The sequence below is a fragment of the Streptomyces sp. NPDC006476 genome (assembly GCF_040612015.1).
Classification (GTDB): domain Bacteria; phylum Actinomycetota; class Actinomycetes; order Streptomycetales; family Streptomycetaceae; genus Streptomyces; species Streptomyces griseorubiginosus_B.
The window spans coordinates 1-56,269 of the sequence record NZ_JBEXPK010000019.1 but is presented as its reverse complement, the minus strand read 5'-3'; the positions used below and the strand labels follow the sequence as shown (position 1 = coordinate 56,269).

Here is a 56,269-nt window from a genome sequence, read left to right as displayed (position 1 = left end):
TCGTACCCGGGTCTCGTAACCGGCGCGCTCGATGCGCTTGACCATCTGCCGCACGTTGCGCATCGCGCGGCCGGCGAGGGAGAAATCCGCCACGTCCACCACCGCCTCGTCGCCCAGTTCCAGGGCGTCCAGGCCGGTCTCGCGGGTCCACACCTCGCCTCCCGTCTCCGAGCAGCCCATGACGGCCGGGGTCCAGGAGTGCGCGCGTGCCTCGTCCATGAAGCGCTCGATGGCGCCCGGCCAGGCCTCGACGTCGCCGATGGGGTCGCCGCTGGCGAGCATCACGCCGGACACGACGCGGTAGGTCACCGCCGCCTTGCCGCTGGGCGAGAAGACCACGGCCTTGTCGCGCCGCAGGGCGAAGTGGCCGAGGGAGTCGCGGCGGCCGTGCTTGTCCAGCAGCGCCCGCAGGCGTACCTCGTCCTCCTCCGTCAGGCGCGCCGCCGGGTGTTCCGGCCGGAATGCCAGGTAAATGGTCGTGACCGCGGTGAGCAGTCCGAGGGCGCCGAGGGAGAAGCCCACCGTCCAGGAGGTGTTGCCCTGGTAGTCGACCGGGCCCTCGAAGCCGAAGAGGCCGTACAGCACGTGGGTGATGCGGTCGGCCAGGCTCGGGTCGCCGACCATGCGGTTCGGGTGGACGCTGACGATGACCAGGCCGAGGGCGAGGGAACCGGCGCTCATGAGGACGAAGTTGGCGAGCGCCCGCCACCTGCTGCGCGGGTCGGGCAGCGCGGCGAACTGGTCGCGGTGGCGCAGCAGTGGCGCGAGCAGCGCCGCCGAGATGACCACGCCGATCAGGGAGTGGCGGTACGTGAACTGCGCCACGGCGCCCGCCGGCAGCAGCGCCACCGCCGCGCGCCACGCACGCCGCTTGCCGCGCCGGAGGCCGTGCGCGAGCAGCAGCAGGAGGATGCCCGCGCTCAGCGAGAGGGCCGCCGCGAAGGGACCGAACGACCCGGGCAGCACCTCGGCGATGCTGTGCATACGGCTGTGCCGGAAGCGCGGGAAGACGCCCGCCGCGATGTCCAGAACGCCCACCAGAGCGCACGCCCTGGCGACGAGCACCGGTACGGCCTCGGGGCGCGGACCTCGCAGTACGCGCCGCGTGTTGCGTGCGGGGGAGGGAACCCCACCCGACATTTCCTCATCTGTCCTGACAGACATCGCATCCCGTAGTTCTGCGAGAGACCTTGGACCCGGTGCCGTTCTGGGCATCCGGCGACATTGCGCCCTCTAGGACGGTGTCTCGGGGGGAGAGGTTCCTTCCTCCCCCCAAAGCCGGTCCAAAGGACGGGGAAAGTCCCGGACAAGCCCTTGCGAAGGGGTGGTGCTCCGGGGAAAACCCGCAGGCAGGAAGATAGGTCATGGGTCTTACGAGCAACAAGGTGCTGGCGCTCGCGGTCGTGTTCGCCGTACTGCTGTTCGTCGGCACGGTGTGGCTGTGGCCGCGGCTGGCGCTGCGGAACTGGCGGGCCGTCAGCGGCCGCGTGGGTCTGCTGTTCGGTACCCAGCTGGCCCTCTTCGCGTCGGTGGGCCTCGCCGCCAACCAGGCCTTCGGGTTCTACGCGAGCTGGGCGGACCTGTTCGGCCAGGAGAAGGAACAGGGCGTGGTCGTCAACCACACCGCGCCCGGCGGCTCCGGCGGCCCCCTGGAGGTGCTCGACACGGCACGCGTGCGTGGCGCGGGCGGCGCCCGGCCGCAGACCGGCGGACAGATCCAGAAGGTCGACATCGTGGGCCGCAGGACGCATATCGCCACGCCCGCGTACGTCTATCTGCCGCCGGAGTACTTCCAGACCCGTTATCGCGCGCGTACGTTCCCCGCGGCCGTCGTCCTGACCGGATATCCGGGCACCGCGCAGGCGCTCGTGGACAAGCTGCACTACCCGCGCACAGCACAGGAGCTCGCCAAGGACGGCCGTATGCAGCCGATGATCCTGGTGATGCTGCGGCCCACCGTCGCACCGCCGCGGGACACCGAGTGCGTGGACATCCCGGGTGGCCCGCAGACGGAGACGTTCTTCGCCAAGGACCTGCCGGACGCCATGCTCGCGCACTACAGGGTGGGCAGGAAGCCCGGGAGCTGGGGCATCATCGGGGATTCCACGGGCGGCTACTGCGCACTGAAACTCGCCATGCACCACCCCGACTCCTTCGCGGTGGGCGCGGGCCTGTCGCCGTACTACAAGGCGCCGGTCGACCCGACCACGGGCGACCTCTTCCACGGCGACAAAGGGCTGCGCAACCGTGCCGACCTGTGGTGGTGCCTCAAGCACCTGCCCGCCCCCGACACCTCACTTCTCGTCACCAGCAGCCGGCTCGGGGAATCCAACTACAAGTCGACGCTGAAGTTCATAGAGCGAGTTCAGGCCACGAAGCTGACTCGGATCTCCTCGATCATCCTCGACAGCGGGGGGCACAACTTCAACACCTGGCGGCGGGAGATTCCGGCGACGCTGCAGTGGATCAGCGGGCGGCTGAGCGACCGGTGACCAGGGTTCCCAACAGGAAATGATCTTGCGAATTCGAGGGGCCGCAATTCCCGATGCGCTGTGAACGTTTCGTTATGGCTGTGTTTTTACGGGGCGGGGCGCCAACGCTCGCCTACGCGCGGTAAGTTTCTGGCCATGCCACGTGGACGTCACCGCCATTCCCCGCCTTTGCACAGGCTGCTGCCTCCGTCGGCGATCGCAGGCGTCTCCCTTGTCTGCGCCTTCGGTCCCTGGGTGTTCTCGGAGCCCGCCGTGCTCCGCGTCATAGCGGCCTTCGCCGCGGCCACGGCCGTGATAGGGGCGGCCGTCATGCGCCGCTGGGACGCACAGGCCGGCAAGCAGGTCGCCGACCTCACGCGCGCGCGTGCGAGCGACGAGTGGCGGCACGAGGAGCGGGTCGCCGAGCTGGAGACGGACCTCGAGGAGTCGCGCGAGCTGCGCGCCAAGCTGGAGCAGCGGCTGCGGGCCAAGCGCGCGGAGCTGGCGGGCCTGCGCAACGAGCACGCGGCGCTGCTGCGGCGGTACGCGACCGCGGAGACCGAGCGGGCGAGCGCCCTGGAGGGCCGCCGTCTGCTCGAGATAGAGGCCGCGGCTCCCGACACGCACGCGTTGTCGCCCGTGGCGGCTCAGGGGACCGAGGTTGTGGCTGCCTCGGCCCAGGGCGAGGACGGCACCGACGAGAAGGCGCGGACCGCCGGGGTCTTCTCGCCGGAGGGCTCCCAGCTGTTCCTGCGGGCCAAGGAGGCGCTGAAGAAGTTCGACGACGGTGACGCTCCCGAGCAGGACGACGTTGCCGACGACGAGGTTGCCGACGCCGCCGAAGCCGAGCCGGCGGACGAGACCGACACCGACGTCGAGACTGATGCCGAGATCGACACCGATGCCGAGGTCGCCGCGCAGGACGAGGTTGTGGCGCAGGACGTGGCCGGCACGCAGGATGAATCCGCCCCCGAGGACGACGGCTCCCCGAAGGGCGGCGGGTCTCCCAAAGGCGACGGCCCGTCGAAGGGCGATGGCTCCCCGAAGGGCGAGCCCGCGAAGGTGAGGACCGCGGCGGCCGAGGCTTCCGCCCCTGCCGCGCCCGCCGAGACCGGCGCCGCCCCCGCCGACGGCACCGAGGCCGCGGCCCAGGAGGACGAGGCGCAGGGGCAGCCCGAGGCGGTCGACGAGCATGAGCACGCGGCCGCCACCACGCAGGCGGAGCCCGCCCGCTCCGCCCAGCCCGTACAGCAGCCCTCCGGACACTTCGTGGCGCCGACCGCGGTGGCCGTCGTACCGGCGACGCCCGCGCGGCGCCCGGCGGTCGAGGGCGGGTTCGACTTCTTCGGTACGAAGCAGGAGTCGGCGCCCGCCGCCCTGGACGCGGTGCAGAACGAGGACCTGGCCGACGTGGTCGGCGAGGAGGCGCTCGCCGTGCACAAGGCCGAGGCCGAGGCGCAGTTCAAGCCGGCCGACGAGGGTGCGCGGGATGTCGGTCAGGTGATCGACCTGACCGCGCACGACGAGACGGAGCGGATCAACCTGCAGGGCCTGCGCAGCGCGGTCTCCTGAGGCCGGGCACCGTCCCACGACGCCGTCCGGACCGCCTACGGTGCCATCCAGCGGTCCGGTGGCGCGTCCCGGCGGCCCGTGCGTGACCGCTCCGCCTGAGCGCGGAGCAGCTCCGCCGCCTCCCGGGCGTCCCTCATCCGGGCCGTGACGGTCTTGTTGGCTCCCGTGTCCACGTGGACGTCGGCGAGCCGCCACAGCCGCTTCCAGGGCCCCTGGACCAGCCGGACGCTCTGCACCTTCGCGTGCGGAACGAGCGCCAGGCGGCGGCGCAACAGCCCGTGCCGGGCGGCGAACACCCCGTCGGTGACGGCGAGTCCGTATCCACGCCACCACAGCGGCAGGCACCGGCCGGCCCGCCGAGGCGGGCGGGACAGCGCGGCGGACGCCGGCACGGTCACCCCCGGCAGCACGCGCGCGACGACGGACTCGGCGACCTCGCGCGGAGCGACCGGCACCAGAACGGAGTTGGACGACCCAGCCACGTCCAGCTCCACCCGCACCCAGCCCAGCCGCCGCCACAGCAGCGGTTCGACGATCCGCACGGTCTGCACGCGCCCGGGCGGCACCGTCTCGTGCGTGCGGTCGAGCAGGCCGTGGTCGATGCGCAGCCCGTCCGGGGACTCGCCCACCGTCCAGTCGTACTCGCTGACGAACCGGCCCACACTGCTCGCTCCGGCCGCACCCAGCAGGGGGAGAGCGGTGGCGAGGACCGTCCACACGCTGTGGGTGGCCAGCCACAGCAGGGGCGGTACGACGAGGGCGGCGCCGAGGGCGCCCCAGGTGGCGCCCGTCAGCACGAGGGAGAGCGCGAGGTGGAGCGGGGGCGTACGCAGGATCTCGCGTGCCGGCGCCTCTCCGACTTCGTGCGCCGTCTCGGGGGCGAACCCGGCTGCGCGCGCGAGCAGTTCCGCGCGCAGCGCACGCGCCTCCCGCTCCCCGAGAAAGGCGAGTTCGTCCTTCTTGGCCGTGCCTATGACGTCGAGTTTCAGCTTGGCGACGCCCGCCACGCGCGCGAGAAGGGGCTGGGTGACGTCGACGGCCTGGATCCGCTCGAGCCGGATGTGCGCGGTGCGCCGGAACAACAGGCCGGTACGGACGCGCAGTTCGCTGTCCGTCACCGCGAAGTGCGTGAACCACCAGCTGAGGAAGCCGTACAGGGAGGCGGCCGGGACGAGGACGGCGAGTGCGATCAGCAGGGTCGTAGTGGTCAGGCGGGTCAGCTGGCGCTGCGCCTGGTCCGGGTCGTGCACGGCCCACCCGATGAGCACCGCCACCGGCGCCCACGCCCGCCTGAGGGGTGTCACGGGATGCAGCCGCCGCTCGGTGACGGGTTCCCGCGCGCGTACGGCGTCGTCGACGCCCGGCGCCGTCACAGACCCGCCGATCGGGCCTCGCCGAGCTCGGTGAGCCGGTCGCGCAGCCGTTCCGCCTCGGCCGGGTCGAGACCCGGGATGGTGGCGTCGGTCGCCGCGGCCGCGGTGTGCAACTGCACGCTGGCCAGCCCGAAGTGCCGCTCGACGGGCCCGGAGGTCACCTCCACCAGCTGCATGCGCCCGTACGGCACGACGGTCTCCTCGCGCCACAGCACGCCCCGGCTGATCAGCAGGTCGTCGGCGCGCTCGGCGTACCGCCAGGAGCGCCAGTTGCGGCCCAGCAGCACCCAGCCCCAGGCGATCAGCGCGAGCGGCACCAGCGCGAAGGCAGCCCAGGCGGCCCCGGCGAGCAGGCCGAGCAGCAGACCGACGGCCAGGGCGAGCAGCCCCAGCCACACCACCAGCAGCAGACGCCGCATCCGCAGCAGCCCGGGCGGCAGTCCGGTCCACTCCGGCTCCCCCGCCTCGTCCGCCCTTGTGCCCGTGCCCCGCGGGCTCCCCGTCTCCATAGGGCCAGCGTACGTAGGAGAGACTGTGTTCATGACTCCTACGACGGAGACCATGGTCGGTATCGGCGGCGCCGCGGAGAGCACCGACATGGTGCTCAACATCGGACCGCAGCACCCGTCCACGCACGGCGTGCTGCGGCTGAAGCTGGTGCTGGACGGCGAGCGCATCATGCGCGCCGAGCCGGTGATCGGGTACATGCACCGCGGCGCGGAGAAGCTCTTCGAGGCGCGCGACTACCGCCAGATCATCATGCTCGCCAACCGCCACGACTGGCTGTCGGCCTTCTCGAACGAGCTGGGAGTCGTCCTCGCCGTCGAGCGCATGCTCGGCATGGAGGTCCCCACGCGCGCAGTGTGGACGCGGACGCTGCTCGCGGAGCTCAACCGGGTGCTCAACCACCTGATGTTCCTCGGCTCCTATCCGCTGGAGCTCGGCGGCATCACACCGGTCTTCTACGCGTTCCGGGAGCGGGAGGTCCTCCAGAACGTCATGGAGGAGATCTCCGGCGGCCGTATGCACTACATGTTCAACCGCGTCGGCGGCCTCAAGGAGGACCTTCCGGCCGGCTGGGCCGCACGCGCGCGTGCCGCCGTCGCGGGGGTGCGCTCGCGCATGGACCGGTTCGACGACCTGGTCCTCGGCAACGAGATCTTCCGGGGGCGCACGCGGGACGTGGGCGCGCTGGCGCCCGGGACCGTGCACGCGTACGGCGTCAGCGGGCCGATCGCGCGTGCCTCGGGCGTCGACTTCGACCTGCGGCGCGACGAGCCCTATCTCGCGTACGGGGAGCTGCAGGACGTCCTGAAGGTCGTCACCCGGCAGGAGGGCGACTGTCTCGCCCGCTTCGAGGTGCTCCTGGAGCAGACCCACAACGCCCTCGACCTCGCCGACGCCTGCCTCGACCGCCTGGCCGAGCTGCCGCCCGGCCCGATCAACCAGCGGCTCCCCAAGGTCCTCAAGGCACCCGAGGGCCACACCTATGCCTGGACCGAGAACCCGCTCGGCATCAACGGCTACTACCTCGTCAGCAAGGGCGAGAAGACCCCGTACCGGCTGAAGCTGCGCTCGGCGTCCTACAACAACATCCAGGCGCTCGTGGAGCTGCTGCCGGGGACGCTGGTGGCGGACATGGTGGCGATCCTCGGGTCGCTGTTCTTCGTGGTCGGGGACATCGACAAGTAGGTCACGCCCGCGCGTCGGGCGCGTCCGTGCCGTCCAGCGGGTTCGCCGTTCCGACCGGCTGGAGCAGCCATCCGAAGTCGCCGAGGCCGCCGGGCGCGGTGAGTTCCGCGGCTTCACCGGCGCTCGCGAGGGCGCGGACATAGGCGGCGGGTTGTGCGGACGCGAGCGCGAGCGGGGGGCGTGAGCCGGTGATGCCCAAGGCGCGCAGAGCGTCGCGCTGCCGCAGAACGCGCCCCTGCCGCTCGGCGAGCGCCGCGGAGCGCGCCGCGCACGCGTCCAAGGCCACGTGAGCCGTGATGTCGCGCTTCCCGTCGGGTACGGGCGCCGTTTCCCGTCCCGCGCGGAAGCCCGTGAGGGTGCCGAACGGGGGGCGCGTCTCCCGGCTGTGCGCGTAGTCCACGGCGACCGCGAGCCCGCGGTCGAGCGCCGCGACCGCACCCGCCCACGCCTCGTCGCGCGGCAGGCCGATCTCGGCCCGCAGGCCTTCCTCGGGCGGCAGCGGCCACCAGCGCGCGAGCCAGTCCGCCTCGTCGCCCCCGACGGGGTCGCCGAGACGTTCCGTGCCGTCCTGCCGCACCAGAACCGTGCGCGGTACGCCGTCCTCGTCCACCTCGGCGACGTCCAGCGGAACGTTGTCGAGCCACTCGTTGGCGAAGAGCAGCCCGGTGAGGCCCCCTGGCGGCTCGGGGAGCCATTCGACCTGGTCGTCGAGGCCCGGGGGCCGTTCGGCGAGCTCGACGGCGCAGGCACGCACGCGTGGGAGCACGTCCGCGGGCAGCGCGGCCAGGACGCCGGTGACCAGCTCGCCGCGCCCCGCCGCCATGTCTACGAAGTCGAGGCGGGCGGGCCGGCCGAGGGCCTCGTCGACGCGGCACAGCAGCCGGGCCACGGCTTCGGCGAAGAGCGGCGACGCGTGCACGGACGTACGGAAGTGCCCGGCAGGGCCCTCGGGGCGGCGATAGAAGCCGCCGGGCCCGTACAGGGCCGCCCGCGTCGCCGCACGCCAGCCGCGCCACTGGTCCGTGGTCTCTTCCGTCACCAGGCCAGGCTAAGCGCGCAGAGGAACGCGACCTCCACCTTGCGGAGTACACGCGGCGGATGCGGATCGGCCCTCCGGTTGACCCCTGCACGCATCCCGCTTCCCTACGCTGGGTTACGTGCAGCGCCTCTATGACTTCCTCCGCAGACACCCGACCGGGGTCGACTCCTTCTGGGCCGTCTTCCTGTTCGGCGTCTCTCTGGCGAGTGGAGCCGGCCATCAGGACACCCGGGGCACCGTGGCACCGGCCCTGATCGTTCCGATCGCGCTGCTGCTGTGCCTGGCGCTCGCGCTGCGCAGGCGCATGCCGGAGAAGATGCTGCTGCTGATGATCGCCCTCGGCGTGGCACAGCTCGCGCTGGACGTGGCGACGATGGTCGCCGACTTCGCGATGCTGGTGATCGTCTACACCGTGGCCGTCATGGGCGCCCGCTGGGCCTCCCGGCTCGCCCTGGCGGTGGGGCTGTCGGCCGCGACCTTCGCGGAGTTCCGCTGGCCGACCGAACACTCCAGCGCCCTCGGCCATGTGGCGCTGGTGATCTTCCAGACGGTACCGTTCGCGCTGGCCTGGGTGCTGGGTGACTCGATCCGCACGCGGCGTGCGTACTTCGCGCAGCTGGAGGAGCGTGCCGCCCGGCTGGAGAAGGAGCGCGAGGCCCAGGCCAAGGTCGCGGTCGCGGCCGAACGCGCCCGGATCGCGCGCGAGCTGCACGACGTGGTCGCGCACAACGTGTCGGTGATGGTGGTGCAGGCCGACGGCGCCGCCTACGTCCTCGACGCCGCCCCCGACCAGGCGAAGAAGGCGCTGGAGACCATCTCCTCCACGGGCCGCCAGGCCCTCGCCGAGATGCGCCGCCTGCTGGGCGTGCTGCGCACCGGTGAGCACAAGGAGGTCGGCGAGTACGTCCCGCAGCCCGACGTCGAGCAGATCGACGAGCTGATCGAGCAGTGCCGTACCTCCGGTCTGCCGGTCGACTTCAAGGTCGAGGGCACCCCGCGCCCGCTGCCCAGCGGCGTCGAGCTGACGGCGTACCGCATCGTGCAGGAGGCGCTGACCAACACCCGCAAGCACGGCGGGCCCAACGCGGGCGCGAGCGTGCGGCTGGTCTACTTCGACGACGGGCTCGGTCTGCTCGTCGAGGACGACGGCAAGGGCGCCCCGCACGAGCTGTACGAGGAGGGCGGCGCCGACGGACAGGGCCACGGCCTGATCGGGATGCGCGAGCGGGTCGGCATGGTCGGCGGAACCCTGGACGCGGGCCCGCGCCCGGGCGGAGGATTCCGCATCAGTGCCCTGCTGCCGCTCAAACCGGCGCACTGAGGTTTTCGCACGCCCCTTGTTGACACCTGTAACACCCCTGAAGACGGACACGGAAGAGGCTTCGATGACGATCCGCGTGATGCTCGTCGACGACCAGGTGCTGCTGCGCACCGGGTTCCGGATGGTGCTCGCCGCACAGCCGGACATGGAGGTCGTCGCGGAGGCGGGGGACGGCGTCGAGGCCCTGCAGGTGCTGCGCTCGACGGCCGTGGACGTCGTCCTGATGGACGTCCGCATGCCGAAGCTGGACGGTGTGGAGACGACCCGCCGCATCTGCTCGGAGCCGGACCCGCCGAAGGTGCTGATCCTGACCACGTTCGACCTCGACGAGTACGCCTTCTCCGGGCTCAAGGCGGGCGCGTCCGGCTTCATGCTCAAGGACGTGCCGCCCGGCGAACTCCTCGCCGCCATCCGCTCCGTGCACAGCGGTGACGCAGTGGTGGCGCCGTCGACCACGCGCCGGCTGCTCGACCGGTTCGCGCCGATGCTGCCGAGCGCCGGGAAGGAGCCGCAGCACAAGGAGCTGGAGCGGCTCACCGACCGCGAGCGCGAGGTCATGGTGCTGGTCGCGCAGGGCCTGTCCAACGGCGAGATCGCGGCCCGCCTGGTGCTGTCCGAGGCGACCGTGAAGACCCATGTGGGACGCATCCTGACCAAGCTGGGCCTCAGGGACCGCGTGCAGGTGGTGGTCCTCGCCTACGAGACGGGGCTGGTGCGCGCCGGCGGGCACGGCTGATCCACGCACGCGTGACGCCCGCGTAACCGCTGCCCACTAGGGTCTGCGCATGCTCCTGTGGATCAACGGTCCCTTCGGGGGCGGCAAGACCCAGACCGCGCACGAGCTCCAGCGGCGCCTGCGGGGCAGCGTGATCTGCGACCCCGAGCACGCCGGCTTCGGTCTGCGCCGGATGCTGCCGCCCGAACTGCGGGGAGACTTCCAGGACCTGACCGCCTGGCGGCAGGGCGTGGTCGAGGTGCTCGACCTGGCGCTGACCAAGCACGACGGCGTGGTGATCGCGCCCATGACGGTCACCGACTCGGGCTACTTCGCCGAGACGGTGGGCCGGCTGCGCGAACTCGGCCACGACGTACGGCACTTCACCCTCCTCGCCCAACGCGAGACCGTCCTGCGGCGGCTGCGGGAGCGCGGCTTCGGGCACCTCCTTCAGTACGTCGCCGGCAAGAACGCCGGTCTCGGCAGGGAGACCTGGGCGGTACGGCAGCTCGACCACTGTCTGGAACGGCTGCAGGAGCCGGAGTTCGCCGAGCACCTGTGGACCGACCACTCGACCGTGCCGAAGACGGCGGACCGCATCGCCGTGCTCGCCGGACTGACGCTGCGGCCGAACAACGAAGGAGCGCTGCGGACACGGCTGAGGCAGGCGGGCGTGGGGATCCGGCACATCCGGTTCGACTGAGCCGGGCCCGCTCAGCGCAGGATGCCCTCCAGGAAGTCGCTGCCCAGCCGGGCCACGACCGCTATGTCCAACTGGTGCTGCACATAACGGCCCCGGCGGCGCGTGGTGATCAGGCCCGCCTTCTTCAGGACGCCCAGGTGGCGGGATATCTCCGGGGCCGTCATGCCGTGCGCCTGTGCCAGCTCGCTGGTGGTGTATGCGCTGCGGGCCAGATAGCGGCACATCCGCATCCGTACGGGGTGGGACAGCGCGGTCATCCGCAGGGCGAGCTGCTCGACCGAGGGCGGGGCGGCGAGCTCCGGGGAGCCCACCGGGTAGTGCACCACCGGCTGCCAGCCAGGCCGGTACAGCACGGACAGGTGGGGCCAGCCGAGGCTGGTCGGGACGAGCAGCAGGGTGCCGTCCTCGGTGGCCGTGCGGCCCACGCTCAGCTTGTCGACCGTGATCCGCTCGCCGCCCTCGTCGAGCGTGACCGCCGGCGACACGGCGGTCAGCGCCTCCGCGAGGCCCTTCAGGCGCAGCAGGTCGGTCTTGTGGCGGGCGTCCGCGGTGAGCTGGTGGCGCAGCCGGGACCAGGTCTCGGCGAAGAACGCCTCGTCGCAGTCCTCGAGGAACTGACGCAGCCAGGCCCGGATCTTCGGCGGATCGGTCAGCAGCAGCTCGGTGAACCGCTGCTGGCGCGGACCCCGCGCGGCGGCCAGCTCCAGGGCGCGCCGGCCCAGTTCGGCGTCGATGAGCCAGTCGGCCCCGACGCCGTAGGACATCGCGCAGCTGAACTCCAGCGCCGCGTCGACGAACTGCTCGTCCGTGAGCTTGTCCAGCAGGTCCAGCTCCTCGGCGAGCGTGGCCCCGGGCAGGGCGGCACCGCCGGGGATGCCCGCGTACGGCAGGAACAGGTCCGAGAACGTCGTCGTCCACAGGAAGTCCGCGTCGCACATACGGTCGGCCAGATGCGGGTCCAGGCCGGCCGTCACACCCGTCACCCAGCCCTGCAGGCCCGGGTGGTGGCCCGGCTCGGACAGCGCGTGCAGCGCCATGCCGAGCTCGGCCAGCGGGGAGGGCACGACGGCGACCCTCTCCGGCCGCAGCCCCACGATGTCGATGCGCACGCTCATGACCACATGGTGCACCCCGCCACTGACACCGCAGTCGCCGATTGACGACGCCCGTCAATCGAGGGCCGTCACCGGGCCCCGGGCGCTGCGGGCAGCCGCGCGACGAACTCCGCGACGGCCGCCTTCACATCGTCGGCCGTCCACTCCAGGCCCGCGGCGCGCACCTCGACCTCGGTGACCGCCAGGCCCGGACCCTTCTCGTCCCAGGAGCCGGCGAACAGCAGCGTCCCCGTCTCCTCGCCCTGCCGGATCGCTGTCTCCGAGACGGCGTCGACGTCGTAGGGCAGCCAGACCTGGAAGTCGTGCGTGTGCGGCCGTTCCGGGTGGACGCGCGCCCACGGCACCCCGGCCGCCGTGAACCCCTCGCGCAGCGCCTCGGCCACCACGCGCGCGTGGGCGACGTATTCGGGCAGCCTGGCCAGTTCCCGCTCCAGGCCGGCGAGCGCGGACAGGGCCGTCGGGAACTGCTGGAAGACCTGGCCGCCGTAGCGGTGGCGCCAGATCTTCGCCTCGTCGGTCAGCGTCCTCGGACCGGCGAGCGCGGCGCCGCCGAGGCCGCCGAGGGACTTGTAGAACGACACGTAGACGCTGTCCGCCAGGCCCGCGATCTCGTCCAGGGGGCGGCCGAAGTGGACGGTGGACTCCCACAGGCGCGCGCCGTCGAAGTGCACCACCGCGTCGCGCTCGCGCGCCGCCTCCACCACCTCGGTGAGCTCCTCCCAGGAGGGCAGCACGAAACCGGCGTCCCTGAGGGGCAGTTCGAGCATCAGCGCGCCGAAGGGCTCCGCGAGGTCGCGTACCTCGGCGGCGCTCGGCAGCCGGGGCTCACTCGTCACGCGGACCGGGCGCAGACCGCTGACCTGGCTGAACGCGTTCCGTTCGTGCACCTCGGGGTGGGCGAGGGCGTGCAGGGCGACGGCCGGGTTGCCGGTGCGGCCCGCCCAGCAGCGCAGGGCCACCTGCTGGGCCATCGTGCCCGTCGGGAAGAACGCGGCGGCCTCGGTGCCGAGCAGTTCGGCGACCTTCCGCTCCAGGGCCTCGACGACTCCGTCGCCGTAGATGTCGGCCGGCTCGTCCAGGTCGTACACGTCCTCGAGGCCGTCCAGCAGCGCCAGGCGCTCGCGGAGCGTGCCGAGGAATCCGGGGCGCGCGAGCACATGCTTGGCGCCCCGGTACGCGCTGATGCGCCGTTCGCGCCGGCGCTTGCGCCGCTCCCCGTCGGTCACCTGCTCGTCAGGACGTTCCGTCTGCTCCGCCGCATCGCTCATGGCCGGGATCATGCCCGCCGGGCTTCCGGGCGGCACCCGGATTTCCACGGGCCCTCGCCGGGGCCGGCACGGTGTGCGGTAACCCACAGCCTGTGGACGACCGGCCGCCCCTCGGACCGATAGCGTTAACATGACGAGAAATCGTCCGGTACCCGGAGCGGACTGGAACGGGAAGGCCACCGTCGCGTGAGTACAAGCCAACAGCCAGACCCCAGGGACCGCCCCGCGCGGCTCACCGTGGGCGTCGTCGGCGCCGGCCGCGTGGGCCCCGCGCTGGCCGCGTCCCTCCAGCTCGCCGGGCACCGCCCGGTGGCCGTCTCCGGGGTCTCCACCGCCTCCCGCAGGCGGGCCGCGCAACTGCTCCCCGACGTGCCGGTCGTCCCGCCCGCCCAGGTGCTGGAGCGCGCCGACCTGGTCCTGCTCACCGTCCCGGACGACACACTGCCCGGACTGGTCGAGGGTCTCGCCGAGACCGGGGCCGTACGGCCGGGCCAGCTGCTCGTGCACACCTCCGGGCGGTACGGGGCCAAGGTCCTCGACCCCGCCCTGCGCGCGGGCGCGCTTCCGCTGGCCCTGCACCCCGCCATGACCTTCACCGGCACGCCCGTGGACGTCCAGCGGCTGGCCGGCTGCTCCTTCGGGGTCACCGCGCCCGACGAGCTGCGGCTGGCCGCCGAGGCCCTGGTGATCGAGATGGGCGGCGAGCCGGAGTGGATCGCCGAGGAGATGCGCCCGCTCTACCACGCCGCCCTCGCGCTGGGCGCCAACCACCTGGTCACGCTGGTCGCCCAGTCGATGGAGCTGCTGCGCGCGGCCGGTGTCGAGGCGCCCGACCGGATGCTCGGCCCGCTGCTCGGCGCCGCCCTCGACAACGCCCTGCGCTCCGGGGACGCGGCCCTGACCGGCCCGGTCGCGCGCGGGGACGCGGGCACGGTCGCCGCGCACGTGCGGGAGCTGCGCCGGCACGCCCCGCAGGCCGTCGCCGGCTACCTGGCGATGGCCCGCGCGACCGCCGACCGGGCGCTCGCCCACGGGCTGCTGAAGCCGGAGCTTGCCGAGGACCTCCTCGGTGTACTCGCCGACGGGACCAACGGCGCCGAGGGAGACGCCCGATGACCACCACCCTGCTGAGCACCGCGGCCGAACTCCACGCACGCGCGCGTGCCGGACGCCGCGTCGTCGTGATGACCATGGGCGCCCTGCACGAGGGCCACGCCACCCTGATCCGCACCGCGCGCGAGATCGCCGGAACGGACGGCGAGGTCGTCGTCACCGTCTTCGTCAACCCGCTGCAGTTCGGCAAGGGCGAGGACCTCGACCGCTATCCGCGCACCCTGGACGCCGACGTGAAGCTCGCCGGACAGTCGGGCGCGGACGTGGTGTTCGCTCCCGCCGTGGAGGAGGTCTACCCGGGCGGCGAGCCCCAGGTGCGGATCAGCGCGGGCCCGATGGGGGAGCGTCTGGAGGGCGCCTCGCGTCCCGGCCACTTCGACGGCATGCTCACCGTCGTCGCCAAGCTGCTGCACCTCACCCGTCCCGACGTCGCCCTGTACGGCCAGAAGGACGCCCAGCAGCTCGCCCTGATCCGCCGCATGGTGCGGGACCTGAACTTCGGCGTCGAGATCGTCGGCGTGCCCACGGTGCGCGAGGAGGACGGTCTCGCGCTCTCCAGCCGCAACCGCTACCTGTCGCCCGCCGAGCGGCGCACGGCGCTCGCGCTGTCCCGCGCGCTGTTCGCGGGCCGCGACCGGCACGCGGCGCAGGAGGCGCTGCGCGCACGGGCACGCGAAGTGCCCGCCACGCACGCGCGTGCCGAAGCCCTCAGCGCCATAGGGGAGTCCCGCGCCGCGGCCGACGCGCACGCCGTCGCGAAGTCCCTCCCGTCGTCCACCACCGCCCCCGGCGCGGACGCCGCGCGAGGCACCTCCTACGGCGCCCCCTCCGCCGTCCGCGCGGCCGCCCGACTGGTGCTCGACGATGCCGCGCGTCTGTCGCCGCCGCTCGAACTGGACTACCTCGCCCTCGTCGACCCCGCCGACTTCACCGAGATCGGGGACGACTTCACCGGCGAGGCCGTCCTCGCCGTAGCCGCCCGGGTCGGGACGACCCGGCTGATCGACAACCTCCCTCTCACCTTCGGGAAAACCTTCGGAGCCGCCTCGTGACCAGCACAGGCATACGACTGCACGCCCCCGCACCGGGTTGGGCCATCTCCGCGGACGTGGTGGTCGTCGGCTCCGGGGTGGCCGGCCTGACCGCCGCGCTGCGCTGCGAGGCCGCCGGCCTGAACACGGTCGTCGTCACCAAGGCCCGCCTCGACGACGGCTCCACCCGCTGGGCGCAGGGCGGCGTCGCCGCGGCCCTCGGCGAGGGCGACACCCCCGAACAGCACCTGGCCGACACCCTGGTGGCCGGCGCGGGTCTGTGCGACGAGGAGGCCGTACGGATCCTCGTCACCGAGGGCCCCGACGCCGTACGCCGTCTCATCGCGACCGGCGCGCACTTCGACGAGTCCGAGGCCGGCGATCTGGCGCTCACCCGCGAGGGCGGTCACCACCGCCGCCGTATCGCGCACGCCGGCGGAGACGCGACCGGCGCGGAGATCTCCCGGGCGCTCGTCGAGGCGGCACGCGCGCGCGGTGTGCGCACGATCGAGAACGCGCTCGTGCTGGACCTGCTGACGGACGCCGACGGCCGTACGGCGGGCGTGAGCCTGCACGTGATGGGCGAGGGCCAGCACGACGGCGTGGGCGCCGTGCACGCCCCCGCGGTCGTGCTCGCGACCGGTGGGATGGGCCAGGTCTTCTCGGCGACCACCAACCCGTCGGTCTCCACCGGCGACGGCGTGGCGCTCGCCCTGCGCGCGGGTGCCGAGGTCAGCGACCTGGAGTTCGTGCAGTTCCACCCGACCGTGCTGTTCCTCGGCCCGGACGCCGAGGGCCAGCAGCCCCTGGTCTCCGAGGCCGTGCGCGGCGAGGGCGCGCACCTCGTCGACGCCGACGGGGTGCGCTTCATGCTGGGGCAGCACGAACTGGCCGAGCTCGCGCCCCGGGACATCGTCGCCAAGGGCATCATGCGCCGTATGCAGGAGCGGGACGCCGAGCACATGTTCCTCGACGCCCGGCACTTCGGCGCCGACATGTGGGAGCACCGCTTCCCGACCATCCTCGCCGCCTGCCGCGCCCACGGCATCGACCCGGTCACCGACCCCATCCCGATCGCCCCGGCCGCCCACTACGCCTCCGGTGGCGTGCGCACCGACTCCCAGGGCCGTACGACCGTCCCCGGCCTGTACGCGTGCGGCGAGGTCGCCTGCACCGGCGTGCACGGCGCCAACCGGCTCGCCTCCAACTCCCTCCTGGAAGGCCTCGTCTACGCCGAGCGCATCGCCGCCGACATCGCGGCGGCCCACGCCGAGGACGGCCTCCACGCGCGCGTGCCCGAACCCGTCGACCACCCGCAGAAGCCCGCGCACCCGCTCCTCGCCCCGGAGGCCCGGTTCGCGATCCAGCGGATCATGACCGACGGCGCGGGCGTCCTGCGCTCGGCCGACTCCCTCGCCGCGGCCGCCGAGCAGCTCCAGCGGCTGCACACCGAAGCCCGCGACGCCCTCGACGAGAACGGCAAGACCGCCGAGCCCGGCGTCGACACCTGGGAGGCCACCAACCTGCTGTGCGTCGCCCGCGTCCTGGTCGCCGCAGCCCTCCTGCGCGAGGAGACGCGCGGCTGCCACTGGCGCGAGGACCACGCCGACCGCAACGACACGGCATGGCGCCGGCACATCGTCGTACGGCTGAATCCGGACCGCACACTCGCCGTGCACACCACCGATACCGCAGACTTCCCCCCGACCCAGCAGCCACAGCAGCGCCTCCAGGAGCAGTGACAGAAGTGAGCACCCCCGACCTCCCCCTCGTGTCGAACGGCGGCTGCGGCGACGGCTGTGCCTGCGGCGCCGACGCCGACGCCGAATACCTGGAGTGCGGCCTCGACCCCGCGCTCGCCCAGCTCCTGGCCGACGCAGGACTCGACCCCGTCGAGGTCGAGGACATCGCCAACGTCGCCATCCAGGAGGACCTCGACCACGGCGTGGACGTGACCACGGTGGCGACCATCCCCGAGGACGCCGTCGCCACCGGCGACTTCACCGCGCGCGAGGCGGGTGTCGTGGCGGGCCTCAGGGTCGCTGAGGCGGTGCTGTCCGTGGTGTGCACGGACGAGTTCGAGGTCGAGCGGCACGTCGAGGACGGCGACCGCGTGGAGGCCGGGCAGAAGCTGCTGTCGGTCACCACGCGCACGCGTGACCTGCTCACCGGCGAGCGCAGCGCGCTGAACCTCCTGTGCCGGCTCTCCGGCATCGCGACCGCCACGCGCGCGTGGGCGGACGTACTGGACGGCACGAGGGCCAAGGTCCGCGACACCCGCAAGACGACTCCGGGGCTCCGCTCGCTGGAAAAGTTCGCCGTCCGCTGCGGCGGGGGCGTCAACCACCGGATGTCGCTGTCCGACGCGGCCCTCGTCAAGGACAACCACGTGGTCGCCGCCGGCGGGGTCGGGCCGGCCTTCAAGGCCGTACGGGAGGCCTTCCCGGACCTGCCGATCGAGGTCGAGGTCGACACCCTGCACCAGCTGCGCGAGGTCGTCGACGCGGGCGCCGACCTGATCCTGCTGGACAACTTCACGCCCGGCGAGTGCGAGGAGGCCGTCGCGATCGTGCACGGCCGCGCCGCGCTGGAGGCCTCCGGACGGCTCACCCTGGACAACGCCAAGGCCTACGCGGACACTGGCGTCGACTACCTCGCCGTCGGCGCCCTCACCCACTCCTCGCCGATCCTCGACATCGGTCTCGACCTGCGAGCGGCGGAGTAGGTACCGGCCATGCTGCTGACGATCGACGTGGGCAACACCCACACCGTCCTGGGCCTCTTCGACGGGGAGGACATCGTCGAGCACTGGCGCATCTCCACGGACGCGCGCCGCACGGCGGACGAACTGGCGGTGCTGCTGCAGGGCCTGATGGGGATGCATCCGCTGCTCGGCGACGAACTGGGCGACGGCATCGACGGCATCGCCATCTGCGCCACCGTCCCCTCCGTGCTGCACGAACTGCGCGAGGTGACCCGGCGCTACTACGGCGACGTGCCGGCCGTGCTCGTGGAGCCGGGCGTGAAGACCGGGGTGCCGATCCTCACCGACAACCCCAAGGAGGTCGGCGCCGACCGCATCATCAACGCGGTGGCCGCCGTCGAGCTGTACGGGGGACCGGCGATCGTCGTCGACTTCGGTACGGCCACGACCTTCGACGCGGTCTCCGCGCGCGGGGAGTACATCGGCGGGGTGATCGCTCCCGGTATAGAGATCTCGGTCGAGGCGCTCGGGGTGCGGGGCGCGCAGCTGCGGAAGATCGAGGTGGCCAGACCCCGCAGCGTGATCGGCAAGAACACGGTCGAGGCGATGCAGTCCGGCATCATCTACGGCTTCGCCGGGCAGGTCGACGGGGTCGTCAGCCGTATGGCCCGTGAGCTCGCGGACGACCCGGACGACGTGACCGTGATCGCGACCGGCGGGCTGGCGCCGATGGTGCTCGGGGAGTCCTCGGTCATCGACGAGCACGAGCCCTGGCTGACGCTGGTCGGGCTGCGGCTGGTGTACGAGCGGAACGTGTCCCGGATGTGAGCCCCGCAGGGGAGCAACCGGGTGGCTCGATTGCGGCGCCACACCGCTCCCTTATGTCGGGTTTGTCTGATTAGCGCGTATCGTCGCCGCATGCCCACGCCATACGGATCCCGCGGCGGCATGGCGTTCGGCGCGGAGGAGCTGCGTGTGCTCCGCCGCGCCCTCGCCCTCGCCCTCCACCCCCGCCCCGCCTCCGCCGAGGACGTCCAGGACTGTCTCCGGCTCGCCGAGTCGCTCGACGAGGCGATGCGCGAAGGGGACAGGCTGCGGGCCTTCCTGGTGGCCGACCTCGGCCGCTACCGCGCCGCGCTGCCCGGAACCGCCGCCGGCTACCTCACCCTGCTCGAGGAGGCGCTGGCCGCCGGTTACCGGCCGCAGCCCGACGACCTCGCCGCCCTGCGCGCGCTGCGGGGCAACCCGGTCGCCGCGCTCCTCCTGGAGCGCTGCCAGGTCCTCGCCGAACAGGACGTACGAGCCCGTCTGGCGCGTGGTACGACCCGTACGGCCCCCGCGACCGTCCCCGCCTCCCGCACGCGCCTGACGGCCCTTCCCGGTGGCCTCTCGGCCCACTCGGGCCCTGGGGCCACCGCCCCGGTCGCCGAGGCCGGCCAGGACCCGGAGAGGAAGCCCGAGAAGAAGCCCGCGGAGAAGCCGGCCCCCAAGCCCGCCCCCGCCGCCCCGAAACCCACCCGCCCCATCCCCACGCCGGGCGAGGTCTTCCCCCGCCGCAAGCCCTCCCCGCCACCCCCGGCGAACCCGCCACAGCAACTCGCCGCGGTCTGACCCTTCCGCCCCCTGCGGCGCCGGTTCGCCGTGGTCTGGCGTCTCTGCCCCACGGGCCTGCGGCGGCGGTTCGCCGTGGTGTCTCGGTCCTGGTGGGCCTGGGGCGCCGGTTCGCTGCGGTCTGCCCCTCCGCCCCGGCGGGCCTGGGGCAGGGGTTCGCCGCTGTCTGACTCCTCTGGGCTGCGCACACTCGCCGAGTCCCTCGCCTCCACCCCGCCGTCCACCAGCCGGCTGTGCGACCGGCTGGTGGCGGCCGGGTTCGTCCCCCGGCGGACCCGCCCCAGCAGCTCGCCGCGGTCTGCCCCTCCGCCCCGGCGGGCCTGGGGCAGGGGTTCGCCGCTGTCTGACTCATCTGCCCCGGCGAACCCGCCGCAGCAACTCGCCGCGTCTGACCCCTCCGCCCCAGCGGACCCGCCCCAGCGGACCCGCCCCAGCGGTTCGCCATGATCTGACCCTCCGCCCCGGCGGACGTGCGGTGGCGGCTCGTCGCGTTGGGGCTGCTTGCCCCGGCGGACTCGCCGTAGCGGCTCGCCGCGGTTTGCGCCCTTCACCCCCTGCGGGCCTGCCGCGGCAGTTCGACACCGTCCGGGCCCGTCGTGGGTCTGCTCGAGACGCTTGTCCGACCCCGCCCCGGTTGTCCGGCGGGCGCTGGCTACTCTGGATCCATGGACTACGTCTCCGCGCTCGTGCCGCCGGTCGTCATGGCCGTGTTCTTCATCGGGCTGATCAGGGTGATCGTGAAGACCCAGGGCGGGGCCAACAAGGCCAAGGAGGACGCGGCGGTCGACGCGGCCATCGCGCGCGCGGAGGCCGCTCAGCAGGCCTCCGTCAAGAGCGACGGCTGAGCGGCCCGGCCCGCTTCCCCCGGCGTACGGCTCGTACCTCCGAGTCGTACGCCCTTTTTGTTGCCGTTTGCCAGTGAAAGCGCACGTCCGGCACGCGAATGCGGAGTTCTCCCACTATTGTGCTGAGCTGTGCCTCGCCCATTGGGAGAACTCGAAGACGCGGTCATGACGCGGGTGTGGAAGTGGAACCGCCCGGTGACCGTTCGAGAAGTCCTGGAAGACCTTCAGCAGGAACGGTCCATCGCCTACACCACGGTGATGACCGTTTTGGACAATCTCCATCAGAAGGGCTGGGTGCGCCGTGAGGCGGAAGGCCGGGCCTATCGATATGAGGCGGTCTCCACCCGGGCCGCCTACGCCGCCGCCCTGATGAACGACGCCTGGTCCCAGAGTGACAACCCCGCGGCCGCTCTCGTCGCCTTCTTCGGGATGATGAGCGAGGAACAGCGCCAGGCCCTGCGAGACGCCGTACGGATCGTGCAAGGGCCGGAACAGCCGGCGGAAACACCCGAACCCCCGGATGGCGAGGAGAACCCCGGCTCCGCACCGGGCGGCGACGGGCGATAGCGTCCGCTCATGTCAGCAGCAAGCTCCGAAGGCCCCGAAGTCAGCACTAAAGCCATCACCGTCCGGCGGGCCCGTACCACCGATGTCCCGGCCGTGCGCCGTCTCCTTGACGCCTACGTCCGCGGTGGCATCCTGCTCGACAAAGCGACCGTCACCCTTTACGAGGACATCCAGGAGTTCTGGGTCGCCGAACGCGACGACAACGCCGAGGTGGTCGGCTGCGGCGCGCTGCACGTGATGTGGGAAGACCTCGCGGAAGTACGCACTCTCGCGGTGAAGCCCGGTCTGAAGGGTGCCGGCGTCGGCCACCAGTTGCTGGAGAAGTTGCTGCACACCGCGCGCTGGCTGGGCGTTCGCCGCGTTTTCTGTCTCACCTTCGAAGTGGACTTCTTCGGCAAGCACGGCTTCGTCGAGATCGGTGAGACGCCGGTCGACACGGATGTCTACGCGGAGCTGTTGCGTTCCTATGACGAGGGCGTCGCGGAGTTCCTCGGTCTCGAACGGGTGAAACCCAACACCTTGGGCAACAGCCGGATGCTTCTGCATCTGTGATCACCGATCACTGCAGAGTATTCGACGAGCTTCGACGGCCTCCCTTGCCCACGTTCCCTATGTCCGAAACGCGCATCTTCCCTGACAGTCGGGGACTGCCCTCCCGCTGTCTAGGGGTTTGTGTTTTTCCGGCAAAAGCGGTTTGCTTTCCGACGTACTGCAGTACTGCATATAACAGGGGACGGCGAAACGGCGGACGCCGCAGACCCCCGGCCCTCAAGTTTTGGATGAAAGGAAATCCGGTGGCACAGAAGGTTCAGGTCCTTCTTGTCGACGACCTCGACGGCGGCGAGGCGGACGAGACCGTCACGTTCGCGTTGGACGGCAAGACGTACGAGATCGATCTCACGACCGCCAATGCGGACAAGCTTCGCGGCCTTCTCGAGCCTTACGTGAAGGGTGGTCGGCGTACCGGAGGCCGCTCTTCGGGTGGGCGCGGAAAGGCGCGCGCGACTTCCGGAGGCAGCCAGGACACCGCGCAGATCCGCGCGTGGGCCAAGGAGAACGGTTACGAGGTCAACGACCGTGGCCGTGTTCCGGCGTCCATTCGCGAGGCCTACGAGAAGGCCAACGCCTGATCACCGGCCCGGGAAAGGGCTTCCGGCCGCGCGCACGCACGTCGCAGCCACAGCCGGTGGCACTGCGTGGCCACCGTGTCCACGAGTCGTACGAGATCGGGGGCGCCCCCACCGCCCCCCAGGGCCGACAGCGTCGGCAGCGAAGCCTCGACCTCGCACCCCGGCCCGGGGGGCCGCAGCCACACGGCGGCCCCCTGCAGGGAGCCCGTGCGGCCCAGGGGGAGCCGTAGGGCCCCTTCCTGGCGCAGGGCCTCTCCCGAGCGCAGGGCGCCTCCCGGCCGCAGGGCCTCTTCCGGCCGCTGGACCGCTCGGAGTCGTACCGCTCCCTCGGGCGGCAGTGGCGCGTCCATGACTCCGCCTTCTCCGGTCGCCGTCAGATCCAGCGCCAGCGGGCCCCACTCCAGCCACTCCAGCAGGCCCGGCAGTTCCTCGGCGCTCCCCGCCGCCACCAGCAGCCGCATCCTGTCGCCGCACACCGCGACCGGGGACGCCGGCGCGAGATGGCGCAGGCCCGCCCGGCCCGCCTCGGCCGGGACCTCCAGGACGTCGAAACGTTCCCCCACCCGCAGCCGTACCGGATCTACGGGATCTCCCGGATTCTGTGGATCCGCGGGCACCGTCGGCCACCCCAGTTCGTTCTCGTACCACCGGCGGACATGATCGCCGGGAGCGTCGGCCGGATCGAGCGGCCGGCGGGGAAGCGGGATCGCGGTGCGGTCCGTACGGTCGCTGTGGTTCGTCGGGAGCGAGGGAGGTGTTGCCTGTGAGCGGCTGCCAACCATGTACATCGCAACGGCCGAATGACCCCGAGAGTTACGCTGGGTGCTCTAGCTCATGCGCAGAGTGCCGGAAAAGGGGGCGTGCGGGGGTGCGACGGAGCGCAAGGTTGTTCGCCCATAGCGGAGGGATGGGGGGCGTACGGCATGGAGTGTCAGTGCGAGCGGGTAAGACATCCCTAGTGGGAGGGGGCGACACGCAGGGCAGGGCGTCTCACGTTCGCCATCGGCGTACTGATGGTGAGGGTAACTGCCTGGCCTGCGGGAACATCGTCTCGCACCATCGGGTTGGAGCAGATGTCGGCGTGAGCGGGGTCAGGAGGCCATCGACGGTGTCGGCAGTTGGAATGAGCGGTCCCCGCTTGCGGGACTAAGCTGCGGAAGGACAGGGAGGGGAAGTTCCCCCCACTGCCTGACCGCTCTGAGGAGCGATTAACGATGTTCGAGAGGTTCACCGACCGCGCGCGGCGGGTTGTCGTCCTGGCTCAGGAAGAAGCCCGGATGCTCAACCACAACTACATCGGCACCGAGCACATCCTCCTGGGCCTGATCCACGAGGGTGAGGGTGTCGCCGCCAAGGCCCTTGAGAGCCTCGGGATTTCGCTCGAGGCGGTCCGCCAGCAGGTGGAGGAGATCATCGGCCAGGGCCAGCAGGCCCCGTCCGGGCACATCCCCTTCACCCCCCGTGCCAAGAAGGTCCTGGAGCTGTCGCTCCGCGAGGCCCTTCAGCTGGGCCACAACTACATCGGCACGGAGCACATCCTGCTCGGCCTGATCCGTGAGGGCGAGGGCGTCGCCGCCCAGGTCCTGGTCAAGCTGGGCGCTGATCTCAACCGGGTGCGGCAGCAGGTCATCCAGCTGCTCTCCGGCTACCAGGGCAAGGAGACCGCCACCGCCGGCGGGCCTGCCGAGGGCACCCCCTCGACGTCCCTGGTCCTCGACCAGTTCGGCCGGAACCTCACCCAGGCCGCTCGTGAGTCCAAGCTCGACCCGGTCATCGGGCGCGAGAAGGAGATCGAGCGGGTCATGCAGGTGCTGTCCCGCCGTACCAAGAACAACCCGGTCCTGATCGGTGAGCCCGGCGTCGGCAAGACCGCCGTCGTCGAGGGCCTCGCCCAGGCCATCGTCAAGGGCGAGGTGCCCGAGACCCTCAAGGACAAGCACCTCTACACCCTGGACCTCGGCGCGCTGGTCGCCGGCTCCCGCTACCGCGGTGACTTCGAGGAGCGCCTGAAGAAGGTGCTCAAGGAGATCCGCACCCGCGGCGACATCATCCTGTTCATCGACGAGCTGCACACGCTGGTCGGTGCGGGTGCCGCCGAGGGCGCCATCGACGCCGCTTCGATCCTGAAGCCGATGCTGGCCCGCGGTGAGCTGCAGACCATCGGCGCGACCACGCTGGACGAGTACCGCAAGCACCTGGAGAAGGACGCGGCTCTTGAGCGCCGCTTCCAGCCCATCCAGGTCGCGGAGCCGTCCCTGCCGCACACGATCGAGATCCTCAAGGGTCTCCGTGACCGGTACGAGGCCCACCACCGCGTCTCCATCACGGACGAGGCGCTGGTCCAGGCGGCCACCCTGGCCGACCGCTACATCTCGGACCGCTTCCTGCCGGACAAGGCGATCGACCTGATCGACGAGGCCGGTTCCCGGATGCGCATCCGCAGGATGACGGCTCCGCCGGACCTGCGTGAGTTCGACGAGAAGATCGCCGGTGTGCGCCGGGACAAGGAGTCCGCGATCGACTCGCAGGACTTCGAGAAGGCCGCCTCCCTGCGCGACAAGGAGAAGCAGCTCCTGGCCGCGAAGGCCAAGCGGGAGAAGGAGTGGAAGGCCGGCGACATGGACGTCGTCGCCGAGGTCGACGGCGAGCTGATCGCCGAGGTCCTCGCCACCGCCACCGGCATCCCGGTCTTCAAGCTGACCGAGGAGGAGTCCTCGCGTCTGCTGCGCATGGAGGACGAGCTCCACAAGCGGGTCATCGGCCAGGTCGACGCCGTCAAGGCGCTGTCGAAGGCGATCCGTCGTACGCGTGCGGGTCTGAAGGACCCGAAGCGTCCCGGTGGTTCGTTCATCTTCGCCGGCCCGTCCGGTGTCGGTAAGACCGAGCTGTCCAAGGCGCTCGCCGAGTTCCTCTTCGGTGACGAGGACGCGCTGATCTCCCTCGACATGTCGGAGTTCAGCGAGAAGCACACGGTGTCGCGTCTCTTCGGTTCGCCCCCCGGCTACGTGGGCTACGAAGAGGGCGGCCAGCTGACCGAGAAGGTCCGCCGCAAGCCGTTCTCCGTCGTCCTCTTCGACGAGGTCGAGAAGGCCCACCCGGACATCTTCAACTCGCTGCTGCAGATCCTGGAGGACGGTCGCCTGACCGACTCCCAGGGCCGGGTCGTGGACTTCAAGAACACGGTCATCATCATGACGACCAACCTCGGCACCCGGGACATCTCCAAGGGCTTCAACCTGGGCTTCGCGGCCTCGGGTGACACGAAGACCAACTACGAGCGCATGAAGAACAAGGTCCAGGACGAGCTCAAGCAGCACTTCCGGCCCGAGTTCCTCAACCGCGTCGACGACGTGGTCGTCTTCCCGCAGCTGACCCAGACCGACATCCTCGCGATCGTCGACCTGATGATCAGCAAGGTGGACGAGCGCCTCAAGGACCGGGACATGGGCATCGAGCTCTCCCAGTCCGCCAAGGAGCTGCTCTCCCAGAAGGGTTACGACCCCGTACTGGGTGCCCGGCCGCTGCGCCGCACCATCCAGCGCGAGATCGAGGACACCCTCTCGGAGAAGATCCTCTTCGGCGAGCTGCGCCCCGGTCACATCGTGGTCGTGGACACGGAGGGCGAGGGCGAGACCAAGACCTTCACCTTCCGCGGCGAGGAGAAGTCGGCCCTGCCGGACGTCCCGCCGATCGAGCAGGCGGCCGGCGGAGCCGGTCCGAACCTGAGCAAGGAGGCGTAAGCCTCACGGCGACGCCCCAAGGGGCCGGTGCTTTCGGGCACCGGCCCCTTTTGCTTGCCCGAGAATGCGGCGGCTACGACAACTGGCCGTCGTAGTCCGGGAGTTTGAAGGTTTTGTCGGCGTGGCCGCCCGAGAGGTCGGTGGCGCTGTTGCCGATGTTGGCGATGATGTCGTAGCCCTTGTTCTCGATGTCGACGCGCTGGGCGGTCTTGTAGGCGGCGACGTCCTTGAAGAGGTCGAAGAAGCCGCGGACGTAGAGGCCGGAGACCTGGTAGCCGTCGTAGTCGAGGTTGTACTCGGTGGGCACGGCGATGATGCCGGGGCGGGCCGTGACGAAGAACAGGGAGACGCCGTGCTCCTGGGCGTACTTCGCGACGTTCAGGACCGGCTTGTTGGCCGGCTGCGGGTAGCTGAAGCCGAAGTCGGTCTCCAGCGTGGTGTTGTCGATGTCGAAGACGATCGCCTGCTTCTCGCCGGACGCGGCCGCGGCGACGCGCTGCTGGATGTAGGTCAGTGCCTGGTCCATCACGGTCTGGCAGTCCTTCTGCCAGGTGGCGTAGTCGACCTTCGCGGTGCTCGTGGCCGCGTTGGCGGGAGCGCCGAGCGCCACCAGGGCCGAGGCGGAGACTGCGATGACAGCGGTGCGGCGCGCCCAGGGGCGTCGTCTTGTCATGGGGGGGGTCCTCTCGCGTCCGTATGTCGTTGTCCTGTGCATGTTCGAGGGCGAGGGTGGCGCGAGGGGAACCGTAGGGTTACTGGCCGGTAAGTGGCCAGAGATGTGCGTCACATGGGGCAGGGATTTCCGTCAGGCCTTGTGGTGGCGGCCGGTGACTTGAGGCACAGGCGATTTGTCCGTTACTAGCGCTCATAGTGGGATGTCATCGCTTTCACTCGGGCGTGGAATGTGATTTTCGCCAGCCATTACTAGAGAACGCCGTAGATGCCCTGTTTTGGGCTTTGTGGGGGTCCGGGTTACCAAGGGATGGCCCATCCGGCGGACGTCGTGCGCCGGGTGGTTTTCTCTGTCGCCGACCCCCCCGAGGTTTCGATGTCCCTGCGTGTCCCGTTCCGTTCTTCCCGTACGTCCCCGCTGCGCACCCGTGCGGCCGTCCTGGCCGCCGGACTCGGGGCGTCGGTCGTGCTGGGGGCCGGAGTCGCGGTCGCCGCCGACACCACGGCCGCCTCCAGCGCCGCGAGTGCCGTCCAGGCCCAGGCCGCCGCGCAGGCCAAGGCCGCCAAGACCGCCGAGGTCGCCGCCGCCAAGGCCGCGGCCAAGGAGAAGGCCGCCGCCAAGGCCAAGGCCAAGGCGGCCGCGGCCAAGAAGGCCGCTGCCGCGAAGAAGGCGGCCTCCTGGGTCCACCCGGTGCGCAAGTACACGCTGTCCGCGAAGTTCGCCCAGGCGGGCAGCCACTGGCAGGCCAAGCACAGCGGGCAGGACTTCGCCGTCCCCAGCGGCACCGACGTCGTCGCCGCGCACGGCGGCACCGTGGTCAAGGCCGGCGGCAACGGCGCCGGTGATGGACCCGCGTACGGCAACGCCATCGTGATCAAGCACGGCAACGGCACCTACTCGCAGTACGCCCACCTGTCCCGCATCGACGTCAAGGTCGGCCAGATCGTCCGCACCGGCCAGCACATAGCCCGGTCCGGCAACACCGGCAACTCCACCGGCCCGCACCTGCACTTCGAGATCCGCAGGACCGCCGACTACGGCTCGGCGATCGACCCGGTGGCGTTCCTGCGGGCCAAGGGGCTCAGCCTCTAAGAGGCCTCCACCGGCGGGTGCGTACCCGCGTGGGCCTGGGCCACCAGGTCCCACGCGACCTCCCGTACCGCCTGGTTCTTCTCCTCGTCGGTGCCCGGCAGGTCGTTGAGCGCGAACATCCCGGCGTGCATCGTGAAGACCGCGCTGACGCAGCGAACCTGGTCCGCGAGGGAGGCGTCCGGATCGACGAGGATGTCCCGCATCCCCATCATCCGGTGGCGGAACATCTCGCCGATGCGCAGTTCCTTCACCGTCCCCTGGTTCTCCTGCATGAAGCGGAAGAGCGGGCGGGCCTCGGACAGCGCCTCGTGATACCGGTGGATGATTTCCTGCTTGGTCTCCAGCGTGTGCGGCTGCCCCTTGCCCCATTCGATCAGGTCCTCGATGGGCTGGGAGAGGTCCTCGAAGATGCTGACGAGGATCTCTTCCTTCGTCTTGAAGTGGTAGTACAGCGCCGCCTTGGTGACGTCCAAGCGCTCGGCGATCTCGCGCAGCGAGGTCTTCTCATAGCCCTGTTCGGCGAAGAGTTCGAGCGCCACGTCCTGGATGCGCTGGCGAGTGTCTCCGCGGCGCTGCCGCTTGGTGCCGTCCATCGTGCCGCCCATTGTCGCGCTCCTCACGCCCCCTGCTGACTTACTTGCCGCCCGACTAGTGAACTTACTTGACGCCCGGCTAGTTACGCGTCTACCTTCCTCAGTGTAGTCAACTAGCCGGGCGGCAAGTAAGTGGCCGGTCGGGGGGAAGTACCGCAGTACGTATAGGGGAGTGGGCATGATGGCGGACACAGAGACGGTCGAGACCAAGCCGGAGAAACAGCCGAAGAGCGTACGCGTGGTGCTGCTCGCACTCATGATCACCATGATGCTGGCGATGCTCGACAACATGATCGTCGGCACCGCGATGCCGACCATCGTGGGCGAGCTCGGCGGACTCGAGCACCTGTCGTGGGTGGTGACGGCGTACACGCTGGCCACCGCTGCGGCCACTCCGGTCTGGGGCAAGCTCGGCGACATGTTCGGGCGCAAGACCACGTTCATGACCTCGATCGTGATCTTCCTGATCGGCTCGGCGCTCAGCGGCATGGCGCAGAACATGGGCGAGCTGATCGGCTTCCGGGCCGTGCAGGGCCTGGGCGCCGGCGGTCTGATGGTCGGCGTCATGGCGATCATCGGTGACCTGATCCCGCCGCGGGAGCGGGGCAAGTACCAGGGCATGATGGCCGGCGTCATGGCCATCGCGATGATCGGCGGACCGCTGGTCGGCGGCACCATCACCGACAACTGGGGCTGGCGCTGGGCGTTCTACATCAACCTGCCTCTCGGCGTGGTCGCGCTCGGTCTGATCAGCGCGGTGCTGCACCTGCCGAAGAAGCGGTCCAAGGCCGGCATCGACTACCTCGGCGTGGTCCTGTTGACGGTCGGCATCACGGCCATCGTCCTCGTCACCACCTGGGGCGGCTCCGAGTACTCCTGGACCTCCGCGCGGATCATGGAGCTGATCGGCATCGGTGTGGCCGCGCTGATCGGGTTCGTGTTCTGGCAGACCAAGGCCGCCGAGCCGGTCGTACCGCTGCACATCTTCCGCAACCGCAACTTCACGCTGATGTCGATCATCGGCTTCATCACCGGTTTCGTGATGTTCGGCGCCACGCTGTACCTGCCGCTGTACCAGCAGTCGGTGCAGGGTGCCTCCGCGACCAACTCCGGTCTGCTCCTGCTGCCGATGCTCGGCGCGATGCTGGTCACCTCCATGGTGGCCGGGCGCGTGACCACCAACACCGGTCGCTACAAGATCTTCCCGGTCGTCGGCAGCGCCCTGATGATCGTCGGGCTGTACCTGCTGTCCACCATGGACACCGGCACCTCGCGGTTCACCTCCGGTGTGTTCATGGCGGTAGTCGGTCTGGGCATGGGCTGCCTGATGCAGGTCACCATGCTGGTCGCGCAGAACAGCGTCGAGATGAAGGACATGGGCGTGGCGTCCTCCTCGACCACCCTGTTCCGGACGCTCGGCTCGTCCTTCGGCGTCGCGATCATGGGCGCGCTGTTCAACAACCGGGTCCAGCACGTGATGGCCGAGCGGGCCGGGTCCCTGGGCGCGAAGATCACCGAGAAGTCGGCGTCGCTGGACGCCAAGAGCCTGGCGAAGCTGCCGGCGGTGGCCCGCGAGGCGTACCAGCACGCGGTGTCCGCGGGCATCCACTGGGCGTTCCTGCTCGGCTCCGTGGTGGCCGTGGTCGCGCTGATCGCGGCGGTGTTCGTGAAGGAGGTCGCGCTGCGGGGAGCGGGGCCGAAGCCGGAGGGTTCGGACGAGGGAGCCGCGGTGCAGCCGCAGGTCGTCGAGGCCGTCTGATCCGACAGCGAGTCGAAGGCCCCCGGATGGTGTCCGCCCCGGGGGCCTTCCTCATGCCCGCCCGCGGCCGTGGGGGCCGTTGTCAGTGCCGCGTGCCACCATCGGGTGCATGGACAGGCTGCGCCAGTTGCGGCTGGCCAAGGACGTCATGGATCGGGACTGGGCCGATCCGGAGCTGGATCTGGAGGGGGTGGCCTCGCATGCCGGGTATTCGCGGTATCACTTCGTACGGGCCTTCAAGGCGGCGTACGGACAGACGCCGGGTCGGTATTTGACCCACCGGCGCCTCGAGCGGGCCGGGGAGATGCTGCGGAGCGCCGATCTGAGCGTCACGGAGATCTGCCATCTGGTCGGCTTCAGCAGCCTCGGGACGTTCTCTGCACGGTTCAAGGCCCGTACGGGGCTGACCCCGAGCGCGTACCGGACCAGGCACGTGGGCCGGGGAGCCGCGCTCATACCCGGGTGTTACGCGATGCTGTGGGCGGGCGGCTTCCCGCGGCCGAACGGCGCCTTCGGGGAGGCGCGGGACAGCGACTCGGAAGAGGCGCGGAACAGCAATACCGGAGAAGCGCGCTGAAGCCCGTGCTGCCTACCGTGGAGCCATGATTCTTGGTCTGGGCATCAGCACCGTGTGGACGTTCGACCAGCAGCGCACCAAGGCCTTCTTCACCGAGAAGCTGGACTTCGAGGTCCGGGGTGACGTCTCCATGGGGGACATGAGGTGGATCACCGTCGGCGCCAAGGACCAGCCGGGCGTCGAGCTCGCCCTGATGAGCCTCGACGGGCCGGGGCTCGACCCGGAGTCGGCCGAGGCGCTGAAGAAGCTCGTCAGCAAGGGGGTGCTGGGGGCGGGGGCGTTCCGTACCGACGACTGCCGCGGTGACTACGAGACCTTCAGGGCGAGGGGCGTCGAGTTCCTCCAGGCGCCGCAGGAGCGGCCGTACGGCATCGAGGCGGTCTTCCGTGACGACAGCGGCAACTGGTACTCGCTGACCGAGCGCAGCGAGGAGCTCGACTTCTCGAAGGACTTCGGGTGAGTGCCGAGGAGCGGGCGCCGGAGCACACCGCCGTGCGGGTCGCGCTGTGGCGGGCCCTGCACTTGCGGGCCGACGCGCCGCCGCACGTCGTCGAGGACGAGGTCGGGCTGCGGATCGCGGATCCGGGGGACGGGTGGCGGGAGCGGCCCGACATGGACGTCGACGCCACGCGCCGTACCCGGGCGTCGATCGTGGCCCGGGCCCGGTTCGTGGAGGACCTGGTCGAGGAGCGGGCGGCGGACGGGGTCGGTCAGTACGTCGTCCTCGGCGCCGGGCTGGACACGTTCGCCCAGCGCCGGGCGGAGGTCGCCACCCGGTACGGGCTGCGGGTCTTCGAGGTCGACCAGCCCGGTCCCCAGGCCTGGAAGCGGCAGCGGCTGGCGGAGCTCGGTCTCGACGTCCCGGAGTGGCTGTACTTCGTGCCCGTCGACTTCGAGGGGGACTGGTGGGGGCGGTTGCGCGAGGCCGGGTTCGATCCGGGGCGGCCGGCGGTGGTGGCCTCGGCCGGCGTCACCATGTACCTCAGCGAGAAGGCGATCGCCGCCATGTTCCGTCTCGTCGCCGGGCTCGCCCCGGGGTCGGTCCTCGTCACGACCTTCCTGCGGCCCGTCGAGGACGTCGAGCCCGATCAGCAGGCACAGCTCCGGGTGGCGATGAAGGGGGCCCGGGCGGCCGGCACGCCGTTCCTCACCTTCTACAAACCCGAGCAGATCCTCGCGCTGGCCCGCGAGGCGGGCTTCCGGGAGACCCGGCACGTGTCGGCGGCGGAGCTGGAGAAGCGGTACTTCGCGGACCGGACGGACGGGGTACGTCCGTCACGCGGGGAGGAGCTGCTGGTCGCCGGGACGTGAGAGGACGGTCAGCGGGACCCCGGGTGCTGGACCGGGACGGGGCCCTGACCTACGGCAGCACCGGATAGCTGCCCGTGTTCGTCGGTGCGTGTTCCGGGAGCCAGAGGACTGCCACGGCGCCCTCCGCCGGGACGTGGGCCGGGGCGCCCGCAGGGCGGACGTTGCGGAAGGTCAGGCGGGCGCCCAGGACCCGGGCCTGGCCCGCCGCGATGGTCAGCCCCAGCCCGTGCCCGTGCCCGGCGCGGTCGGCGCTGCCCGTGCGGAAGCGGCTCGGGCCCTCCGCGAGCAGGTCGGCGGGGAAACCGGGCCCGTGGTCGCGCACGCGGATGACGCGGCCCTCGACGGTGACCTGGATGGGGGGCTTGCCGTGCCGGGCGGCGTTGGCGAGCAGGTTGAACAGGACCCGCTCCAGTCGGCGCGGGTCGGTCGTGACCATCGACTCGTGCACCACCCGCACCTCGACGTCCGGGTCCTTGGCCGCCACCCGCCGGGCGATGAACTCGCCGAGCATCAGGTCCTGCAGCTCGGCCCGCTCGGAGGCCCCGTCGAGCCGGGCCACCTCCAGGACGTCCTCGACGAGCGTGCGCATGGCCTTCGCCCGGTCCAGGACCAGCTCGGTCGGACGGCCGGGCGGGAGGAGTTCGGCCGCGGTGAGCAGACCCGTCACCGGAGTGCGCAGCTCGTGCGCGATGTCGGCGGTCACCCGGCGCTCCGCCTCCAGCCGCTGCTGCAGCGCGTCCGCCATGGCGTCCACCGCGCTCGCGAGGTCGTCGGTCTCGTCCCGTACGACCCCGCCGATCGCGTCCCGCACCCGGACGTCCGGCTCACCCCTGGCGACCTGGTTGGCCGCGGCCGCCGCCTTGCGCAGCCGCCGCGAGAGCTGTCCGCCGATGAGCACTCCGAGCGCGCTGCCGCCGAGGACGACCGCGATGGAGCCGATGACCAGGGCCTGGTCGAGGTCGTTGAGGATGTCCGTGCTGCGGTCGGTCCACCCGGTGTGCAGCGACAGCACATGCCCGCCCTTGACCGGCACGGCCGCCCAGATGTCCGGAACGCCGTTGCGCCGGTCGGTGACATAGGTCGCCCGGCGCCCCTGCTCGACCTTCTCCCGAAGCAGCGACGGCAGGTCCGGGGCGTCCTGCTGGACGTTGGGGAAGTTCACCCGACCGGACAGCTCGTAGCTGCGCTGGGCGATCTGGAGCCGCTCGTCCGCCAGGTCGCGCGCGTTGTCCAGCATCGAGACCCGGGCCGCGTTGTGCACGACCAGGCTCAGCGCGACCGCGACCAGCGCCCCGACCAGCGCGATGGCCGCGCTGAGTTTCCAGCGCAGCCCTGTACTGAGGTCCCAGCGCAGCCTCGCACGGACACCGCCCGTGTCGTCGCCCGTCCCCGGGTTCCGGAATATCCCCCGCATGTCCTCGACGTCCCCGCTCAGGCCTTCAACTTGTAGCCGAAGCCGCGGACCGTCTCGATCCGGTCCTGGCCGATCTTCGTACGCAACCGCTGCACATGGACGTCCACCACCCGTGTGTCCCCGCCCCAGCCGTAGTCCCACACCCGCTCCAGCAGCTTGTCGCGCGACAGGACCGTGCCCGGCGCGGAGGAGAACTCCAGCAGCAGCCGCATCTCGGTCGGGGTCAGCCCCACCGGCTGCCCGGCCCGGCGCACCTCCATGCCCTCGGTGTCGATCTCCAGTTCGCCGAAGGTCAGCACCCCGCCGGAGACCGCGGGGGCGTGGTCGTCGCCCCTGTCCCCGCCGCCGGCGTGCCCGAAGCGCCGCAGCACCGCGCGTATGCGCGCGACCAGGACCGCTCCGTCGAAGGGCTTGGTCACATAGTCGTCGGCGCCCGCCTCCAGGCCCAGGACCACGTCGATGGAGTCGGCCCGCGCCGACAGCATGATCACCGGCACGGTCGACTCGTCGCGGATACGGCGGCACAGGCTGACGCCGTCGAGGCCGGGCACCATGACGTCGAGCAGCGCGATGTCGGGCTGGTCCGCCCGGAACGCCTCCAGGCCCGACAGGCCGTCGGGCATCGCGGTGACCGCGAAGCCGTCCCGCTCGAGGGCGAGCTGGGTGGCCTCGCGGATGACGTCGTCGTCCTCGACGAAAAGGACGTGGGTCTGGTCTGCCATCCCGGTGCTCTCAGTTCTCGTGTCGGTCGTGGCGTACGTACTGCTGGTGGATCGTCCCGAGCGGGCCGAACGGTTCACGAGCGTCACTTCGACGGCGAGGCGCCGCTCCCGACGGCGTTGCTGTAGTCGTTGTGCGTGCGGTACTCCTCGGTGAAGCGGCCCGCGGCCCAGCGATACGTGATCACGTTCTCGCCGGACGGACTCGACACCGGGTCACCCTTCTCGTACACCTGTTTGGTCACCACCAGGTCGCCGCGGTCTATTTCCGCGTAGACCGGAGGTTCCTCGGCCTGGAACACATTCTCGTACCGACCGTCCTGCTCGCGATACACATATGAGCCGACCCCCACGGCGTCACTGCAGGTCAGCACATTCACCACGACGTCGTCCGAAGGGCCTCCGGTCAGTTCTCCGTACGACACGTCGACCGGGTACTCGTCGGCCACGCACGGCTTCAGCTCGCGCTTGACCTCCGCCGAGACCTGCGGATCGTCCTTGACCAGCTTGACCGCGTCCACGCGCGCGGTCCGGGAGGGAGCGGGGGCGGGTGTGGGCGTGGCCGCGGCGCCGGCCACCGAGTCGGCGTGCGCCGGGCCCTCGTCGCGCGCGCCGGTGCCGCCGGTGGCGCAGCCGGAGGCGAAAAGGCCGAGGGCGGCGAGCACGGCCACCGCCGTGAACGCCGCCTGCAGGGTTGCCCGGTCCGGGGTGGACCGCCCCGTGCCGGTCAGGCCGCCGTGCAACGCTCCCGCTCCTCACGCTCCAGCGCGCGTGCGTCCAGGTCACGGCTCTCCAGCTCCTCGCGGAGCCGGGCGAGCGCCCGGTGCAGCGTGCTCTTGACCGTTCCGGCCGACATGCCGAGGGCGGCGGCCGTCTCCTCCGTGGACATCTGCTCCCAGTGTCGCAGTACGACAACACTGCGCTGTTTCGGCGCGAGAACTTTCATGATGTCCATAAGAAGCGCGCGGTCCGCGTGCTGCTCCGTGGCGTCGTCCACGGACGCGTCCGGCAGCTGCTCGGTCGGGACCTCCTCCAGCTTGCGCGCCCGCCACCACTCCGTACGGGTGTTGATCATCACCCGGCGCAGGTAGGCGTCCGCGAGCCGCTTGTCCGCGATGCCCTCCCAGCGGCCGTACGTCCGCACCAGCGCCGTCTGGAGGAGGTCCTGGGCGTCCGTCGGGTCCGGGACCAGCCGGCGAGCACTGCGCAACAGCGCGTCCTGCCGGGTGCGGACGTACTCCTCGAACTCGAGCACCTCGCCCTGCGCCATGTCGAACCGCCTCCTGAATCCCCGTTACCGCGCGGCCCCTCGCCGACGGTGTCCTTCGTGGGAATGAAGCTACGGAGGCGTTGTCACGGCGCTGTCCGAGCCAGCACTCGGCTGGCAATCGGCTGTACGTCGGTTGTGTAACGAACGTAGGAACGGGGTAAAGGGGCGCACCAGTTGATGGAGCTATCGACCGATTTGATCCCGCGGCGGCTGTGAAGTTACGGCGGGTTACGTCAACGGCAGCCGATACAAACCACCGGGAAGGGGCTCCACGAGTCCGTCCGCGACGAGCCCGTCCAGCGCCCGTGCCCGCTGCACCGGCTCGTGCCACACCCGGTCCAGCACCGCCTGCGGGACGGGCGCGTGGGCCTCGCGCAGCACGGCCAGCAGCTTGCCGCGCACCTGGCGGTCGGTACCGGCGTACGTCTGCCCCTTGCGCGCCGGTCCCTCGTGCTCCGGCTTGCCCGCGAGCCGCCAGGCGCACTGCGCGGCGATCGGGCAGCGGTGACAGGACTCGTTCTTCGCGGTGCACACCAGCGCGCCGAGCTCCATGGAGGCGGCGGCCCAGCGCGAGGCGATCGCCTCGTCCTCGGGCAACAGGGCGCGGGCCAGTTTGCGTTCGGCGGCGGTGGTGGCGTTCGGCGGGTACTGGACGCCGGTGACGGCGCGTGCGAAGACCCGGCGGACGTTGGTGTCGAGCACCGCGTGCCGCTGCCCGTACGCGAAGGAGGCGACGGCCGCGGCCGTGTACTCGCCGATGCCGGGCAGCGCGAGCAGCTGCGCGTGATCGGTGGGTACGTCGCCGCCGTGCCGTTCCGCTATGGCGACCGCGGCGCCGTGCAGCCGCAGGGCGCGGCGCGGGTAGCCGAGCCGGCCCCAGGCGCGGACGGCCTCGCCGGGGGCCTCCTGAGCCAGGTCGGCGGGGCGCGGCCAGCGGGCCAGCCACTGCTCGTAGACCGGCAGGACGCGGCTGACCGGGGTCTGCTGCAGCATGAACTCGCTGACCATCACGCCCCAGGGGCCGGCCTCCGGGCGGCGCCACGGCAGGTCGCGGGCGTGTTCGTCGAACCAGTCGATGACGGGGGAGTGCAGTGCGGTGTGGGGGGCTTGGGTCTCGGGGGTGTTCGTGAGCGCAGTCATGGCCTTCTGATCCTGCCACGGCCCGCGACGGTTGGGCGGCTTTGCCCGGCGCCGGTGGGTGGGTCGCCGATTCCGGGATGATGATCCGGAAAAGTTGACGTAGTGGCGGCGGGTGGGGCAAGCGAACGCGCCGATCTCTCGTACAGTTTGCGCCGTGGGATCTCTGCGCAATCCTGTCGGGCCGCTTCCCTCCACCATCTACTGGCGCCGGAGGGTCGTACTGCTGTCCGTTCTAGCCCTGTTGGCGCTGCTGATCACCTGGATCGTGACGTCGGGCGGCGGGGGCGGCAAGAAGGACGACGGCTCGAAGGGCAGGACGCCCGCGCCCACCATCACGGCGGGACCGTCGAGTTCGGGTCCCGCGATCAGCCAGGCGCCCGGCGGGCGGGACGATTCGGGCGGTTCGGGATCCAGCGGTTCGGACTCCGGAGGGAGTTCGGGATCGGGCTCGGACGGCGGGTCCGGTGCCGGGTCCGCGGGTGGTGCCGGTGGGTCCGGTGGTACGGAGGGGTCCGGCGGCGGTGCCGGCGGCTCGGGTGCCGGGGCAGGGGTGAGTCAGGGAGACACGATTCCGGCGGGCTCCACGCTGCCCGACTGCACGGCGAGCGCGGTCCGGTTGAGCGTGCGCAGCCTGCACAACACCTACGGTCCGGGTGCCACGCCCACACTCCTGCTGACCGCGAGGAACGTCTCCGGGCAGGACTGCAAGGTGGATCTCGGGCCGAAGAGCGCGGTGTTGACGATCTCGCAGTCGGACAGCGGCGACGACTACTGGTCCTCCGCCGACTGCCCCAGGACCTCCGGCAGCCTGCTCTTCCGCGCACCGGCCGGCAGCAGCATCACCTACACCGTCAAGTGGGACCGCAAGCCGAGCGCCCCCAACTGCGCGACCCCGCCCGCGGGTTCGGCCGGTGCGGGGACGTACCTGGTGGAGCTGACGGCGGCCGGGTTCGGCAAGCAGCAGACCTCGTTCGTCCTGAACGACGACTGAGGCCGGGCCGCGGCCACGAACTCGTTGAGGGTGTCCGCGACGTCGATGGAATGGACCGCGGTACCCGGGACGCTGGTGTCGCGGCTCACGCGGAACACGGTCTTCACGTTGCCGCGGGTGGGGCCGGGGCTACACGTACCGTTCCAGGATCGAGCTCTCCGCCAGGCGGGACAGGCCCTCGCGGACGCTGCGGGCCCGGGCCTCGCCCACGCCGTCCACGGTCTGCAGGTCGTCGACGCTTGCCGCGAGGAGCTTCTGGAGGCCGCCGAAGTGTTCCACCAGCCGGTCGATGATGGCGCCGGGCAGGCGGGGGACCTTGGCGAGCAGGCGGAAGCCGCGCGGGGAGACCGCCGAGTCCAACGCCTCGGGTGAGCCGGTGTAGCCCAACGCCCTTGCCACGGTGGGCAGTTCGAGCAGCTCGGCGTGGCTGAGGGCGTCGAGTTCGTACAGCGCCTCGTCGACCGTGCGGGAGCGCTTCGCGGTGGGCTCGGGGACGTAGTCGCGCACGACCAGCTCGCGCTCGGGCTCCACGCCGGCGATCAACTCGTCCAGCTGGAGGGCCAGGAGACGCCCGTCGGTGCCCAGTTCGACCACGTACTCGGCGATTTCGGTGGCGATGCGGCGGACCATCTCCAGACGCTGGGCGACGGCGGAGACATCGCGGACCGTCACCAGGTCCTCGATCTCCAGCGCCGAGAGCGTGCCCGCCACCTCGTCCAGCCGGAGCTTGTAGCGCTCCAGGGTCGCGAGCGCCTGGTTGGCGCGGGACAGGATCGCCGCCGAGTCCTCCAGGACGCGGCGCTGCCCGTCGACGTACAGCGCGATCAGCCGCATCGACTGGGAGACGGAGACCACGGGGAAGCCGACCTGCTTGGAGATGCGGTCCGCCGTGCGGTGCCGGGTGCCGGTCTCCTCCGTCGGGATCGTCGCGTCCGGCACGAACTGCACGCCCGCCCGGAGGATCTTCGACAGGTCGGAGGAGATCACGATGCCGCCGTCGAGCTTGCACAGCTCACGCAGGCGCGTCGCCGTGAACTCCACGTCCAGCACGAAACCGCCCGTACACATGGCTTCGACGGTCTTGTCGAAGCCCAGCACGATGAGTCCGCCGGTGTTGCCGCGGAGCACGCGCTCCAGGCCGTCACGCATCGCCGTGCCGGGTGCCACGGCGCTCAGAGAGGCGCGCATCAGGCCATCGGCACCGGAGCTCCCGCCGGACTTTCCGGGAGCTGCCGCCCGGTCGTTGGCTGCCACTGCACTCCTCCGGTCGCAGGTTCTGGGGCGCCCCCGTGTCGCACATTCTGTTCGTACGGGCGGGCGAGACCTGGGCAAAGTCTACCGGCGGTCCTCCTCGTCCCGTGGGGCCTCTCGGCGACGAGAGCGGGGAAGGACCCTCAGGGCGTCCCCTATGTCCGCCACTTCCAGGACCTTCATGCCCGTCGGGATCTTGCCCGGATCGCCCGGCACCAGAGCGTGCGTGAAGCCCAGACGGTGTGCCTCGGCGAGCCGGCGCTGGACGCCCGTGACCCGTCTGACCTCGCCCGCGAGGCCCACCTCGCCGATCGCGACGAGGTTCTTCGGCAGCGGGGTGTCACTGGCGGCGGAGGCCAGCGCGAGGGCGATCGCGAGGTCGGCGGCGGGCTCGGACAACTTCACACCGCCGACCGTCGCGGAGTAGATGTCCCGCTTGCCGAGTGCGCTGATCCGGCCCCGCTGCTCCAGGACGGCCAGCATCATCGACACACGGGAGGTCTCCAGGCCGGAGGTGGTGCGGCGGGGGGAGGGGATCTGCGAGTCGACGGTGAGCGCCTGGACCTCGGCGACCAGGGGGCGGCGGCCCTCCAGGGTGACCGTCAGACAGGTGCCCGGGACCGGTTCGTCACGTCGTGTCAGGAAAAGTCCGCTCGGGTCGGCGAGGCCCGTGATGCCCTCGTCGTGCAGCTCGAAGCAGCCGACCTCGTCCGTGGTGCCGTACCGGTTCTTGACGCCTCGCACCAGGCGCAGACGCGCGTGCCGGTCGCCCTCGAAGTTCAGGACGACGTCCACGAGGTGTTCCAGGAGCCGGGGACCCGCGATGGCACCGTCCTTGGTGACATGGCCCACAAGCAGCGTGGACATGCCCCGCTCCTTGGAGGCGCGGATGAGCGCGCCGGCGACCTCGCGCACCTGCGCCATGCCACCGGGGGCGCCGTCGATCTCGGGGGAGGCGACGGTCTGCACGGAGTCGAGGATGAGCAGGGAGGGCTTCACCGCGTCCAAGTGGCCGAGCACGGCGGCGAGATCGGTCTCGGCGGCGAGATACAGATCGTCGTGGATGGCCTTGATGCGGTCGGCGCGCAGCCGGACCTGGCTCGCCGACTCCTCACCGGTGACGTAGAGGGTGCGGTGCTCGTCGCTCGCCGACTTGGCCGCCACGTCCAGCAGGAGCGTGGACTTGCCCACACCGGGTTCGCCCGCGAGCAGCACCACCGCGCCGGGCACCAGACCGCCCCCGAGCACCCGGTCCAGCTCGGGCACGCCGGTGGAGCGGGCCGTGGCCTGGCGGCCGTCGACCTGGCCGATGGGCACCGCGGAGGTGGTGACGCGCCCCGGTGTCGTCGTACGGACCGCTGGCGCGCCGTACTCCTCGATCGTCCCCCACGCCTGGCACTCGGGGCAGCGACCGAGCCACTTGGCCGTCTGCCAGCCGCACTCGGTGCAGCGGTAGGACGGGCGGTCCTTGGTGGTCTTGGTACGGGCAGCCATGTCGAGAACCGTAACCGCCGCCACTGACAACGAGGGTCCGCCCGGTGCCGCGAACGGCGCCGACGAGCCCCCGCGCCCGGCCGAACCAGTCGGCCGCGGCCCGAGCCGGCCGCGGAACGAACCGTTCCTGTCCCCGATTGAGGGATCGTTTCACCCGTACGGAGTAAATGTGTTCAAGGGGGCAGAAGGCCCTGCTCTCCGCCCCCTACGGTCCACGGATGATGAGCAGCACTCCGGAGACCTCGACCCGCACCACCGGCGCACACCGGGCGCGCCGGGAGGTGCGTGACCGTGCCGCGGCGCGCACGTTGGCGCAGCGGCCGCCCGTGCGCTACGAGCCGTATCTGGACGGGCTGTTCACCTACTGCCTGTCCGTGCTGTGCGACCACGACACCGCGACCGAGGCCGTCGGCGACGTCCTCGCGCTCGCCGAGAAGCGCCGCGGCCCGCAGTCGGCCGCCGACCGCCGGGCGTGGCTGTACGCGCTGGCCCGCTGGGCGTGTCTGCGCAAGCTGGCCGAGGCCAAGCAGAAACGTCAGGGCACGCACGCGGCGGGCCGGTCGGCCGCCGAGCCGCAGCAACCGCCGGTCGCCGAGGAGGTCCAGGAGGAGCGCCGGCGTGAACTCGCCCTGCTCGCCTGGCCGGAGGCCGCCGGCACCACCCCGGAGCAGCGCGAGGCGCTGGAGCTCGCGGTGCGCCACCAACTCGCCGCCCACGAGGTCGCCGCCGTCATCGGCGTGGATCCCGCGGCCGCCCGCGAGCTGCTGGCGGCCGCGGCCTGCGAGGTGGAGCGCACCCGCGCGGCGCTCGCCGTCGTGGAGACCGGCGGCTGCCCCGGCGTCGCCCGGCTCACCGGCGACCAGCAGCTCGTGCTCAGTTCCGCCCTGCGCAAGGAACTCGTCCGGCACGTCGACGACTGCCCGCGCTGCCGTCGCGGCGCCGAGCGGGCGATCCCCGGCCGCTGGCCCGGCGCGACGGTCACCCCGGCCGAGCTGCCCGTCCTGGAGGCCCCGCGCGCGGAGCTGCACATGGCGCTCGCGCACCATGCACGCGCGCGTGGCGCCGCCGTACCGCGCTTCGATCGGCGCGGCTTCCCCATGGACCCCAAGGACCGCGCCGCCCGCCGTGACCGGCTGCGCGCGCGTGCCGTCACCACGACCGTCGTCGCCACCGTCGTCGCCGCCCCGGTGATCGCCCTGTGGGCCGCCTACCGGGGCGCGCCCGACGCCGAGGGCGCCGACGGCCGCTCCGCCACCGCCAGCGAGGCGCACGGCCCCGGCACCCTCGACGGGGAGGCGGCCGGCTCCGGCTACGAGAACGCCGGGAACGCCAGCACCAGACCCGACAGCCGCTTCCGCAAGGACGCCAAGCCCGATGTGTCCGTGGAGGTCATCAGCGTCGCCGGCGCCGGCCGCAAGGACGCGGGCCACCTCGACGTGTCGGCGGCCAACGACGGCGACACCACCCTCGTCACCCTCGCCGCGACCGGTTCCGCGCCGGTGCGCTGGTCCGCGAGCACGAGCGCCGCCTGGCTCTACCTCAGCCGGTCCTCGGGAACCCTCGCGCCGGGCCAGACGTTGACGATCAAGGTGTACGTCGACCATCTGCGCGAGCCGTCCGGCCCCTGGAGCGCGCGCGTGGCGATCGCACCGGCCGGCGCCGTCGTCTCCATCGGCGGGTACGGCACCGCGCCCGGACCCTCCGGCCACGGCAGCCCCAGCGGCCCGCCCCCGGGCGGCCCCGATACGACCCCGACGAGCACGCCACCCGCCGACCCTCCGCCGAGCGACCCGCCCTCGTCCCCCGACCCGACTCCGACACCCACCGGCTCCGCCCCGTCCGACCCGGGCGGCTCGACGCCACCGCCCGACAGCGGCACGCCGAGCCCGACCGTGTCGTAGGGCGAGGGTCTCAGGCGACGGGATCGGCGGGATGGGGCGCCAGCAACGGCAGCTGCGAGGCCAGCCGCTGCTCGCACAGCTCCACCAGACGGTCGTAGCCGGCCTTGCCCATCAGCTCGGTCAGCTCCGCCCGGTACGACACGTACACGGGCTCGCCCGCGCCGTGCGCCGAGGTCGCCGACGTGCACCACCAGTGCAGGTCATGGCCGCCAGGCCCCCAGCCCCGGCGGTCGTACTCACCGATCGACACCTGCAGCACCCGCGTGTCGTCGGGCCGGTCGATCCAGTCGTAGGTCCGCCGGATCGGCAGCTGCCAGCACACGTCCGGCTTGGTCTCCAGCGGCTCGCGGCCCTCCCTCAGGGCCAGGATGTGCAGCGAGCAGCCCGCGCCGCCCGCGAACCCGGGGCGGTTCTGGAAGATGCAGGAACCCTGGTAGGGGCGGGTCTGCCGGTCGCCGTCCTCGTCCTCGGAGACCCAGCCGCCCCGCAGCCCCTCGTCGTGGTGCTGCCAGATGTCCGGGGTGAGCCTCGCCACATGCTCGGCGACGCGCTTCTCGTCGTTCTCGTCGGAGAAGTGGGCACCCAACGTGCAGCACCCGTCGTCCGCGCGGCCGGCCTGGATGCCCTGGCAGCCGCTGCCGAAGACGCAGTTCCAGCGAGAGGTCAGCCATGTCAGATCGCACCGGAAGACCTGCTCGTCGTCCGCCGGATCAGGGAACTCCACCCACGCGCGCGGGAAGTCGAGGCCCTTCTCGTCGGCCTCCCGGAGCTGCTTCGACTTCTTCGCCGGCTTCACCTGTGAAGAGCCCTTGGCGGACTTGTCGTCCTTCGCCCTTTTCGTCTTTGGCACAGGACCAGCGTACGGCCCCCGCAGCCCCAAGGAATACGGAGGACCGCCCAGGTGGCAGTAGCGTTCCGTACATGAGACTCGGTGTCCTCGACGTGGGATCGAACACGGTGCATCTGCTGGTGGTGGATGCGCACCCCGGCGCATGCCCGCTGCCCGCGCACTCGCACAAGGCGGAACTGCGCCTCGCCCAACTCCTCGACGACAGCGGAGCGATCGGCCCCGCGGGTGTCGAGAAACTGATCGACGTCGTCCAGGGCTGTCTGCAGGCCGCCGAGGACAAGGGCGTCGAGGACTTCCTGCCCTTCGCGACCTCCGCGGTGCGCGAGGCCGGCAACGCCGATGACGTCCTCGCGCGCGTGCAGGCCGAGACCGGCGTCGAGCTGCAGGTCCTCACCGGCGAGGAGGAGGCCCGGCTCACGTTCCTCGCGGCCCGCCGCTGGTTCGGCTGGTCCGCGGGCAAGCTGCTCGTCCTGGACATCGGCGGCGGCTCCCTGGAGATCGCCTACGGCATCGACGAGGAACCCGACGCGGCCGTCTCCCTCCCCCTCGGCGCGGGCCGCCTCACCGCGGGCTGGCTCCCCGGCGACCCCCCGGACGCGGAGTCCATACGCTCCCTGCGCCGCCATGTCCGCGCCCAGATAGCCCGCACCGTGGGCGAGTTCAGCCGCTTCGGCGCCCCCGACCACGTGGTCGCCACGTCCAAGACCTTCAAGCAACTGGCCCGTATCGCCGGCGCGGCCCGATCGGCCGAGGGCCAGTACGTCCAGCGAGAGCTGAAGCGCGAGTCCCTGGAGGCGTGGGTGCCACGGCTGGCGGCAATGCCCACGGCTCAGCGGGCGGAGTTGCCGGGAGTGTCGGAGGGGCGCGCGGAACAGCTTCTCGCCGGCGCGCTGGTGGCGGAGGGCGCGATGGACCTCTTCGGCGTGGAGAGCGTGGAAATCTGCCCCTGGGCGCTCAGGGAGGGCGTCATCCTGCGTCGCCTCGATCACATGGGGTCCGTGTAGCGCCCCCCAAGGGGCGCGCCGAACGGCGCGAGCAACCACAAATCACCCGCACCCGCCCGTGGCGAACACCACAACGGCGAATAGGCACCCGGCCCCCAACCCCCCGCACCCCGTACCCTGTCCGCATGGCGGAGCCAGTCGTGTGCATCCCGGATGCGAAGGTCGCGCTGTCCACGGCCTCGGTGTACCCGGAGTCCACGGCGACGGCCTTCGAGATCGCCGCGCGCCTCGGGTACGACGGAGTCGAGGTCATGGTGTGGACCGACCCGGTCAGCCAGGACATCGAGGCGCTGCGCAGACTCAGCGACTACCACCGCATCCCGATCCTGGCCGTCCACGCCCCCTGTCTGCTCATCACCCAGCGCGTGTGGTCGACCGACCCCTGGGTCAAGCTGCAGCGCGCCCGGGCGGCGGCCGAGAAGCTCGGCGCGAGCACCGTCGTCGTGCACCCGCCGTTCCGCTGGCAGCGCCAGTACGCGCGGGACTTCGTCACCGGGATCTGGCGCATGGCGAACGAGACGGACGTGCGATTCGCCGTCGAGAACATGTACCCCTGGCGCTACCGCGACCGCGAGATGCTCGCCTACGCCCCCGACTGGGACGTGACGAAGGAGGACTATCGCCACTTCACGATCGACCTCAGTCACAGCGCCACGGCCCGCTCCGACGCCATGCACATGGTCGACCGCATGGGCGACCGCCTGGGCCATGTCCACCTGGCCGACGGCAAGGGGTCGGCGAAGGACGAGCACCTGGTTCCCGGCCGCGGCTCCCAGCCCTGCGCCGAGCTGCTGGAACGGCTCGCACTGACCGGCTTCGACGGCCATGTCGTCATCGAGGTCAACACCCGGCGCGCCATGTCAGGCGTCGAACGCGAGGCCGACCTCGCGGAGGCGCTGGCCTTCACGCGGCTGCACCTCGCGTCGGCGGTGAAGGTGCCCCGGCCGTGACCGACACCGCCTCCCGGCGCCGGGGACGACGCCCCCGTACCGAATCCGCCGACACCCGGGACCGGATCCTGGCCGTGGCCCGCGAGGAGTTCTCCGAACGGGGATACGACAAGACGTCCGTACGGGGGATCGCGAAGGCGGCCGGCGTGGACTCCGCGCTGGTGCACCACTACTTCGGCACCAAGGAACAGATCTTCGCGGAGGCCATCGAGGTCGCCTTCGCGCCCGCGCTGAACGCGCCCGAGGCGGTGGCCGACGGGCCGCTCGACGGCGTCGGGGAGCGTCTGACCCGCTTCATCTTCGGCGTCTGGGAGAACCCGACGACCCGTACGCCCCTGCTGGCGATCCTGCGCTCCGCCGTCAACAACGAGACCGCCGCCGCCGTCTTCCGCCGCCTGGTCGCCTCCCAGCTGCTGCGCCGCGTCGCCGACCAGCTGGACGCGCCGGACGCCGAGCTGCGCGCCGAACTGGCGGCCGCGCAGCTGGTGGGGTGCGCGATGATGCGGTACGTGATCAAGCTGGAGCCGCTGGCCTCGGCGGACATGGAGCAGGTGATCGCGCGGGTGGCGCCGGTGGTGCAGGGACATCTGACCGGGAGCTGACCGTGCGACCCCGGACGGCGCCCACCGAGACGGTCGTCCCGCATTCCGGACACCGCGTCCCGACCCCTGGATGACGGGCGTAGTCTCGTTAGCAGCCCTATCTGTCTGAAGGAGCGAGCGACGATGCCCGAGCTGAGGTCCCGCACAGTCACCCACGGCCGCAACATGGCGGGCGCCCGCGCCCTTATGCGCGCCTCCGGTGTACCCGGTGCGGACATCGGCCGCAAGCCGATCATCGCGATCGCCAACTCCTTCACCGAGTTCGTGCCGGGCCACACGCACCTGTCGCCGGTCGGCCGCATCGTCAGCGAGGCGATCACCGAGGCGGGTGGCATCCCGCGCGAGTTCAACACGATCGCCGTGGACGACGGCATCGCGATGGGCCACGGCGGCATGCTGTACTCCCTGCCCTCCCGCGACCTGATCGCGGACTCGGTCGAGTACATGGTCGAGGCGCACTGCGCCGACGCCCTCGTCTGCATCTCCAACTGCGACAAGATCACGCCGGGCATGCTGATGGCGGCCCTGCGCCTGAACATCCCGACGGTGTTCGTCTCCGGCGGCCCGATGGAGGCCGGTCGCGCCACGCTGGTCGACGGCACGGTCCGCACGCTCGACCTCGTGGACGCGATCTCCGACGCCGTCAACGACAAGATCTCGGACGAGGACATCCTCCGTATCGAGGAGAACGCCTGTCCGACCTGCGGCTCCTGTTCCGGCATGTTCACCGCCAACTCGATGAACTGCCTGACGGAGGCCATCGGCCTCTCCCTCCCCGGCAACGGCTCGGTCCTGGCCACCCACACGGCCCGCAAGCAGCTGTACGTCAACGCCGCGCGGACGGTCATGGACATCACCCGCCGCTACTACGAGCAGGACGACGACACGGTCCTGCCTCGCTCCGTCGCCACCTTCGCGGCCTTCGAGAACGCGATGGCGCTGGACATCGCGATGGGCGGCTCGACCAACACGATCCTGCACCTGCTGGCCGCGGCCCAGGAGGCGGGCGTTCCCTTCGGCCTGAACGAGATCGACGCGGTCTCGCGCCGCGTGCCCTGCCTCGCCAAGGTCGCCCCGAACGTCGCGAAGACCCGCACGTACTACATGGAGGACGTGCACCGCGCCGGCGGCATCCCCGCCCTCCTCGGCGAACTGCACCGCGGCGGCCTCCTCAACGAGGACGTCCACTCCGTCCACAGCCCGTCCCTCGCCGACTGGCTGAAGACGTGGGACGTGCGCGGCGGCTCCCCGTCGCCCGAGGCGGTCGAACTGTGGCACGCGGCCCCCGGCTGCGTCCGCTCCGCCGAGGCCTTCTCCCAGTCCGAGCGCTGGGAGGCCCTGGACGAGGACGCGGCGGAGGGATGCATCCGCTCCGTCGAGCACGCGTACTCCAAGGACGGCGGCCTCGCGGTCCTCAAGGGCAACCTGGCGGTCGACGGCTGCGTGGTGAAGACGGCCGGCGTCGACGAGTCCATCTGGACCTTCGAGGGCCCGGCGGTCGTCTGTGAGTCGCAGGAAGAGGCCGTCGAGAAGATCCTCAACAAGCAGGTCACGGACGGCGACGTGGTCGTCATCCGCTACGAGGGCCCCAAGGGCGGCCCCGGCATGCAGGAGATGCTCTACCCGACGTCCTTCCTGAAGGGCCGCGGCCTCGGCAAGACCTGCGCCCTGATCACCGACGGCCGCTTCTCCGGCGGCACGTCGGGCCTGTCCATCGGCCACGCCTCGCCCGAGGCGGCGTCCGGCGGCACGATCGCCCTCGTCGAGAACGGCGACCGCATCCGCATCGACATCCCGAACCGCACGATCGAGCTCCTCGTCTCCCCGGAGGAACTCACCCGCCGCGAACAGGCCCTCGGCGGCGTCTACGCCCCCAAGTCCCGCGAACGCAAGGTCTCAGCGGCCCTGCGGGCCTACGCGGCGATGGCGACGAGCGCGGACAAGGGCGCGGTGCGGGACGTGTCGAAGCTGGGCTGAGGCACGCTGCCGTAACTGAAGCTGTCGGGGCCGTCCCTGCCGGGGGCGGCCCCTTCCGCGTCCCACGACGCCCCCCACCGCCTCACCAGCCCGACGGCTCCCGCGCATCCACAGCGAAGACGGTGCCGTCGGGGGCGGTGGCGAAGACGTGGTTGTGGGTCAGGACGGGGGTGGGGAGGGCGGCCATCACCTCGTCCGAGTTCTTCCCGAGCCGGGCCCGCGTCTGCCCGAGGAGCGCTCCGTTGTGGGCGTCCACCGCCAGCAGACGCCCGTCGGCAGCCGTGAGGTACACATGCTCGGCGTCGACGGCGGGTACCGAACCGCGGCTGACGGACGTCTCGAGGTGCCACAACCGCTTGCGTGCGGCTATGTCGACAGCCTCGAGGGAACCACCGGAGGCCAAGAGGTAGACGACATTCCCGTGTACGGAAGCACGGGCACCGAACCGGGGCACGGGCAGGGCCATCCGGCGCACCGACTTCGACTCGGGGTCGTAGCGGACGAGCGCCTTCGTGGCGCCGCTGGCGTTGTCCACGACGAGGAAGTAGACCGATCCGGCCGAGGAACCGACGGGCTTGAGGGTCCCTTTCAACAGCGCGTTCCAGCGCACCTCCCCGGTCGTCGGATCGAGTGCGGTGACTCGGGTTTCCGGTCCGGCGCCCGGGGTGCTGATCGCATAGGCCAGGCGATCACCGGCGAACGAGGCGAAGTAGGGCGTGCCCTGGCCGGGGACCCGGTGCCGCCACTGCGTCGTGCCGGAAGCGCTGTCGACGGCGGTGACCGTGCCGTCGGAGCCGGTGAGCAGAAGCATGCCGCCGGCGAGTTGAAGTCCGTCGTTCGCGGTCATGTTCCGCTGCCAACGCGCCTTGCCCGTGGCCGGGTCGAGGGCTTCCAGCCGCCCGGTGTCGTCCGTCAGGGGCTGCACGAGGCCGCCCGAAAGGGCCGGAGGCCCGCTTCTGGGTGTGGCGGCGACCGAGTGCCGCCACAGCAGGGCACCGTCGGAGGGTGCCAGGGCGAAGACCACACCGGACTGTCCGCAGATCAGCTTCCCGGCGCCGAAGACACAGTCGGGCATCCCTCCGTCGGCGACCACGGGCTTCGCCGCCCACTCGCCGAACTGCGCCGCCGTGCTGGTCGATTCGGCAGCAGGTGCCTTCTCGCTGCCCTTGCCGAGCCAGGGGATGGAGGCGAGTGCGCCTCCGGCCACCAGGAGGAGCGCGACGGCCCCCAGGAGTGCCTTTCTGCCCCGGCGACTCCCGGGCTCGGGTTTCCTTTCCGCCTGCCGTTCGGGCCTCGGGACGTCGATGGTCCGCTGCGCCGGTATGAAGGCCTGCGTGTCGTACGAGGCCGCCACGGACCGCAGTTCACGCATCAGCTCGTCGGGCGTGGGCCGGTCCTCGGGTTCCTTGGCCAGGCAGCGCAGCACCAGAGGCGCAAGGTTCTCCGGTACGTCGGTCAGGTCGGGTTCGTCGTGGACGACCTGGTAGGCAACGATGTACGGGCTGTCGGAGTCGAACGGCCCGCGTCCCGTCGCCGCGTGCACCATCACGGATCCGAGCGCGAAGATGTCGGCGGCCGGCCCCACCTCTCGCGGCCGCCGGAACTGCTCGGGTGCCATGAAGGGCGGCGTGCCGATCAACTTCCCGGTCTCGGTGCGCAGTTCGCTGTCCTTTGGCCGAGAGATGCCGAAGTCGATGACCTTGGGCCCGTCCTCGGCGAGCAGGACGTTGCTGGGTTTCAGATCCCGGTGCACGACGCCGACCCGGTGAATGTCGCGCAGTGCCTCGGCCAGTCCGGCCATCAGCCGCCGCAGCTGGGCGGGAGGCATGGGGCCGTTCCGCTTCACCTCTTCGGAGAGCGTCGGACCCGGGATGAACTGCGTGGCCATCCACGGGCGTTCGGCCTCGGGATCGGCGTCGACGACAGGGGCCGTGAAGGCACCGCTCACCCGTCGGGCGGCGGCCACTTCCTGTCGGAACCTTCCCCTGAACTCGGGGTCCTTGGCGAAATCCGCGTGGACGACCTTCACCGCGAGCTTCATCCCGGAGGTGCTGCGGGCCAGATGCACGACACCCATGCCACCCGATCCGAGGCATGACTCAAGACGGTAGTGGCCGGCGTATTCGGGAAGTTCCGCTTCCGCGCCCGCTCCGGTGTTGCGCTCAGGCGCCATGGGACCACCCCCGTGCTGTTCGTTCGCGCGCGCGACGCACGGAGCCTAGTCGATGCCTCGGACGAGACAGAGGCGGCGTGCTGGCTTTCGTGTGCGAGTTGCGTACATGTGTTTCATGGCGTGTTTTAGGGGAATCAATGGGGCCCCATGACAGTCATGGGGCTCAACGGGGGAGGTTTGCATGTCTGTTGACCATGCCGAAGAAGCCGATGGCGTCGAGGTGGCGGCCGCCGCGACCATACAGACGTATCCGGTCGCGCCCGGCGTCCGACTCAACGTCCGCAGTGGCCCCGGCACCAACTTCACGATCGTGCGGGTGCTGCCCGAGGGCTCCCACGTCCCGATCTTCTGCCAGTCACCGGGCACCACGGTGACCGGTCCGTACGGCACCTCGAAGATCTGGGACAACATCGACGACGGCGAGTACGTCTCGGACGCCTACGTCCTTACCGGCAGCGACGGCTACGTGGCCTCCCGCTGCGGTTGACTCTCCAGAAGAGGATCCCGATGACATCCGGAAGACGCAGATCCGTCCTGTTCGCCAGTGCCGCCGGAGCCTTTCTCATGGTGCTGGGCTCGGCGGCCACCGCCGACGCGGCCTCGCTGCGCTATTACGACGTCGCCCCCGGCATCCGTCTCAATGTCCGCAGCGGCCCCGGCACCCAGTACGGCATCGTCCGTCTTCTGCCCGAGGGCGCGAAGGTGCCGATCTTCTGTCAGACCCCTGGCACGACCGTGTCCGGCTACTACGGCACCTCGAACATCTGGGACAACATAGACAACGGCGAGTTCGTCTCCGACGCCTACGTCAACACCGGCAGCGACGGCTACGTCGCCTCCCGCTGCGGCTGACCCGTCCGGTCCCGGAGGGAGCCCGCCCAGGCCCCGGAGCCATAATCGTCACGTGAGCGACGAAAACGGCACCCCGGCAGCCCCGGCGGGCTCCACCGGTCCCCGCCCAGAACCGATCCGCTTCTTCGGCACGACCTGGGTGAACCACGACAAGGGCTACGCCTTCCGCCGCATCGGCGCAGCCACCGGCTCCCTCGCCGCCGCCGTGGCCGCCTGCCTCGTCCTCGACTTCGCCTACCAGGGGCTCCAGATCGCCGACAGCGGCGCCTTCGTCACCGCGCTGGTCGTCGTCATGTTCGCCGTCTGCAGCCTGCTGGCCTTCCGCCACACCTGGGACTCCTTCAACCGGCGCCCCGACCCCGACCGCCAGGCCTCCCTGCGCGGCCTGCTCGCCATCGGCTTCGTCGGCTCCCTCCTCGCCTACTTCTTCCGCTCCCTCACCGAGGCCCCCGGCGAGACACTCCACCGCGACGAGTACGAGGCCGCCCTCAAGCAGCACGAGACGCGCACCGTCCGCCGCGCGGGCAACCCCTCCAAGAAGCGCCGCCGTTCGTAGTCGTGAGCGGGGCGCACCGCACGCCTCCCGCTCACCACAAATTCGCTGCCCCTGCCAACCATCGCGGGCCACCATGGCCGTATGACGCTGTATCCGGACGCCACCAGGGCCCATTCCTTCAACGCGGCCGCCGCCCAGTACGCGGCGAACCGCCCCGCCTACCCCCCGTCCCTCTTCGACGCCGTCGAGGAACTCGCCGGCCGCCCCTTGACCGGAGCCCGGGTCGCGGACATCGGGGCCGGTACCGGTATCGCCACCGCCCTGCTGCACGCACGCGGAGCCGAAGTGCTCGCGGTGGAACCCGGCGACGGAATGGCGGCCGAGTTCCGCCGCACCCTTCCCGACGTCCCCCTCGTACGCGGTGACGGCAACGCCCTCCCGCTCGCCGACCACTCGGTCGACTTCCTCACGTACGCCCAGGCCTGGCACTGGACCGACCCGGCGCGCTCGGTGCCGGAAGCCTGGCGAGTCCTGCGGCCCGGCGGGGCGCTCGCCCTCTGGTGGAACCGGGATCCCGCCGACGTCCCCTGGATCACCGATCAGTCCGAGCGCATACGGCACCACTTCCGCCGCCCCCACGGCGACAAGCAGGGCGCCGCCGCCATCCGTACGGAGGGTGCCTTCAAGGGCGTCGAGGACGTCCCGCCCCACGCGCATCGCGTCGTGCGCTGGAGACGCAGGATCCCCCTCGACACCCACCTCGCCAACATCGGCAGCCACTCGATCTTCCTCGTCCAGGACAAGGAGACGACCAACGCCTTCCTCGCCGAGGAGCGCGAGCACCTCCTGCGGATCTTCCCCGACGGCACGGTCGAGGAGGTCTACGACGTCCTGCTGATCGTCGCCACGCCCTGAAGCCCTTACGCGGCGGCCGGACTTCCATCGACGCGTCAAGCGCGCAAGCGAGGCCTACCACCCTTCGGCACTTGACGCCTCCGGCCGCCCGCGAGGATTATTCATCGCATGATGAATTACGCGTCCGTGCGAAGCGACCCCCCGGGCGATCCCGCCGTCCGTGCCGAAGGCCTCACCGTCGTCCGCGGCTCCCGCACCGTCCTGCGCGGCCTCGGCTTCACCGTCCCGCGCGGCCAGATCACCGGCCTGCTCGGGCCCTCCGGCTGCGGCAAGTCGACCTTGATCCGCTCGATCGTCGGCACCCAGGCCAAGGTCACCGGCACCCTCGAGGTCCTGGGCCGCCCCGCCGGCCACCCCAGCCTGCGCACCCGCATCGGCTACGTCACCCAAGCCCCCTCCGTCTACGACGACCTCACCGTCCGACAGAACCTCGACTACTTCACCTCGATCCTCACCCCGAACCGCAGCTCGACCGACCGCCGCCAGGACGTCGACCGCGTCCTCACCGACGTCGACCTCACCAGCCACGCCGACGCCCTCGCCGGCAACCTCTCCGGCGGCCAGCGCAGCCGCGTCTCCCTGGCGGTGGCCCTGCTGGGCACACCGGAACTCCTCGTCCTGGACGAGCCGACCGTCGGCCTCGACCCCGTACTCCGCCGCGACCTGTGGAACCTCTTCCACTCCCTCGCCGCCGACCGCGGCGCCACCCTCCTCATCTCCTCCCACGTCATGGACGAAGCCGAGCGCTGCCACCGCCTGCTGCTGATGCGCGAGGGCGAGATCCTCGCCGACGAGAGCCCCGACGCCCTGCGCAGCCGCACCGGCGCCGACACCGTCGAAGCAGCCTTCCTGCACCTGGTCGACCAGGCCACAGCGGCCGCCCGCGAGAAGGAGACCACCCGATGAGCACCGCGACCGCACCGACCACGACGGCCGACCCCGCCGAACCCCGCGCCCTGAACCTCTCCCGCACCACCGCCACGGCCGCCCGCGTCCTGCGCCAACTGCGCCACGACCCGCGCACCATCGCGCTGATGCTCCTCGTCCCCTGCGTGATGCTGGTCCTGCTGCGCTACGTCTTCGACGGAAGCCCGCACACGTTCGACAACATCGGCGCCTCACTGCTCGGCATCTTCCCGCTGATCACCATGTTCCTGGTGACGTCGATCGCCACGCTCCGCGAACGCACCTCCGGCACCCTCGAACGTCTCCTCGCCATGCCCCTCGGCAAGGGCGACCTGATCGCCGGCTACGCCATCGCCTTCGGCACCATCGCGATCATCCAGTCCGTCCTCGCCACCGCCCTCGCGCTCTGGGCCCTCGGCCTGGACGTCACCGGCAGCCCCTGGCTCCTGCTCCTGGTCGCCCTCCTGGATGCCCTGCTCGGCACCGCCCTCGGCCTCTTCGTCTCCGCCTTCGCGGCCTCCGAGTTCCAGGCCGTCCAGTTCATGCCGGCCGTGATCTTCCCCCAACTCCTCCTCTGCGGTCTGTTCACCCCCCGCTCCGACATGCACCCCGTCCTGGAGGCCATCTCCGACGTCCTGCCCATGTCCTACGCCGTCGACGGCATGAACGAGGTCCTCAAGCACACCGACATGACCGCCACCTTCGTACGCGACGTCCTCATCGTGGCCGGCTGTGCGCTGCTGGTGCTCGGCCTCGGAGCGGCCACCCTGCGCCGCCGCACCGCGTGACCACTCACCGGACAACCGAGCCGCACACCCACCCCCGGTGCGAGGATGAACCCGGACGACGCAACCCCCCGGAGGCATCCGCGCCATGACCCAGAAAGTCGCAGTCCTCGGCACCGGCAAGATCGGCGAAGCCCTGCTCAGCGGAATGATCCGCGGCGGCTGGGCCCCCGCCGACCTCCTGGTCACCGCCCGCCGCCAGGAACGTGCCGAGGAACTCCGCACTCGCTACGGAGTCACCCCCGTCAGCAACCCGGAAGCCGCCAAGACCGCCGACACCCTGATCCTGACGGTCAAGCCGCAGGACATGGGCGCCCTCCTCGACGAACTCGCCCCGCACCTCCCCGCCGACCGCCTGGTCATCAGCGGCGCCGCGGGCATCCCCACCTCCTTCTTCGAGGAGCGCCTGGCCGCAGGCACCCCCGTCGTCCGTGTCATGACGAACACCCCCGCCCTCGTCGACGAGGCGATGTCCGTCATCTCCGCCGGCACCCACGCCACCGCCGACCACCTCGCCCACGCCGAGGAGATCTTCGGCGCCGTTGGCAAGACGCTGCGCGTCCCCGAGTCCCAGCAGGACGCCTGCACCGCCCTCTCCGGCTCCGGCCCGGCCTACTTCTTCTACCTGGTCGAGGCCATGACCGACGCCGGCATCCTGCTCGGCCTGCCCCGCGACAAGGCCCACGACCTGATCGTCCAGTCCGCGATCGGCGCCGCCACCATGCTCCGCGACAGCGGCGAACACCCGGTCAAGCTCCGCGAGAACGTCACGTCCCCGGCAGGCACCACCATCAACGCCATCCGCGAACTCGAGAACCACGGCGTACGGGCCGCCCTCATCGCCGCCCTCGAAGCCGCCCGCGACCGCAGCCGCGAACTGGCCTCCGGCAAGAAGGACTGACCGACCGCACGGAGACACCGGCGTCGCCCGGCGTGCCTATCCGGCGGTGTTCAGCACCACGTCGGCAGCGGCGCCGGTATCCGAAACGGCCGGCAGCAAGCCGATCGCCCGATATGCGGCATCCACGGTGGGCCGGGCCATCGCCCGAGCCTTCTCCGCACCATCCCGCAACACCCCCTCCACATAGCCAGGATCGGCGCACAGCGCCCGGTGCCTCTCCTGCACGGGCCTCAAGACCTCGACCACGGCCTCCGCGGTGTCCCTCTTCAAGGACCCGTACGACTCATATACACCGCTCAGGTCCTCGGGGTTCCCACCTGTGCAAGCGGCCAGGATCTCCAGCAGATTCGCCAGCCCGGGCCGCTCCTCCCGGTCGTAGACAACCTCCCGCCCGCTGTCGGTCACGGCCCGCATGACCTTCTTGCGCACCACGTCCGGCTCGTCGAGCAGATAGACGACACCCAGGCCCGACTCGTCGGACTTCCCCATCTTGCGCGTCGGCTCCTGCAGGTTCATCACCCTCGCACCGACCGCCGGCAGCGTCGCCCGCGGAACCGTGAACGTGTGGCCGTAGCGCTGGTTGAACCGCACGGCCACATCCCGCGCCAGCTCCACATGCTGCGTCTGGTCCTCGCCGACCGGCACGTCGTCCGTGCCGTACGCCAGGATGTCCGCCGCCATCAGCACCGGATACGTCAGCAGGGACAGCCGGACACTCCTGCCCCGGGCGGACTCCTTCGCGGCCTTCTCCTTGTACTGGATCATGCGCCGCATCTCGCCGTCCGTCGCCACGCACTCCAGCAGGTACGACAGCCGCGCGTGCTCGTCCACATGGCTCTGCACGAAGAGGGTGCACAACTCGGGGTCCAGGCCCGACGCCAGCAGCAGCGTCGCCGCCTGCTGACTCAGTCTGCGCACCCGCGCCGGATCGTGCTCCACGGTCAACGCGTGCAGATCGACGACACAGAACAGCGCGTCGGCCTGATGCTGGTCCGCCGCGGCCCACCGCCGCATGGCTCCCAGATAGTTCCCCAGGGTCAGGTGTCCGGTCGGCTGGATACCGCTGAAGACCCGTGCCATCTCCACTCCTTCTCCGTCGCGGCCCGCCGTCCCGGTCGGCCGCCCCTCGGAGGTCCGGAGGAGATACGAGAACGGCCGCCGAGGCGGCGGCCGTTGAGTGCATACGCGAGTTCGGCCGCCGTCAGGCGGCCCACCACTGCTGGGTACACGTACGCGTTGTCATGGCAGCCAGCGTACGCCTCTCCGGTGCGGACCGGCAGCGAGTTGACACACCCAGGAGAGATCCGTAGGGTTCTTCGAGTTGTCCGACGTGAGAGCCGACTCCGGTCGGTCCCCGGACAGCCATTCCGCAGGTACCAACCACTAGTCGACTGCCGTCGAACAGGCCGCCGTCGTTTTACTGGCATGCGTATTTGCGAAATGAGGAATCCGCGTTCGAAAGGACGTGAGCCCCCGATTAGCGCGGGGGCCGGGAATCCGCTAAAGTCTCACTCGTCGGAACGGCCCAACGGCCGGGAAGACAACCCCCTCTGACGGGGAATCAGACGCCGAAAGGGTCTGATAGAGTCGGAAACGCAAGACCGAAGGGAAGCGCCCGGAGGAAAGCCCGGAAGGGTGAGTACGAAGGAAGCGTCCGTTCCTT

The 56,269-nt window shown here is 71.1% G+C and carries 54 protein-coding genes and 1 pseudogene (1 of these 55 cut by a window edge); 36 read left to right on the top strand and 19 right to left on the bottom strand.

Annotated features, from left to right (window positions below; genetic code table 11):
* Positions 1-1,140 carry the 5' portion of a phosphatidylglycerol lysyltransferase domain-containing protein gene (locus ABZZ74_RS22395; RefSeq protein WP_356767495.1) on the bottom strand. 678 nt of this gene lie to the left of the window's left edge, so only the first 1,140 of its 1,818 coding nucleotides appear in the window; it begins with the start codon at positions 1,138-1,140; its stop codon lies off the left edge, out of view.
* Between the two features lie 224 nt (positions 1,141-1,364).
* Here ABZZ74_RS22395 and ABZZ74_RS22390 point away from each other — a divergent pair, with 224 nt between their 5' ends.
* Both ABZZ74_RS22390 and ABZZ74_RS22385 read left to right on the top strand, forming a co-directional pair.
* Positions 1,365-2,492 carry an alpha/beta hydrolase-fold protein gene (locus ABZZ74_RS22390; RefSeq protein WP_356767493.1) on the top strand — a complete coding sequence of 376 codons (1,128 nt, stop codon included), beginning with the start codon at positions 1,365-1,367 and terminating at the stop codon, positions 2,490-2,492.
* A 135-nt stretch (positions 2,493-2,627) separates the two neighbouring features.
* Complete coding sequence (locus tag ABZZ74_RS22385; protein ID WP_356767491.1) at positions 2,628-4,043, top strand: hypothetical protein; 1,416 nt, start codon at positions 2,628-2,630, stop codon at positions 4,041-4,043.
* 35 nt (positions 4,044-4,078) lie between these two features.
* Here ABZZ74_RS22385 and ABZZ74_RS22380 read toward each other — a convergent pair whose 3' ends face one another.
* Complete coding sequence (locus tag ABZZ74_RS22380) at positions 4,079-5,416, bottom strand: PH domain-containing protein (protein ID WP_356767489.1); 1,338 nt, start codon at positions 5,414-5,416, stop codon at positions 4,079-4,081.
* A complete protein-coding gene (locus tag ABZZ74_RS22375) occupies positions 5,413-5,925 on the bottom strand; it encodes a PH domain-containing protein (protein ID WP_356767487.1) in 513 nt (170 codons plus the stop codon). The genes ABZZ74_RS22380 and ABZZ74_RS22375 overlap by 4 nt, the downstream gene beginning before the upstream one ends.
* Positions 5,926-5,956: 31 nt before the next feature.
* On the opposite strand from ABZZ74_RS22375, the gene ABZZ74_RS22370 reads away from it, so the two are divergent.
* The gene (locus ABZZ74_RS22370; RefSeq protein WP_356767485.1) at positions 5,957-7,108 is read left to right on the top strand and encodes an NADH-quinone oxidoreductase subunit D; all 1,152 of its coding nucleotides are present in this window, start codon (positions 5,957-5,959) and stop codon (positions 7,106-7,108) included.
* 1 nt (position 7,109) lies between these two features.
* Here the strand turns inward: ABZZ74_RS22370 and ABZZ74_RS22365 are convergent, their stop codons facing one another.
* Complete coding sequence (locus ABZZ74_RS22365) at positions 7,110-8,147, bottom strand: SAM-dependent methyltransferase (RefSeq protein ID WP_356767483.1); 1,038 nt, start codon at positions 8,145-8,147, stop codon at positions 7,110-7,112.
* A gap of 118 nt (positions 8,148-8,265) precedes the next feature.
* On the opposite strand from ABZZ74_RS22365, the gene ABZZ74_RS22360 reads away from it, so the two are divergent.
* From ABZZ74_RS22360 to ABZZ74_RS22350, 3 genes are all read left to right on the top strand, one after another.
* Entirely contained in the window at positions 8,266-9,468 is a 1,203-nt protein-coding gene (locus tag ABZZ74_RS22360; RefSeq protein WP_356767481.1) for a sensor histidine kinase, read from the top strand.
* A gap of 64 nt (positions 9,469-9,532) precedes the next feature.
* On the top strand, positions 9,533-10,204 hold the full coding sequence (locus ABZZ74_RS22355; protein WP_133044292.1) for a response regulator transcription factor: 672 nt from the start codon (positions 9,533-9,535) through the stop codon (positions 10,202-10,204).
* A gap of 49 nt (positions 10,205-10,253) precedes the next feature.
* Positions 10,254-10,886: an AAA family ATPase gene (locus tag ABZZ74_RS22350; RefSeq protein ID WP_356767479.1), complete on the top strand. Its 633-nt coding sequence runs from the start codon at positions 10,254-10,256 to the stop codon at positions 10,884-10,886.
* 11 nt (positions 10,887-10,897) lie between these two features.
* On the opposite strand, the gene ABZZ74_RS22345 is transcribed toward ABZZ74_RS22350, so the two are convergent.
* The gene (locus tag ABZZ74_RS22345; RefSeq protein WP_356767477.1) at positions 10,898-12,001 is read right to left on the bottom strand and encodes a DUF5937 family protein; all 1,104 of its coding nucleotides are present in this window, start codon (positions 11,999-12,001) and stop codon (positions 10,898-10,900) included.
* Between the two features lie 68 nt (positions 12,002-12,069).
* Positions 12,070-13,269 carry a beta-eliminating lyase-related protein gene (locus ABZZ74_RS22340; RefSeq protein WP_356767475.1) on the bottom strand — a complete coding sequence of 400 codons (1,200 nt, stop codon included), beginning with the start codon at positions 13,267-13,269 and terminating at the stop codon, positions 12,070-12,072.
* Between the two features lie 186 nt (positions 13,270-13,455).
* On the opposite strand from ABZZ74_RS22340, the gene ABZZ74_RS22335 reads away from it, so the two are divergent.
* The 11 genes and pseudogenes from ABZZ74_RS22335 to ABZZ74_RS22285 all read left to right on the top strand — a co-directional run bounded on the left by ABZZ74_RS22335 (position 13,456) and on the right by ABZZ74_RS22285 (position 22,270).
* Positions 13,456-14,385 carry a DUF2520 domain-containing protein gene (locus ABZZ74_RS22335; RefSeq protein WP_356767473.1) on the top strand — a complete coding sequence of 310 codons (930 nt, stop codon included), beginning with the start codon at positions 13,456-13,458 and terminating at the stop codon, positions 14,383-14,385.
* Complete coding sequence (gene panC / locus ABZZ74_RS22330; RefSeq protein ID WP_356767471.1) at positions 14,382-15,434, top strand: pantoate--beta-alanine ligase; 1,053 nt, start codon at positions 14,382-14,384, stop codon at positions 15,432-15,434. The genes ABZZ74_RS22335 and panC overlap by 4 nt, the downstream gene beginning before the upstream one ends.
* A complete protein-coding gene (locus ABZZ74_RS22325; RefSeq protein ID WP_356767468.1) occupies positions 15,431-17,155 on the top strand; it encodes an L-aspartate oxidase in 1,725 nt (574 codons plus the stop codon). The genes panC and ABZZ74_RS22325 overlap by 4 nt, the downstream gene beginning before the upstream one ends.
* Before the next feature lie 5 nt (positions 17,156-17,160).
* The gene (gene nadC / locus ABZZ74_RS22320; RefSeq protein WP_356767465.1) at positions 17,161-18,138 is read left to right on the top strand and encodes a carboxylating nicotinate-nucleotide diphosphorylase; all 978 of its coding nucleotides are present in this window, start codon (positions 17,161-17,163) and stop codon (positions 18,136-18,138) included.
* Between the two features lie 9 nt (positions 18,139-18,147).
* A complete protein-coding gene (locus ABZZ74_RS22315) occupies positions 18,148-18,945 on the top strand; it encodes a type III pantothenate kinase (protein ID WP_133044299.1) in 798 nt (265 codons plus the stop codon).
* A gap of 120 nt (positions 18,946-19,065) precedes the next feature.
* A complete protein-coding gene (locus ABZZ74_RS22310; RefSeq protein WP_356767663.1) occupies positions 19,066-19,728 on the top strand; it encodes a hypothetical protein in 663 nt (220 codons plus the stop codon).
* 180 nt (positions 19,729-19,908) lie between these two features.
* Positions 19,909-19,998: pseudogene (locus ABZZ74_RS22305) on the top strand (MarR family transcriptional regulator); the annotation flags it as partial.
* Positions 19,999-20,393: 395 nt separating this feature from the next.
* Entirely contained in the window at positions 20,394-20,573 is a 180-nt protein-coding gene (locus ABZZ74_RS22300) for a hypothetical protein (RefSeq protein ID WP_356767463.1), read from the top strand.
* Between the two features lie 129 nt (positions 20,574-20,702).
* Positions 20,703-21,140, top strand: coding sequence for a BlaI/MecI/CopY family transcriptional regulator (locus ABZZ74_RS22295; RefSeq protein WP_308286606.1), 438 nt, complete (start codon positions 20,703-20,705; stop codon positions 21,138-21,140).
* Between the two features lie 9 nt (positions 21,141-21,149).
* A complete protein-coding gene (locus ABZZ74_RS22290; protein ID WP_356767461.1) occupies positions 21,150-21,692 on the top strand; it encodes an amino-acid N-acetyltransferase in 543 nt (180 codons plus the stop codon).
* A 242-nt stretch (positions 21,693-21,934) separates the two neighbouring features.
* Positions 21,935-22,270: an Lsr2 family protein gene (locus ABZZ74_RS22285; RefSeq protein ID WP_133044303.1), complete on the top strand. Its 336-nt coding sequence runs from the start codon at positions 21,935-21,937 to the stop codon at positions 22,268-22,270.
* Here the strand turns inward: ABZZ74_RS22285 and ABZZ74_RS22280 are convergent.
* Entirely contained in the window at positions 22,249-23,052 is an 804-nt protein-coding gene (locus ABZZ74_RS22280; protein WP_356767459.1) for an SCO3374 family protein, read from the bottom strand. The genes ABZZ74_RS22285 and ABZZ74_RS22280 overlap by 22 nt on opposite strands.
* A 432-nt stretch (positions 23,053-23,484) precedes the next feature.
* Between ABZZ74_RS22280 and ABZZ74_RS22275 the strand changes: the two genes are divergently transcribed.
* Positions 23,485-26,010, top strand: coding sequence for an ATP-dependent Clp protease ATP-binding subunit (locus ABZZ74_RS22275; RefSeq protein WP_133044305.1), 2,526 nt, complete (start codon positions 23,485-23,487; stop codon positions 26,008-26,010).
* 73 nt (positions 26,011-26,083) lie between these two features.
* Here ABZZ74_RS22275 and ABZZ74_RS22270 read toward each other — a convergent pair whose 3' ends face one another.
* Positions 26,084-26,683: an HAD family acid phosphatase gene (locus tag ABZZ74_RS22270; protein WP_356767457.1), complete on the bottom strand. Its 600-nt coding sequence runs from the start codon at positions 26,681-26,683 to the stop codon at positions 26,084-26,086.
* Between the two features lie 375 nt (positions 26,684-27,058).
* Between ABZZ74_RS22270 and ABZZ74_RS22265 the strand changes: the two genes are divergently transcribed.
* Complete coding sequence (locus tag ABZZ74_RS22265) at positions 27,059-27,775, top strand: M23 family metallopeptidase (protein WP_356767455.1); 717 nt, start codon at positions 27,059-27,061, stop codon at positions 27,773-27,775.
* On the opposite strand, the gene ABZZ74_RS22260 is transcribed toward ABZZ74_RS22265, so the two are convergent.
* On the bottom strand, positions 27,772-28,380 hold the full coding sequence (locus tag ABZZ74_RS22260) for a TetR/AcrR family transcriptional regulator (protein ID WP_356767453.1): 609 nt from the start codon (positions 28,378-28,380) through the stop codon (positions 27,772-27,774). The two genes, ABZZ74_RS22265 and ABZZ74_RS22260, sit on opposite strands and share 4 nt — an antisense overlap.
* Before the next feature lie 169 nt (positions 28,381-28,549).
* On the opposite strand from ABZZ74_RS22260, the gene ABZZ74_RS22255 reads away from it, so the two are divergent.
* From ABZZ74_RS22255 to ABZZ74_RS22240, 4 genes are all read left to right on the top strand, one after another.
* On the top strand, positions 28,550-30,127 hold the full coding sequence (locus ABZZ74_RS22255) for an MDR family MFS transporter (protein ID WP_356767661.1): 1,578 nt from the start codon (positions 28,550-28,552) through the stop codon (positions 30,125-30,127).
* A 109-nt stretch (positions 30,128-30,236) separates the two neighbouring features.
* Positions 30,237-30,704, top strand: a complete 468-nt coding sequence (locus tag ABZZ74_RS22250) for a helix-turn-helix transcriptional regulator (protein ID WP_356767450.1) — start codon at positions 30,237-30,239, stop codon at positions 30,702-30,704.
* Between the two features lie 25 nt (positions 30,705-30,729).
* Complete coding sequence (locus ABZZ74_RS22245; protein ID WP_133044310.1) at positions 30,730-31,164, top strand: VOC family protein; 435 nt, start codon at positions 30,730-30,732, stop codon at positions 31,162-31,164.
* On the top strand, positions 31,161-32,015 hold the full coding sequence (locus ABZZ74_RS22240) for a class I SAM-dependent methyltransferase (protein WP_356767447.1): 855 nt from the start codon (positions 31,161-31,163) through the stop codon (positions 32,013-32,015). The genes ABZZ74_RS22245 and ABZZ74_RS22240 overlap by 4 nt, the downstream gene beginning before the upstream one ends.
* A 49-nt stretch (positions 32,016-32,064) precedes the next feature.
* Here ABZZ74_RS22240 and cseC read toward each other — a convergent pair whose 3' ends face one another.
* The 5 genes from cseC to ABZZ74_RS22215 all read right to left on the bottom strand — a co-directional run bounded on the left by cseC (position 32,065) and on the right by ABZZ74_RS22215 (position 36,558).
* Positions 32,065-33,429: a two-component system sensor histidine kinase CseC gene (gene cseC / locus ABZZ74_RS22235; RefSeq protein WP_356767445.1), complete on the bottom strand. Its 1,365-nt coding sequence runs from the start codon at positions 33,427-33,429 to the stop codon at positions 32,065-32,067.
* A 17-nt stretch (positions 33,430-33,446) separates the two neighbouring features.
* The gene (cseB, locus tag ABZZ74_RS22230; RefSeq protein WP_133044312.1) at positions 33,447-34,151 is read right to left on the bottom strand and encodes a two-component system response regulator CseB; all 705 of its coding nucleotides are present in this window, start codon (positions 34,149-34,151) and stop codon (positions 33,447-33,449) included.
* An 83-nt stretch (positions 34,152-34,234) separates the two neighbouring features.
* Positions 34,235-34,879 (bottom strand): hypothetical protein, encoded by a 645-nt coding sequence (locus tag ABZZ74_RS22225; protein WP_356767659.1) that lies wholly within the window; start codon positions 34,877-34,879, stop codon positions 34,235-34,237.
* A complete protein-coding gene (locus ABZZ74_RS22220; RefSeq protein ID WP_133044313.1) occupies positions 34,876-35,418 on the bottom strand; it encodes a SigE family RNA polymerase sigma factor in 543 nt (180 codons plus the stop codon). Before ABZZ74_RS22220 ends, ABZZ74_RS22225 begins: the two co-directional genes overlap by 4 nt.
* 228 nt (positions 35,419-35,646) lie before the next feature.
* Positions 35,647-36,558: an A/G-specific adenine glycosylase gene (locus ABZZ74_RS22215; protein ID WP_356767442.1), complete on the bottom strand. Its 912-nt coding sequence runs from the start codon at positions 36,556-36,558 to the stop codon at positions 35,647-35,649.
* A 154-nt stretch (positions 36,559-36,712) separates the two neighbouring features.
* On the opposite strand from ABZZ74_RS22215, the gene ABZZ74_RS22210 reads away from it, so the two are divergent.
* Entirely contained in the window at positions 36,713-37,549 is an 837-nt protein-coding gene (locus ABZZ74_RS22210) for a hypothetical protein (protein ID WP_356767440.1), read from the top strand.
* Between the two features lie 129 nt (positions 37,550-37,678).
* Here the strand turns inward: ABZZ74_RS22210 and disA are convergent, their stop codons facing one another.
* Entirely contained in the window at positions 37,679-38,803 is a 1,125-nt protein-coding gene (disA, locus tag ABZZ74_RS22205) for a DNA integrity scanning diadenylate cyclase DisA (RefSeq protein WP_356767438.1), read from the bottom strand.
* A gap of 81 nt (positions 38,804-38,884) precedes the next feature.
* Positions 38,885-40,294, bottom strand: coding sequence for a DNA repair protein RadA (gene radA / locus ABZZ74_RS22200; protein WP_133044317.1), 1,410 nt, complete (start codon positions 40,292-40,294; stop codon positions 38,885-38,887).
* Positions 40,295-40,512: 218 nt separating this feature from the next.
* Here radA and ABZZ74_RS22195 point away from each other — a divergent pair, with 218 nt between their 5' ends.
* Positions 40,513-42,195, top strand: coding sequence for a hypothetical protein (locus ABZZ74_RS22195; RefSeq protein WP_356767435.1), 1,683 nt, complete (start codon positions 40,513-40,515; stop codon positions 42,193-42,195).
* Positions 42,196-42,205: 10 nt separating this feature from the next.
* Here ABZZ74_RS22195 and ABZZ74_RS22190 read toward each other — a convergent pair whose 3' ends face one another.
* Positions 42,206-43,045 (bottom strand): hypothetical protein, encoded by an 840-nt coding sequence (locus tag ABZZ74_RS22190; RefSeq protein WP_356767433.1) that lies wholly within the window; start codon positions 43,043-43,045, stop codon positions 42,206-42,208.
* 71 nt (positions 43,046-43,116) lie between these two features.
* Between ABZZ74_RS22190 and ABZZ74_RS22185 the strand changes: the two genes are divergently transcribed.
* The 4 genes from ABZZ74_RS22185 (at position 43,117) to ilvD (ending at position 47,578) form a co-directional block, all read left to right on the top strand.
* Positions 43,117-44,049, top strand: a complete 933-nt coding sequence (locus ABZZ74_RS22185) for a Ppx/GppA phosphatase family protein (RefSeq protein ID WP_356767431.1) — start codon at positions 43,117-43,119, stop codon at positions 44,047-44,049.
* A gap of 125 nt (positions 44,050-44,174) precedes the next feature.
* The gene (locus ABZZ74_RS22180) at positions 44,175-44,999 is read left to right on the top strand and encodes a sugar phosphate isomerase/epimerase (RefSeq protein ID WP_356767429.1); all 825 of its coding nucleotides are present in this window, start codon (positions 44,175-44,177) and stop codon (positions 44,997-44,999) included.
* Positions 44,996-45,601, top strand: coding sequence for a TetR family transcriptional regulator (locus ABZZ74_RS22175; protein WP_356767427.1), 606 nt, complete (start codon positions 44,996-44,998; stop codon positions 45,599-45,601). The genes ABZZ74_RS22180 and ABZZ74_RS22175 overlap by 4 nt, the downstream gene beginning before the upstream one ends.
* Before the next feature lie 123 nt (positions 45,602-45,724).
* Complete coding sequence (gene ilvD / locus ABZZ74_RS22170) at positions 45,725-47,578, top strand: dihydroxy-acid dehydratase (protein ID WP_356767425.1); 1,854 nt, start codon at positions 45,725-45,727, stop codon at positions 47,576-47,578.
* Positions 47,579-47,660: 82 nt separating this feature from the next.
* Here ilvD and ABZZ74_RS22165 read toward each other — a convergent pair whose 3' ends face one another.
* A complete protein-coding gene (locus ABZZ74_RS22165; protein ID WP_356767423.1) occupies positions 47,661-49,751 on the bottom strand; it encodes a serine/threonine-protein kinase in 2,091 nt (696 codons plus the stop codon).
* Between the two features lie 181 nt (positions 49,752-49,932).
* Here ABZZ74_RS22165 and ABZZ74_RS22160 point away from each other — a divergent pair, with 181 nt between their 5' ends.
* The 7 genes from ABZZ74_RS22160 (at position 49,933) to proC (ending at position 54,606) form a co-directional block, all read left to right on the top strand.
* Positions 49,933-50,238, top strand: coding sequence for an SH3 domain-containing protein (locus tag ABZZ74_RS22160; RefSeq protein ID WP_356767421.1), 306 nt, complete (start codon positions 49,933-49,935; stop codon positions 50,236-50,238).
* A gap of 20 nt (positions 50,239-50,258) precedes the next feature.
* On the top strand, positions 50,259-50,603 hold the full coding sequence (locus ABZZ74_RS22155) for an SH3 domain-containing protein (protein ID WP_356767419.1): 345 nt from the start codon (positions 50,259-50,261) through the stop codon (positions 50,601-50,603).
* 52 nt (positions 50,604-50,655) lie between these two features.
* Positions 50,656-51,159 carry an EamA/RhaT family transporter gene (locus ABZZ74_RS22150; protein WP_356767417.1) on the top strand — a complete coding sequence of 168 codons (504 nt, stop codon included), beginning with the start codon at positions 50,656-50,658 and terminating at the stop codon, positions 51,157-51,159.
* Between the two features lie 81 nt (positions 51,160-51,240).
* Positions 51,241-52,014: a class I SAM-dependent methyltransferase gene (locus ABZZ74_RS22145; RefSeq protein ID WP_356767415.1), complete on the top strand. Its 774-nt coding sequence runs from the start codon at positions 51,241-51,243 to the stop codon at positions 52,012-52,014.
* A 108-nt stretch (positions 52,015-52,122) separates the two neighbouring features.
* Positions 52,123-52,920 (top strand): ABC transporter ATP-binding protein, encoded by a 798-nt coding sequence (locus ABZZ74_RS22140; RefSeq protein WP_356767413.1) that lies wholly within the window; start codon positions 52,123-52,125, stop codon positions 52,918-52,920.
* Entirely contained in the window at positions 52,917-53,708 is a 792-nt protein-coding gene (locus ABZZ74_RS22135; protein ID WP_356767411.1) for an ABC transporter permease, read from the top strand. Before ABZZ74_RS22140 ends, ABZZ74_RS22135 begins: the two co-directional genes overlap by 4 nt.
* Positions 53,709-53,793: 85 nt before the next feature.
* Positions 53,794-54,606, top strand: a complete 813-nt coding sequence (gene proC / locus ABZZ74_RS22130; protein ID WP_356767409.1) for a pyrroline-5-carboxylate reductase — start codon at positions 53,794-53,796, stop codon at positions 54,604-54,606.
* 36 nt (positions 54,607-54,642) lie between these two features.
* Here proC and trpS read toward each other — a convergent pair whose 3' ends face one another.
* The gene (gene trpS / locus ABZZ74_RS22125) at positions 54,643-55,686 is read right to left on the bottom strand and encodes a tryptophan--tRNA ligase (RefSeq protein ID WP_356767406.1); all 1,044 of its coding nucleotides are present in this window, start codon (positions 55,684-55,686) and stop codon (positions 54,643-54,645) included.
* Between the last annotated feature and the right edge of the window lie 583 nt (positions 55,687-56,269).

Coding starts and splice junctions, on each gene's coding strand:
- ABZZ74_RS22390 (WP_356767493.1), top strand. CDS start 1,365: ATGGGTCTTACGAGCAACAAGGTGCTGGCGCTCGCGGTCGTGTTCGCC.
- ABZZ74_RS22385 (WP_356767491.1), top strand. CDS start 2,628: ATGCCACGTGGACGTCACCGCCATTCCCCGCCTTTGCACAGGCTGCTG.
- ABZZ74_RS22375 (WP_356767487.1), bottom strand. CDS start 5,925: ATGGAGACGGGGAGCCCGCGGGGCACGGGCACAAGGGCGGACGAGGCG.
- ABZZ74_RS22370 (WP_356767485.1), top strand. CDS start 5,957: ATGACTCCTACGACGGAGACCATGGTCGGTATCGGCGGCGCCGCGGAG.
- ABZZ74_RS22355 (WP_133044292.1), top strand. CDS start 9,533: ATGACGATCCGCGTGATGCTCGTCGACGACCAGGTGCTGCTGCGCACC.
- ABZZ74_RS22350 (WP_356767479.1), top strand. CDS start 10,254: ATGCTCCTGTGGATCAACGGTCCCTTCGGGGGCGGCAAGACCCAGACC.
- ABZZ74_RS22345 (WP_356767477.1), bottom strand. CDS start 12,001: ATGAGCGTGCGCATCGACATCGTGGGGCTGCGGCCGGAGAGGGTCGCC.
- ABZZ74_RS22340 (WP_356767475.1), bottom strand. CDS start 13,269: ATGAGCGATGCGGCGGAGCAGACGGAACGTCCTGACGAGCAGGTGACC.
- panC (WP_356767471.1), top strand. CDS start 14,382: ATGACCACCACCCTGCTGAGCACCGCGGCCGAACTCCACGCACGCGCG.
- ABZZ74_RS22315 (WP_133044299.1), top strand. CDS start 18,148: ATGCTGCTGACGATCGACGTGGGCAACACCCACACCGTCCTGGGCCTC.
- ABZZ74_RS22310 (WP_356767663.1), top strand. CDS start 19,066: ATGGCGTTCGGCGCGGAGGAGCTGCGTGTGCTCCGCCGCGCCCTCGCC.
- ABZZ74_RS22300 (WP_356767463.1), top strand. CDS start 20,394: ATGGACTACGTCTCCGCGCTCGTGCCGCCGGTCGTCATGGCCGTGTTC.
- ABZZ74_RS22290 (WP_356767461.1), top strand. CDS start 21,150: ATGTCAGCAGCAAGCTCCGAAGGCCCCGAAGTCAGCACTAAAGCCATC.
- ABZZ74_RS22280 (WP_356767459.1), bottom strand. CDS start 23,052: ATGGTTGGCAGCCGCTCACAGGCAACACCTCCCTCGCTCCCGACGAAC.
- ABZZ74_RS22275 (WP_133044305.1), top strand. CDS start 23,485: ATGTTCGAGAGGTTCACCGACCGCGCGCGGCGGGTTGTCGTCCTGGCT.
- ABZZ74_RS22270 (WP_356767457.1), bottom strand. CDS start 26,683: ATGACAAGACGACGCCCCTGGGCGCGCCGCACCGCTGTCATCGCAGTC.
- ABZZ74_RS22265 (WP_356767455.1), top strand. CDS start 27,059: ATGTCCCTGCGTGTCCCGTTCCGTTCTTCCCGTACGTCCCCGCTGCGC.
- ABZZ74_RS22260 (WP_356767453.1), bottom strand. CDS start 28,380: ATGGGCGGCACGATGGACGGCACCAAGCGGCAGCGCCGCGGAGACACT.
- ABZZ74_RS22255 (WP_356767661.1), top strand. CDS start 28,550: ATGGCGGACACAGAGACGGTCGAGACCAAGCCGGAGAAACAGCCGAAG.
- ABZZ74_RS22250 (WP_356767450.1), top strand. CDS start 30,237: ATGGACAGGCTGCGCCAGTTGCGGCTGGCCAAGGACGTCATGGATCGG.
- ABZZ74_RS22245 (WP_133044310.1), top strand. CDS start 30,730: ATGATTCTTGGTCTGGGCATCAGCACCGTGTGGACGTTCGACCAGCAG.
- cseC (WP_356767445.1), bottom strand. CDS start 33,429: ATGCGGGGGATATTCCGGAACCCGGGGACGGGCGACGACACGGGCGGT.
- cseB (WP_133044312.1), bottom strand. CDS start 34,151: ATGGCAGACCAGACCCACGTCCTTTTCGTCGAGGACGACGACGTCATC.
- ABZZ74_RS22220 (WP_133044313.1), bottom strand. CDS start 35,418: ATGGCGCAGGGCGAGGTGCTCGAGTTCGAGGAGTACGTCCGCACCCGG.
- ABZZ74_RS22215 (WP_356767442.1), bottom strand. CDS start 36,558: ATGACTGCGCTCACGAACACCCCCGAGACCCAAGCCCCCCACACCGCA.
- radA (WP_133044317.1), bottom strand. CDS start 40,294: ATGGCTGCCCGTACCAAGACCACCAAGGACCGCCCGTCCTACCGCTGC.
- ABZZ74_RS22195 (WP_356767435.1), top strand. CDS start 40,513: ATGATGAGCAGCACTCCGGAGACCTCGACCCGCACCACCGGCGCACAC.
- ABZZ74_RS22185 (WP_356767431.1), top strand. CDS start 43,117: ATGAGACTCGGTGTCCTCGACGTGGGATCGAACACGGTGCATCTGCTG.
- ABZZ74_RS22180 (WP_356767429.1), top strand. CDS start 44,175: ATGGCGGAGCCAGTCGTGTGCATCCCGGATGCGAAGGTCGCGCTGTCC.
- ilvD (WP_356767425.1), top strand. CDS start 45,725: ATGCCCGAGCTGAGGTCCCGCACAGTCACCCACGGCCGCAACATGGCG.
- ABZZ74_RS22165 (WP_356767423.1), bottom strand. CDS start 49,751: ATGGCGCCTGAGCGCAACACCGGAGCGGGCGCGGAAGCGGAACTTCCC.
- ABZZ74_RS22160 (WP_356767421.1), top strand. CDS start 49,933: ATGTCTGTTGACCATGCCGAAGAAGCCGATGGCGTCGAGGTGGCGGCC.
- ABZZ74_RS22155 (WP_356767419.1), top strand. CDS start 50,259: ATGACATCCGGAAGACGCAGATCCGTCCTGTTCGCCAGTGCCGCCGGA.
- ABZZ74_RS22145 (WP_356767415.1), top strand. CDS start 51,241: ATGACGCTGTATCCGGACGCCACCAGGGCCCATTCCTTCAACGCGGCC.
- ABZZ74_RS22140 (WP_356767413.1), top strand. CDS start 52,123: ATGATGAATTACGCGTCCGTGCGAAGCGACCCCCCGGGCGATCCCGCC.
- ABZZ74_RS22135 (WP_356767411.1), top strand. CDS start 52,917: ATGAGCACCGCGACCGCACCGACCACGACGGCCGACCCCGCCGAACCC.
- proC (WP_356767409.1), top strand. CDS start 53,794: ATGACCCAGAAAGTCGCAGTCCTCGGCACCGGCAAGATCGGCGAAGCC.
- trpS (WP_356767406.1), bottom strand. CDS start 55,686: ATGGCACGGGTCTTCAGCGGTATCCAGCCGACCGGACACCTGACCCTG.